The organism is Mycobacterium sp., from assembly GCF_035314665.1.
Taxonomy (GTDB): Bacteria; Actinomycetota; Actinomycetes; order Mycobacteriales; family Mycobacteriaceae; genus Mycobacterium.
The window spans coordinates 1-57671 of record NZ_DATFZD010000123.1 but is presented as its reverse complement, the minus strand read 5'-3'; the positions used below and the strand labels follow the sequence as shown (position 1 = coordinate 57671).

Sequence of the window (57671 nt, the reverse complement as noted above, 5' to 3'; positions counted from 1 at the left end):
GCTGGTCCGCCATCGTTTTCAGGGCTCGCCGGTTGGCGCGCACCAGTGCCTGCACCGCCGGGCTTTCGACGGGATTGTGCTTGGGGTCCACCGCAATTCCGACGGTGGGAATTCGGAAGTGATCGCCCACCCAGGCCAACACGTGGAAGCCCTCCTCCGCGGCGACCTGTTCGGGTCCCAGGGTGCTGCCGATGTACGCGGCGTCGATCGAGCCGTCGCGAAGGTGCCGTAGGTCCATCTGGTAATCGCCCGGATGCCGTACCACACATTGCACGTCGCTGTCTGGGTCTAAGCCGTGCTTGCGCAGCACGATCCGCGCGAAAGTCCCGGGCGGACTATCCGGCGCGTGGACCGCTAGCCGGCGGCCGCGAACGTCCGCCATGGACTTCACGCTGGCGTTCCCGACGAACCAAAACAACGGCCGGTCCGTGTTGACGCTCAGCACGGTCCATTCGATGCCGTCGGTCAGCCGCGACAACAGTCCCCGGCCGAGCCCGATGGTCGCACAGGCGCGCACACGCGTTATGTCCCAGCGGGTTCCATCGCGTAACGAGACGTGGACACCCTCATCTTCGAAGTAGCCCTCCTGATCGGCCATGTACGCGACCAACTCCTCATGGATGCCGCGCCCGACATAGGCGAGGTCGATCGTGTGCATCGCGAGAGTCCTTCCTTCCTTCAATTGGATGAGATCCGATGCAGCGCAGCCGCATTCAATCCATCGTCAGGCCGCCGTCGAGCGGGAAATAGTGGCCGGTGGTGAACCCGGAATCCTCGCTCGCCAAGAAAGCCAACGTCTCGGCCACCTCGTCGGGTGTGACGAGTCGTCCCATCGGCGCGGCCGCACCGAGCTCACGCAATTTCTCCTGTGTCAGCTTCTGGTTCATCGACGTTCCCTGCACCGTTGCCGGTGCGACAAGGTTGGCGGTGATTCCGTGCGGCGCCAGCTCGAGTGCGATGTAGCGGGCAAACTGATTCACGGCCGCCTTGGGGACGCCGAGGTTTATCATGCCGTTGCGCGGATGCCGCGATGGCTCGGCGGTGAGATAGAGCAGACGGCCATAGCCACGCGAAGTCATGCCCGGCGCAACAGCTTTGGTGAGCAGGAACGCCGCGTGCAGCTCTCGGTCCAGCTTTCCGCCGAGCTGTTCCCAGGTCAGATCGGCGAACGAGGTGATGTCATAGGGGATCAACGCGTTGTGCACGAGCACGTCGACTCGCCCCCACCGCTGTTCGGTGTCGCCGACCATCGCGGTGACATCGTCGGCGATGGTGACATCAGCCCGAATCGCCACTGCCTCACCGCCGGCCGCGGTAATGGCCGCGACCACCTCTTCAGCCTCCTCGGCGCTCGAGTGGTAGTTGACGACCACCCGAAACCCGCGTTCGGCAAGAACCCGTGCCGTCGCGGCACCGATTCCGCGGCTGGCTCCGGTGATGATCGCTACTCGTGACATCAGAGTTGGCCTCCGGCTGAGGGGAAGAACTCCTTGATCCGCACGTGATGACAACTCATTCGGCCGACCACGTTCTCAACACTCGCGGATCGGGCGGTACCTCGCGCCAGGGAACGTCACTGGCCCGGCCGGGCGGGTTCGCCCCTGCAGCATTTCAAGATCGTACGGCGGGGCCCGTCGCTGGCATAGCCGTCGACCGAGGATTTAACCCTCGCGCGTGCACGAACAGCGGCCAGGGTGGTCGAGGGGCGCAAGCCCAGGCCCCGCGTGCCGAACCGACGAGGTAGCGTCTTGAGGAATCTTCGGTAGTTCGACGGTGGAGCGAAGGAGCGCGGTAGTGGATTCGGCTTTACTTGGCCTACTGACCATAGTCGCCCTTGCGCTGGCGTTGGTGTTCGGTGCCTTTGCTGCTGTACACGTGAAGCGGCTGGGAGACCGAACGCCCGCTCCGATAAGCGAAGAAATTTGGAGCGCCAAAGCGGTTCTAAATAAAGTACGCAAACGCGAACCCATGTCTAAGGACGAGCTGGATTATGCGAAGCAAATCGTTGCCGACCGTAGCTCCCCGATGGCATTCTGCATCCCCGGCGCTTTGTTCATGCTGGGCAGCTTTTATGTATTTGGCAGTCTTTACACCTTGCATGGAGCCACGCCCTCCGAGCGGACATTCCTCGGGTTGATCCCCATGTTGACCTCCACAAACCTCGCCATTCGGCTTCTCCGCAGCGCAAGGTTGAAAGGGCGACTGCGGAAAATGGCTTGAAGCAACACAAGACATGTGGTGTGGCCGTTTCGTTGATTTCCGGTGAGTTGGCCGTTGGTTCGTACGTGCTGCCGACAGCATCAGCAGGTGATAACGTCTCACACCGCTTGCTTGCGTTCCGGCCGAGGCTGGTAGTGTCATATCGGTCCTATCTCAACCTAGTTGATATACGACCAAGGGGTGTGGCCGCGGCACCGGGGTCAGGGACGAAGCGAGAACACGAGGTCGGAGACCGGATTCCGAAAGGTGATGGAGTGAGCCCTCGTTCAGTCGGCAGGACTGTCTTGGCGCGAGTCTGGATGCCATTGGTTGCCGTCGTTGCGCTCTCTTTGGGTGCGGTGTTGATGTGGAAGGTGCACGAATTTTCCGCTCCCCCGCCTGTCACTACCGTCCTTGGCCCGCAAGCAGTTCCGGAGTTCAGTCCCAAACGGGTCACGTATGAGTTGTCCGGCTCCATCGGGGAGGGCGGGATGCTCGTCTGGGCGGACGTCGACGGGCATCCGCATCGGGTTGATCTCACGACGTTGCCGTGGTCGCACGAGGAGACGACCACGCTCACGGTGGTGTCCGCCAGCATCTCGGCGCAAGTTCACGGCGGTGATCACGTCGGCTGCCGGATACTGGTGAACGGCGTTGTCCGCGCTGAACAATCCGAAACCCGTCGGGATGCGCACGTCTTCTGCCTAGTGAAATCCGCATGAGCGAGCATCGCGCGAACGAGACTGGCGCGAAGCGACCCTTCTTCCCGAGAATGGTCCGTAAATTCGCGATACCGGTCATCGTCTTTTGGGGGCTTTTGGCGATCTCGACGAACACCTTCATGCCGCAGGTAGAGAACGTCGCAGAAGAGCTGGCAGGGCCGATGGTGCCGCATTACGCGCCGTCGCAGCGGGCGTTGCTGGCCATCGGTGCGAAGTTCCACGAGTCCAATTCGACCAGCTTCACGATGATGGTGCTGGAAGGCGACCGACCGTTGGGCCCGCCCGGGTCCGTGGCGCATCGGTACTACGACGACTTGGTGCGCCGGCTCCAGCAAGACCCCAAGCATGTCCAGTACGTCATGGATCTGTGGGGGAAGCCGATCACCGCGGCCGGGGTGCAGAGCCTCGACGGCAAGGCCACCTACGTGCTGACGCGTACGGCGGGCGATATCGGCACGATGCAAGGGAACAACTCCGTTAAGGCCGTTCGGGATATCGTCGCGAAGGACCCGCCGCCGCCCGGGCTCAAGGTCTATGTCAGCGGCGCGGCTCCGCTGGCCACAGACGAACTGGATATTGCCAATTCGAGCTTGAACGACATCACGATCGTGACGATCTTCCTCATCATCGGGATGTTGTTCTTGGTGTATCGCCGTGTTTCCACCCTGGCGGTGCCCCTCTACGGCGTTCTGTTCGAGCTGCTGGTCGCCAAGGGAGTCGTTTCAACCCTGGGCACTCTCGGGTACCTCGAGCTCTCGTCATTCGCGGTGAACATCGTCGTCGCGCTGACCCTGGGGGCGGGGACGGATTACGGCATCTTCTTAATGGGCCGCTATCACGAGGCGCGACGAGCCGGCGAAAGTAAGGAGGAGGCGTTCTACACCGCGTATCGGGGGGTCGCACCGATCATCATCGGCTCGGGGCTGACGATCGCAGGGGCGTGTTACTGCTTGACTTTCGCGCGACTCAACTACTTCCACACCATGGGTCCCGCCGTTGCCATCACCATGCTGTTCACCATCGCCGCCGCGCTGACGCTGGGCCCGGCCCTGTTGACGTTGGGCAGCCTTTTCGGGCTCATGGACCCGAGAGGGACGGCCCAGGGGCTGCTGTATCGGCGGATCGGGACGAGCGTGGTGCGCTGGCCGGTGCCGGTCCTCGCGGCCAGCGCCGCCGCCGTCATGCTGGGGGCGATCTTCGTGCCGACGTATCAGGTGAACTACGACGACCGTGAATACCAGCCCCGCAATACCGGTTCCAACCAGGGTTTCGAGGCGGCGGATCGGCACTACCCGAAGAGTAAACTGTTCTCCGAGATGCTGATGGTCGAGTCGGATCATGACATGCGAAACTCGGCCGATTTCATCTCGCTGGACCGGGTGGCCAGGGCTCTCATTCGCATTCCCGGCGTCGCGGAGGTGCAAAGCATCACCAGGCCGATGGGCCGTGCGTTGGAACATGCCCACCTTCCCTACTTGTGGACCACGTCAGGCAGCGGTAGCGGTCAACAGAACCCGTTCAACATTCAGCAAAACACCAATACCGACAAGCAGGCACAGGTCAACGCGGACACTGTCAAGGTCTTGCGGAAAGAGATCGACTTTTTCCAAAACTTGTCGGATGAGCTGCACAAGACGGTTCTCACCACCGAGGATCTGGAAAAGGTCACCAATGAGATGAATGAGGAAATCTCAAATCTCGACGATTTCTTCCGGCCGCTGAAGGGTTATTTCTATTGGGAGAAGCACTGTTTCGACATTCCCATTTGCTGGGCATTTAGATCGCTATGGGATACGCTCGACAAGATCGACCATTTGGCCGAGGATATCAAGGACGTCAGAACCTCCCTCCAGGCCATCGACGCCATCGTGCCGCAAATAATCACGCAGCTGAAACTCACGGCCGACGACACGGAGCAAATAACGGCTCTTTTAGTCAACACCTACGGCCAGTCGGCCCTGCAGTCCACACAGACCGACCAGACATTCTTCGACCAGGTCAATGTGGGGCTCGACTTCGACCAGTCCAAGAGCGATGACTTCTTCTACATCCCCCATGAAGGTTTTGACAACGAAGACGTCAAGACTGGTATGAAGCTCCTGATGTCGCCGGACGGCAAGGCTGCTCGGTTCATCGTCACCCACGAGGGGGACGCCATGGGCCCCGAAGGCGTGAAGCATGTCGAGGCATTCCCCGACGCGATAACCACGATCTTGAAAGAGACCTCGTTGGCCGGCGCGAAAGTTTATATCGGCGGCACCGGAGCGACCGATAAGGACATCAAGGAATACAGCGCATCCGATCTGGCTATCGTGGCGGTCGCCGCCTTCGTGCTGATCTTCTTGATCATGTTGTTCCTCACGGGAAGTCTGATGGCCGCCTTGGTCATCCCCGGCACGGTGGCCTTCTCCTACGCCGGGGCGTTCGGGCTCTCCGTGCTCCTCTGGCAGCACCTCATCGGCCTGCACCTGCACTGGTTGATACTGCCGCTCACGTTCATCATCCTGGTGGCGGTGGGTTCGGACTACAACCTACTGCTGATCGCCCGAGTCAAAGAGGAACTCCACGCCGGGTTGCACACCGGTCTCATCCGCGCGCTCGGAAGCACGGGTGGTGTGGTGACGTCCGCGGGTTTGGTGTTCGCGTTTACCATGCTGGCGATGCTCTCAAGTGATCTCAGGACTATCGGTCAGATAGGTTCCACCGTATGCATCGGCCTGCTGCTCGACACGCTGATCGTGCGTTCGTTCGTCGTGCCGTGCATCCTCAGCATCCTCGGGAAGTGGTTCTGGTGGCCAACGCTGGTGCGTTCCCGTCCGCTACCCCCGCGATGATAAGGGCGTCATCAACCAAGATGGTGGAGCTAAGGGGCACGAACCCCTGCCTTGACCAGGCATATGCCGATTTATACCTGCATGTTCGTTCCGTCTCGTTCCGATTCAGTCTTGTTTTCGCGTCTTGACGGCGTCAACAGCCGTTGTCACCCGTAATTTCATTTCTCCAATCAGGAGGGGTCGGTGACGTGGACGGTGCCGTGGCCGTCCATCGTCACCCCGATTGGAGTATTTTTAGCTGGTAGATGCCTAGCATGTCCGACCAGGTGAGGACGTGGGAAAGGCCGGGGGCGAGATGGCGTTCGAACGTTACCGGCTGCCGACGCTGATCGGGCAGAGCCGAATTGGCAAGGTTATCGCGGCGGCGGCAGCCGCCATGGCGCTCGCACCGTTCTTGGTGCTAGCCGCCACACCCGGTGCGGCACAGGCGGCTCCATCGCTGGTGGCCGCTCAGGAGGACCCCACCCGACCCTGGTGGCGCATGGCGCTGCACTACGGGGTGTTGGTGATAGCGGTGTGCGTTGTCGCCTGGATGCTCCATCGTTTCGCGAAAATGTGGAGCGCGCCCATGACGGTTAGCGGAGTGTGGCCGGCCCCGCGAAGTTTCGGCCGGGGTGCGTTCGCAGGTGTGCTAATGGCCCGAAAAAGAATGGCGCTGGTCGAGGCGGGCCATCGATGTGCCGTCCCCACCTGTCGGCACCCAACGACCGAGACAGCTCACATCCTGCCTGAGTCAGAGAGCGATGATGAGTCGTTCGCGAACCTCATCGCGTTATGCGAGAAGTGCCAAAAGAAAGAAATCGATCGGCAGTCGATCCGCGGGTATAAGCGCAATCTCGCGATCTTGAACAGCCGCTACTCTGAGTTCGAGCGCAGGGTGTTCGATCAGATTGCCGAGACCGACCGGAGATCCTTCATCATCGGTCCGGGCTTCGAGATCCTCCTCCTGCACGCGGTCAACGACGGGCTTTTGAAACGTGTTGAACTAGCGCCCGTAGGGGCCCCACGGGGTGAGCCAACCCAGTACACGTACGAGGTGACGGATGAAGGCCTGGACTTCATCAACCGATACGTCTGTGGTGAAGACATATCGTGAGGCCCCGCGTTTAAAACAACGCATGTCGCGAATTCGCGCGTTCCTGAAATCTGTTGTTTCGCTACAAGTTTGCTAGTCTTCGGACCCTGGTTCTGGTGGCCGACACTCGTGCGTACCCGTCCGCTACCGCAGCGATAGTCACAGGTCGACGACCACCGGTTCGGCCGGTTGGCTACAGCACAACAGGATGTTGCCCGGCGCAGGCGGTTCCAGAGGCTCGAGGGTGTAGTCGACGGCTCCCGAGACCAGCGCCGTCTCGCAGTTGTGGCACACGCCGGTGCGGCATGACCACCGCGCCGGAACGTCACACGCTTCGGCGAACTCGAGCAGGCTGGTGGCCGGTGGACCGTATGGTGCCGATATGCCGCTGCGCGCGAACTGCACCTGCGGCCCCGGTCCGGGTGGACCGACCGGTAGATGCGGCGGGACCGTCGACGCGGCGATGCCGGGTGTGAGTGCGGCTGTGGCGCCGAATGTTTCGGTGTGAACTTGCGCGTGCTTGAAGCCAAGATCCGCGAGTCCCGCACTGACGTCGTCCATGAAACTCGCGGGCCCGCACAGATATACGTCGCTGGTGGAGGGGAGCCCGAGTTGGGCGATCGTCGCTGCGGACAGCCGGCCCTGCTCGGCGTCGGCCGAGAGCGGCTCGCCCGGTTCGGATCGAGTGTAGAAGATGCGAAGGTGGGTGTTGCCGAGCCGGTTGAGCAGCGCCCGGCTTTCTAGCGCGAAGGGGTGCTGGGACGGACCTCGAGCGGCGTGCAGCCACCAGACTTGCCGTGGAGATTCGGTCGCGGCCAAGGTGTGCAGCATGGACAGCACCGGCGTGACTCCGACGCCCGCGGACATCAGGATGACCGGTGACCCGGATTCGGTCAGGAAGAACGTACCGCGGGGCGCCGCGACCTCAAGGATATCGCCGGCCTTCACCTGGGTGTGAATGTATCTGCTTGCTGCGCCGTGTGTTTCGCGTTTGACGCTGATCCGGTAGGTCCCCGCTCCGGCCCAGTTCGACAGCGAGTAGTTCCTGATCAACGTCTCGCGGGTGTCCTCGCGGGATAGGCGCACGGCGATCGATTGGCCGGGCCGCCAAGGCGGCAGCGGCGCGCCGTCGGGATCGGCCAAGGTGATCGAGCGAACGGTGCGGCTCTCGTCTCGGGTTGCCGTGACTTTCAAGCGACGGAACCCGGCCCAAGCCGGCGGGGGGCTGCTGGCGGCGGCCGTCAGGCCGGTGTTGCCGGCCGATGTCGACGTGGTGCCAGCCTGGGTGAGCAGGTTCTGCAGGGATCCCCGCCAGCCGGAGCTCAACGCGGGGATACGCAAGGCGCGTTGTAATGCGTCGCGTGGATGGCCGGGAAGGTAAAGCAGCGCATCGATTTCGGCGACGCTGACCTGCTCGGGTCCTGAGCCGACTTTGACTATGTCTTGACCGGCTTCAATCTGTCCTTCGGTGATGACCCGGAAGTAGAACCCCGGGCGACGGTGGGAGACCAGCAGTGCGGCCATCTGCGGTTCCCCCAGCCGCAAGCCGACCCGGTAACAGGTCACCCGCGGTTGGCTGACTTCGAAGACGGCTTGGCCGATCCGGTATCGATCGCCGATGCAAACCTCATCGTCCGGCAAACCCTCGACCGTGAAATTCTCGCCGAAATGGCCGGGTTGCAGGTCGTCGCGGTCCAGTTCGCGCGACCAATACCGGTAGGAGTCAAGCTGATACACCAGCACGGCGCGGTTTTCGCCACCGTGCCCACCGAGGTCGCCTTGGCCGTCGCCGTCGACATTGAGCCGGCAGACCATCCGCGGGCCCGCCACCGGCTGCTTCCACACTCCGGTGTAGACGGTGCGACCGTTCCACGCGACGTTCTTCGGCAGACCGACGTTGACCGATACCAAGGTGGGCATAGTCGCGACCCCTTCGTGCGCGCTCGACAATCAATTGTCAGCGACGCGTCAAGAGCGGCGCGATTGCTGTGACGGGGTTGGGGACTTCCATCACCTGGCTAGAAGCTAACGTGGCTCGAAACGCGCGACAGTGCCAACGAATTACCGAGATCGGGATGGGCTGATGGAGCTTTATGACGTAATGCGCACTACCGCCGCGGTTCGCGAGTTCACCGGCGATCCGCTGCCCGACGATGTGCTCGAACGCATCCTGGACAACGCGCGGTTCGCGCCCAGCGGCGGGAACCGGCAGGGCACGCACGTGATCGTCGTGCGCGATCGGGCCACCCGCGAGGCGCTGGCCGAGCTGACGACGACGGGCGCCCGACGGTATGTCGCCCAGTTGGCCAGCGGCGAAAGCCCGTGGAACCCACTGCACCCACCGAAGGCGTCGGCGGCGGAGATAGCGGCCACCGAAGTGCCGTCGCAATTCACCGCGCCGCTGCTCACCGCCGCGGTGGTGCTTGTGGCCTGCGTCAATCTCGAGGTAGTCGCCGCGATAGATCAAAACCTCGACCGGATCGGGGTGATCAGCGGCGCGTCAATATATCCGTTGGTGTGGAACATCTTGTTGGCCGCGCGCAACGAGGGCTATGGGGGCACCATCACCACGATGGCGGTGGCGGAGGAGCCGCGGGTCCGCGATCTGCTCGGCGTGCCGGAGTCATACGCCGTTGCCGCGGTGTTGCCGATCGGAAAGCCGCGCAAGCAGGTGACGAAGCTCAGGCGCGACAGCGTCGCCGAACTCGCCACCCGGGAGCGCTTTGACGGCGAACCGTTCGGCACAAACGGTTAGTTACCCAAGTTTTCAGCTGTTGAGGAATAGGCGTGCGTTGGCCAGGAAGACGTCTAAGTGTTGCGACCGTGCGCCGTGGCTAGCGTCGGGAAACATCAAAAGTGTTGCACCGGAAAGGTGCTCCGCGAGAATTATGGCGTTGACCGGGTCGACAACAACGTCTTTGACACCGTGCATGATCAACGTCGGCTGCCGGATCGTGCTGAGCATGGCGTAGCGGTCGGTGGTCGGGATTTGGCCCCACCCGCGGATTGCGTGCAGCTGCGCGGCAAGCGTTTAATTGCCGCCCAAGGTACTTCGTTACGTTCGGCGTCGTCGGGCGTCCCGCGCGAATCTGGCGGGAGGGCGCCGCGGCGCGATCGGCGCCGACGGCCATCGCCGCGGACCAGTCCACAGAGCCGGCGGCGCGTCAAGTTGGCGGGCCAACAACAACGCGGGCATGTCGTAGTTGGCGCGCCAGCCACGAAAATGCGGCCAGGCTTCCTCGTCGGTCTGTTCGATCGGGTACCCGACTTCGCGCAGCATTGCGGTAGCGGATCTGAATTCGTCGAAGGTGACCGTGACCGGCCCATCGGGGTCAGGATCGTCGGGTACCGACAGCCCCATGACCGTTGCGATCTGCTGTATCGCCACGAAGCCCATCCGAAGCGCCAGCCGCGGGGAAAGTTTGGGTTGTTGCGACGGGGACAGCGCTAAGTGGAGGGCAGCGGCATCCATCACCGCGATCAGCGCGATCAGCCAGTGTGACAGCGGCCGTGGTGAGCGGAGCCTCGCCAATGTCAAGTAGGTGGTGTGGGACTCAGCGACCTCGGCGGCCCATCGTTCCCACGCGACGAACAACTCGTCGAGCAGGGCCGGTATGTCGCTGTCCTCGATCCCCCAGCGAGTGCGGGCCAGAATCTCGGGCCCCCACGCCGGGACGCCGGCGCGTGAGGTAAGCAGGCTGACTTCGGTCTCACGCCGGTTGAATGCGGCGTAGTAGGTGGGCAGGTAGCCGACCTGCAAGCCGATGACAACCAGCCCCGTGAACGCCGCCAAATATTCGAGCGTCGTGCTGCCGGTACCGGTGGGGGCGGCGTAACCGAGGGTGAACATCGACGACCCGGCGTGCGAAAACGCCGCTGAGAGGTTCCCGTCGAGGCTCGGCAACAGCAGCAGCGCGAAACCGGCAACGAGGAGCCCGAGCCACACCGCCAGGCGTATCAGCAACGACAGTGGCGATTGCCACGCGAGGATGCGGTCACGGTGCTCGTACGACCGGACCCGCTTGGTCAGCTGGTAGAACGAAGCGTCCAAGGCGTGGTCGACCCAGCGTGATATCGGGGAATCGACACTGCGTGGCACGACAAGAGTGCCGACAACGCTAAGCAGGGCGCTCGTCACGACGAGGAACCCCACCACGAAGCCCAGCCAGGCAACCATCACCACACCGCCGCCGCATTCAAGCTTTGAATATATCGACGAAGGTGGTAGGTCCCCACGGTCTTAACGAATATGTCGAGAAAGCGCCTAACCATCAGTTCTGTCGAGCGACGAGCTCGGTGACAAATTGATCGATGAAGTCCTCGAACGGCCTTTCACCGGCCGGCCGAATGACGAATTTCGTCAAACCGGCCTCCAGATAGGCGTCGAGTTGGCGATGCAGCTGGTTCCAGCTCGTTGCGATCAGCTGCTCCGGATCCACATCGGGCCGCCGCCGGCGGACGGCGGTAGCCACCTCCGCCGGCAACTCGCCGTCAGCAACGGCCAACGAAATCCCGAAATGGTCTGGCTCGATCTGTCGATCTGCTTGCGCCGCAGCATGTTCGATCGCTTCGCGCGCCGCCCGGGCCTCAATTGGCGTCAGAAAGCTACCTAGCCAGCCATCGCCAAACGCGCCGATGCGCCGAAATGCCGCCGGCGCTGAACCGCCCAACCAGATGTCGAGCGGAGGTACCGGCCGAGGCGCTACCGCCGCCTCGCTAACGGTGAAATACCGGCCGGCATAACTCGGGGAATCCTCGACCAGCACCGACCGCAGCAGCTGCAGCGACTCGTCGAACACCGCCGCCCGCTCGCCGTCGGGAACGACAAACAGCTCGCGCTCGGCGGGAATCGCCGAGCGTAGCCCGAAGACGGGCAGAACTCGCTTGGGCGCGAGGGCCGCCAGCGACGCCAATTGCTTCGCCACCAGCACCGGATGCCGCCCTGGTAGGACCACGACTGAAGTACCGACCTTCAACCGGGTTGTCCGGGCCAGCGCGTAGGCCATGCCCACCATGGGATCCACTGCCGGCGTGTAAACCAGCTCGGAAAACCACAATGAGTCGACCCCGCTGTTTTCCAGGTGATCGACGATGCCAGCGAGCTGTCCTGGACCGATGGTCAAGCCCAGGCTCACCCCGAAGCGAATCTTCACCTGCGTCTCCCTCTGTCTTGTCGCGTATGTACCGCAACACAGCACCGCCGTGTTTTCTGCCCGGGACGTAGTTCGGGATGCAGCCTCAGCCGCGGTCGCTCGCTTCAACGTCAACAGGGACTGGCGATCTGTGTACATGGGGTCTGGGTGTGTGATCGATGAGCAGACTCAACAATTCGGGCCGACTGTAATGTCCGCTCGAGTCCATGAAGGCCTTACGTTTATCAATGAGCGCAAAGTCCAGATCGCCGATCACCTCTCCTTCACCCGCGCGCAGGGGCTCACCGAGCAGCTCTCCTTGCGGAGTGATGATCGCGGTGAAGCAGCCACCCGAGATCGGGCCCACCGGACAACCGGTGTCGGCCGAAATCTGCCCCTGCTGATCCGGATCCAGCCAAGCCGTCGCGGCAACCACGAAGACGCCCGACTCGAGGGCATGATTGCGCACCTGAATTTCGGTCTGCTGCGCGAACAAGTCGCCGAAGATCGATCCCGGGAACATCGCGGAATGGATCTGCTCGCCATCGGCTATCAGCGCATATCGGGCCAGCGGGTTGTAGTGCTCCCAACAGGCCAACTGACCGACGCGACCCACCGCGCTGTCCACCGCTCGAAGTCCGCTGCCATCCCCCTGCCCCCATACCATCCGTTCGTGATATGTGGGGGTGATCTTCCTCCGACGCTGGATCAATGTTCCGTCAGCGTCGAAAAGCAATTGAGTGTTGAACAATGAGCCACCGTCACGCTCGTTCACGCCGATAGACACCACCATTTCCGCTCGTCGTGCGGCGTCGCCGAGCACGTGCGTCGCCTGCGATGGCACGGTGACTGCCTGCCCCAGCAGCCGCATCTGCTCGCCGCTCATCTCAAACGGACGCTGCACAAACGAAAAGTACGGATAATACGGCACAACTGTCTCCGGGAAAACAGCGAATTGCACGCCGCGCGTTGCCAATTCATCGATCTTTGTGACGACGCGGTTGACGGTTCCTTCGCGGCTGTAGAGCACCGGGCTCAGTTGAACCGCCGCGGCTCTGACTGTAGTCACAGCTTCCGTCCTCCCGTTCTGTGTCGGGCGATGGGAACAGTGTGTGCTCATGACTTGCTGTTCGGGCCATTTGTGCGGGATCCGTCTATGGGTTGTCGTGACACCGAATTCTGTTGATTGCACGCAACAGAGCGGCCCGAGGGCGGATACTCGCATCGTCTCAGATCAAGATCGTCCGCGGACACCGCCGGATTCCACGGGAGGCGCCATATGACGTACATGGGAAAGCCCTACTACCCGTCATGGTTGGACAACTTGGCGGACGACGTCACTTTGGAGGCCGCGGCGATGGATGGCACCGCGCGCGGCGCCGACGACGTTCGTTCCATTCTGGTGTCTGCCCGGGAACTGTATGACCACCAGGAGTTCAACTACGCCGGTCCCTGCGGCGACAACGGTTTCCTCGAGGACTACACGAGTTCAGTCCGCGGCATGCCGACCTACGTCGTGGTCCTCGTCACCCTCAACTCGGCCGGGCAGACCGAGCGCGTCGTGGTGAACCACCGGCCACGCAGCGCGATGCTGCAGTTTTCTCGCTTGATGCTCGAGAAGTTCGCCGACACCCCCTACGCCAAGCATTGGCAAGGCACACCGTAGGCGCGCCATGGCATCGATATACAAGGGCAAGCCCTACTACCCGGCGTGGCTGGACAATCTCGCTGACGACGTCACCGGGGAGGGCCCGGCATGGGACGGCGCCATCCAAGGCGCGCAGGCCGTCCACGAAGTTGTGGTCGCCGCCCGCGAAATATACGAGTTCCAAGAATTCCACTACGCCGGCCCATGCGGGGAGAACAGTTTCCTTGAGGACTACACCTCAGCAGTGCGTGGCGCGCCGCTCTACGTGATCGTCCTGGTTACTTTCAACGCCGCCGGGACGGCCCAGCGCCTGGTGGTGAATCACCGTCCGCGCAGCTCCGTGTTGTTGCTGTCCCGCGAGATGCTGGCGAGGTTCGCCGGCACGCCGCTTGCAAAGCACTGGGAAGGCACCCCGTGAGGAGCGAAACGCTGGTCTCCTAAGCCTTCAAGCGCACGCGGCCCTGCCACACCGTCGGTGTCGGTAAGCCTCAATAGGCTTGGGTGCATGCGGATAGCAACCATCGCTCGGCTTATGGCTGTGGCAACCAGCGCACTGGCGTGCTTCGGTTGCGTTGAATTGCCTAATTGCACGGCGCCGACCGCACGCGCGGCCGATGCGAACTATCAGTTGATTCAGGAGCCCGACGCGGGGTACGCCCCCATCATCGGTCTGATCAGCGGTGCGACCCGCTCGGTCCGGATGACCATGTACGAACTCACCGATCCCGCCGCGGTGAACGCACTCATTGATACGCACAACCGGGGCCTCGACACCCGTGTCATTCTCGACGCCGCGTTCCGCGGCCGCCAAACCAACGCCGCGTCCTTCCAACAACTCAGCGACGCCGGCGTGGGGGTCAGGTGGGCTCCCAACGGCGTGATCTATCACCAAAAAACGATCACCGTTGACGACGCCACTGCGACGGTCGGCACCGGCAACCTCGAACCGCAGTACTACTCGACCAGCCGCGACGCCTGGGTGCTGGACACCAATCCGACCGACGTAGCCGCCATTGCCGCGACGTTCGATACCGACTACACCACCCCGCCGTCCGGGCGGCCGCCAGAGGCCACTCCCGCACCGAACCTCATCTGGTCGCCGATGGCGCGCGCCAGCTTCTTGCAGCACATCGACCGGGCCACCCGCAGTATCGATCTCACCAACCAAGAACTCAAAGACCGCGCGGTGGTATCGGCGTTGGACAAAGCCGCGAGCCGCGGTGTGCAATGCCGCATCGTGATGACCCAGGACCCGGCGTGGACCAAGTCAATCGCCGAAGTGTCGGCCGCCGGCTGCTCGGTGCACCTGTTCCCGAACACCGAATCAGGCCTTTACATTCACGAGAAAATGCTGCTCACCGACAACACCTCACTCATCATCGGCAGCCAAAACCTCTCCACCACAAGCCTTGTCGAAAACCGCGAATTGTCCCTTGATCTGGACACCGCTATTGCGCCAGAACTGATTTCCGCCGTGGAATCTACGTTCAACGCTGACTACGCCGCCGCCCCGCCCGCACAGTCATGACTCCGGGCCGCTGGCTACGCGCCGATTTCGGGCATCAGCTCGCCGAGTTCGATGGCGTTACTGGCTGGCGTCTCCTCGAGGGCTAACAGCATGTCAACATCTGCAGCGCCGGTCGCGTGCTGGAGCCTCGACTTGAGCCCAAACAGCAGCTTGTGCCTGTTCGGCGGGCCGACCCTCCCGGACCTTGACCGTCATCTTCGTCACTGGCCGGTTCGCGGTCGTTGTTCGGCCGAACAACATCGATGGGTCGACAGTGTGACGCAGACCCGCCCGATCAGATCAAGCTCGCCGAACTCCGTGCTGACACAGGTGGCTTACGCGTTGAATCGCAGCCAACAACCCGTTATCCGGGCGGGAGCGGACGCTTCATCGTACAAACGACGCCCCACTCGAAAAGCCGGTCCCCGACTTGGTCATATTCCTTGAAGTGGTGTACGACCTGAGTTCGCTGGACCGCAGAGTTGACGATCTCCCACCCCTCTGCTCCGTAGGAGTTCGTCAGTCGGCTGACCTGATCGATCACCTCTTGCAGGGATTCATGCGTCTCGTAGATGAAGGCGGTCTCCCACCGCTGCGGCTGCCACTTGCCGTCTGCCGCCAAGCTTCCAGCACTCCCGGACGAAGGTTCGCTCATGTGTCGGGATCTTACGTCGCTGGCACCCCAGAAAGATGAATGAAAGTTGACCGACGCTTGACAACTAAATGGTTGTGGGCAGCGTTCAATCCACGAATTGCTGGCCGCCGTCGATGTCGTACGTGGTGCCGGTGAGCGCCGTGTTGGTCATCAGGTGTACCGCCAGTGCGGCAACATCGGCGGGACCGACTACCCGCCCGATGGGAAGCTTGGCGCGCAGCTCGGCTCTACGCTCCTCGAGTTGATCTCCGAGTAGCGCGGCGGACAGTGGTGTGTCAACGAAGCCGGCGGCGATGAGGTTGACGCGAACGGGTGCGAGCTCGAGGGCCAGGGCGGCGGTGAACGGAGGCAGCGCAGCGGTGGCCGCAGACACGATGCCGAGGTCTTTGGTGACACGACGCCCACCGGTGCCGCCCATGAATGTCAGTGAGCCGTGCGGCGTCAGCTTGCCCACCGAGTGGCGCGCCACGGCGAGATACAGCGTTACGTGCCCGCTGAGTACGTCGCGCACTTCGTCCGAGTCCATTTCCAGCAGCGGCCCGTAGCGTGGGCCTCCCGCGGTGACCATCACGTGATCGACTGGGGCGGAAAAGGTTTCGAAGAAGCCGTGCAAGGCATCGTCGTCGGTGGCGTCGAATGCCGCAGTCTGTTGCGCTCCGACGTCGTCGGCGGCTTCGGCGAGCCGGTCCGGATTGCGGCCGGTGAGTATCACGTTGGCGCCGTGAGCGCGTGCGCGTCTGGCCGTCTCCAGGCCGATGCCGGCGCTGCCACCAATCAGTACGACGGTCTGGCCGGCCAGATCCAGTGCTCGCTGGGACGTTGCGCTGCACATGATTCCTCCAAACCACCAACGATTTCGGTTGAGACCGATGTATCTCTGTTACCGGAACGTGGCCGGCGTGTACTCATTGTTCGGCTAGGTTAACCACTCGGCCGGTCTGGTGCATTGCAGGCGGACGGGCTGCAACCCTATTAGGAAGCACGGGGGATTGATGGATTTCGAGGGTGTACATACTCGGGCGCTCCTGACAATGGCTCGGCGGGCCCTGCAGGACGACAACGTCGACAAGGGAATGCTTTGCACGGCCGCGATCAGGGTCATCGACAACCCTCCTCGGGATGGCATATTGCGCAGTTTGGCCGACCACGTATGTCAGGCCGTGTTTGACTGGGCCTGCTTCGAGGGCTCCCCTGCACGGCTGGAGGGTGTCGTCGAGAGCTACAAGACCGCCGCCAGCGCCCTACAGGTCGATGAACAGCTCAACAGATTGCGGCACTAGCGTCTTCAACTCCGCCGATAAGGTGCCACATGTTCAGGACCTTCAGGCCAAAATAAGCCTTACGGCCCCGGAAGGACTGAACGTGACAACGCCAGACTCCAACAGCAATCGGCTAACTCCTCAACTCATTCCGCACCGGTTGCTGCGCAACAACCAACGCCACCATCCCGCCGTGCTGGAGGAGGCTAGGAGACGAAGCGACAAATTCCAGTTGCGACTGGCCGATACCATCACCGCATTCGCCGGCTCGATGAACTTCGTCTGGATTCACGCCGTCCTCTTCGCCGTGTGGATGGTGGTTCTCGAGAAGAGCCCGTGGCCGACGCTGACTCTGGTGGTGTCACTTGAAGCGATCTTTCTGTCGACGTTCGTCATGATCGGCCAGAACCGTCAATCGGCCTTCCAACAGGCCAAAGCCGATCACGACTTCGGAGCTCAGGAGCTCGAGCTCAAAACCAACACCGAGCTGACCCGCCAAATCCACACCCTCACAGAGGAATTGCACAGGCGGTTCATCGAAGGGGCCGCATAACTACGCGCAACAATGAGAGCGTGCAAATCCGAATCGTAGGTACTCAGCTACCCGGGCGCGAATGCTGCGCCGGCGACAACTTCCCCGGATACTCCAACATCCACGTCGGCGTGCAGCGCAAGAACCGTCGTGATGAGCTCTTAGGCCTCCATCCGGGCGATGCGGCGTCAGCGGAGTGGACGCTGGATTGTTCCGTGGATGGAACCGATGTCCGCGGGCCGCATATTCAGGGACGGCCCGGAGCACGATTCATTTACTTGAGCTGGGGCGACGTCGACGATAAGGGTCGCTTCACGATGTTTCGGCGGGCAAAGTTGATGCTCGCCGACGTGCCGACCGACGTCCTCGATGCGGCCGCGAGGTCGGGGACGCTGGTCGGAACCCTCGGTCTCACCGACGCTAAGGGGCATCCGTTATGCGCGCGGGTGAAGCCGCCGATGATCCGCTGGAGCTCAACAAGGTAGTCGGGGGCAGAGCGGCGGCTTGGCACGTGGATGCGAGATGCTTGACGCATGGAGCATTACCGCCGCAATGACCTAACCTTCGATGTCCGCGATGCCGGACCGGCCGATGGACCCGTTGTGGTCTTGCTGCACGGCTTCCCGCAGCACAACGACAGCTGGAACGCCGTCATCGACCGGCTTACCGCCCAGGGCTACCGCTGCCTGGCGCCCAATCAACGGGGCTATTCACCGGGTGCCCGGCCCGCCCGCCGCCGCGACTACCGCATACCCGAACTCGTCGCCGATCTCGGCGCGCTGATCGACGCCAGCGGTGCACGACGGGTGCACCTCGTCGGGCATGACTGGGGCGCCGCGGTCGCGTGGGCCGCCGCGGCCGAAATGCCCGAGCGGCTGGCCACCGTGTCACCGATTTCGGTGCCGCATCCCGCCGCGTTCCTCAAATCGTTCACTAACAGTCGCCAGGGCCTGGCGTCTTGGTACATGTTTTTCTTTCAGCTGCCGCGGATACCGGAATGGCTGCTCCTGCGCCGCAACGGCGCCATGATCTCCGAATCACTGCGACGAACCGGCCAAATACCGGCCGTGGCCAAGCGAGATGCACAGGCCATCAGCGGACCCGGAGCGCTGACGGCTGCGATCAACTGGTACCGCGCGATGCCGTTATCCGATCCGCGCGCCATTAACCAAAAGGTCTCTGCGCCAACGATGTACGTGTGGAGCGACCACGACACCGCGTTGCTTCCCAAAGCAGCCCACGACACTGCTCGATACGTCAGCGGCGAATATCGGTTCGAGATCCTGCCCGGTGTCTCGCATTGGATACCCGATGAACAACCCGACAAGTTAGCCGAACTGCTGCTCGATTGGTTCGCGGCTCACCAAACCGACTGACCGCGACTGGATAGCCTGCCTGTGTGACGGATAGCGGTCCGCGTTAATTCACCACGGACCGCTAACATCCCACAGTGAAACTGAATCTGAACGTGGGGCGTGAGTACTGTGACTCGCGCGGGGGATGGGCTAAATACGGTGTCTCGCACGGTATCTTGAGGTCGTGCCGGCTGCCGCAGAGTGCGCCTCCGCGGCAGAGTGTCTCGTAGATGCGCCGGCGTCCCGAGATGCTCGATCGGGACTCCCGGGCGCAAGGCTCCAAAGGTTCTCTCGCTTAACGACTTCGGCTCGCGCGCTAGACCACCGGCGGTTCAAACCAATCGTTTTGCTCGCTCTGGTGGTAAGGCTGCAAAGCGCCGATGGCGGGACGGTTGGCGCGCTGGTTGTATCGCTCAAACAGTCATTGCACATCGACGACATCCAGGTTGGGCTGCTGGTCACCGTATCGACCGGTGTCGGCGCGCTTGCCACGCTGCTGGCCGGGCCGCTCGCCGATCGCACCGCACGGGTTCGGCTGCTGTGGATGGCGCTGCTGGTGTGCTCGGCGGCAATGGCGTTGAGCGCAGCCGCCCCCAGTTACGGCTGGCTGCTGGCTAGCCGGGTGGGCCTCGGCGCCGGGATGGCGGTCTCGGGGCCAGTGGTCGCCTCGCTGGTCGGCGACTACTTCCGGCCGAGCGAGCGGGGTCGTGTGTATGGGCTTGTGCTCGCCGGCGAAGGAACCTACACGGCGGTGGGGCTGCTGGTCGCGGGGGAACTCGGCGCGCTCAGCTGGCGGCTGGGCTTCTGCTGGCTGGCCGTGGTGGGATTCGCACTGGCCGTCGCCGTGGCGACGATGCTCCGCGAACCGCTACGCGGCGGCCACAGCCGCCTCAGCGACCACGCAGCAGAGGATCCGCGGGTTTCAGTTGAAGGTACGCGGCGTCGCTCGGTGTGGCGGGACCTGCGCTGGGTGCTCTCGATACGTACCAATGTCGTTCTGACCGTGGGGTCGTCGTTCGGCTACTTCTTCTCCACCGGGTTAAGCACCTTCGGGGTGGCCTTGCTGTGTGGCCGGTTTCAGATCGGCCAGGCCCAGGCGACCGTGCTCATCGCCGTCCTCGGCGTCGGCGCGCTGATCGGCGTGCTCAGCACCGGACGCATCGCCGACCGGCTGACCGCCCGGGGCCACATCAGTGCACGGATCGTGGTGGGCGGGGTGACGTTTCTCGCAGCGGCGGTGTTCATCCTTCCGACACTGCTGACCGACAGCCTGCCGCTCGCGCTGGCGTTCGCGTTTCTTGCCGGGATCGCAATGGGCGGGGTGAACCCACCGCTCAACGCGGCGAGGCTGGACATCGTGCATTCCCGGCTGTGGGGAACGGCCGAAGCGGTGCGGAGCGCGCTGGTGTCGATATCCACGGGGTTGGCACCGGTGGCATTCGGCGCTGTGTCCACCGCACTAGGGCGAGGCGAACGCGCCGGCGCGGCCGCGAGCGCCGCCACCGCGTTGGGCCATACGTTCCTCATCATGCTGGTGACGCTGGTCATCGCCGCCGGGCTGCTGTTATGCCTGGCACGCCGCACCTATCCGCGCGACGTCGCGACGGTGATGGCCTCTGAGTTGCTGACCGTCAGCGGTGCGGCGCCAGCGCCGCGAGTCGAGGCACACCTGACTGCGATGTGTGGTTGATCGAACGCTCGACTGGTTCGCTGATCATCAAGCCGATTGACGCCGCGGCGACCCGGTAGCACTCCCCTCCGGCCGCGCAAGCCCAAGGTGGTCGCGCAACGTCTGGCCGGTGTACTCGGTGCGGAATCGGCCACGGCGCTGCAGGATCGGCACGACATGATCGACGAAGGCCGTAAGTTCATGCGGCAGCGTCGATCCCATGAACGTGAAGCCGTCGACCGCGCCCGCATCCTGCCACGCGATCATATGAGCGGCCAGTTGCTCGGGAGTGCCGATGAACTGCGTCCCGCCGGCGCCTCCGCTCGCCGGCCGGGTGATCTCCCGTAAGGACGCGTTCGGTCGCGCACGCGCGGCCGCATAGAGCTGTTCGGCGCGGCTTGACGGTGCCGACCGGTCAGTCCAGAGCCTGGGCGGCAGCGGAGCGTCCGGATCGAAACCATCGGGATCGAGTCCGGCTGTGTACAAAGCGTTTTGCCAACGAAACTCCGGGCTCTCCAGATCCTCGAGTCGCCGCGCTCGTGCCTGCGCTTCGGCCTCGGTGCCGCCCAACGTGGCCATCAACGCAGGCAGCACCAACACCTGGTCGGGGTTGCGGCCGGCAGCAGCGGCCTGCGCGTGCAGATCAGCCCGGAAGGCGACCGCGGCCTCGAGGGATGGCGGCCCGGAGAACACCGCCTCGGCGTAGCGCGCGGCCAGCCCGACTCCGGCTGCCGACTGTCCTGCCTGAACGAGCACCGGGTGCCCTTGCGGCGAGCGGGGAAACGGCAGGACCCCCTCGACGTCGTAGTACTGACCGTGGAAGCGTGGCGCGTGCAGCTTCGCACGGTCTGCCCACACGCCGCGCTCGCGATCACCGATGACCGCGTCGTCCTCCCAGCTGTCCCACGAACGCGTGACGGCGTCGACGAATTCGTGAGCGCGCGTATACCGATCGGCACGCTCGGGATGGAACCGCTCACCGAAATTCGCCGCAGCCAGCGGCGTGACGGTCGTGACGATGTTCCAGCCGGCGCGACCGCCGCTGAGGTGATCCAGCGTCGCAAACCGGCGGGCGAGCTCCCACGGCTTGCTGTAGGTCGTTGAGCCCGTCCCGATCAGGCCGATGTGACTCGTGACCGCGGCCAGCGCCGACAGCACCGAAATCGGATCGAATTGTGTCTGCGGGAGATAGGTAGCCCGGTACTCGGCGATCGCGATGTTGTCGGCCAGGAAAATCGAGTCCATCAAGCCGCGCTCAGCGATCCGCGCGATATCGGCGTAGTAGGACAGGCCGAGGACGTTGCGAACGTCGTCATCAACTACGCGCCATGCGGCTTCGTGATACCCGTTGGGCCAGATGAATGCGTTGAAGTGCAACTGCGTGCTCATGCTGAGCAGCAACACGGCGAGGAGTCGAAATAGTCCTCCGCCGACTACGGCTTGCTGCTCAGCTTTCGCGGAGCGAGTGACGGGACTCGAACCCGTGTGTACGGCTTTGCAGGCCGCTGCCTAGCCGCTCAGCCACACCCGCACAAGCCGTCACCGTGCCACCTCAGACCCCTGGCGGTCCATCATTTCGCTCGGCCCGATCATTTCCGCGCGGCATCGCTGCCGTCCAGACGGTGCCCGCACGTTAGGGTGCCTTGGTCGGGGTCCGCGAACACGCCGATAGAAAAGTTGAGCAAATTCATGACCACTGCAGAAGCATCGGAGCTGGAATCGCGGGTCGGCCACTACTACCAGATGGACGGCACCTACCTGGTGGGCCGCGAGAAGCTACGCGAGTACGCCCGTGCAGTGCAGGACTATCATCCCGCACACTGGGACGTCGTGGCCGCCGCTGAGCTGGGTTATTCGGACCTGGTGGCGCCGCTGACGTTCACGTCGACCCCGGGCATGACCTGCAACCGCCTCATGTTCGAGCAGGTGGTCGTCGGCTACGACACGTATATGCAGACCGAAGAGGTGTTCGAGCAGCACCGCCCGATCGTGGCCGGTGACGAACTGCACGTCGACGTCGAACTGACGTCGGTGCGCAGAATCGCCGGCAGAGACCTGATCACAGTCACCAACACCTTCACCGACACTGACGGCGAACGGGTACACACCCTGCACACCACCGTCGTCGGTCTCACCGCCGAGGACGTCGATCCGGCGATCAAGACGGCCGTGCAGACGATGATGATGCACGACGTGGACCTCTTCGGAATCGGCGAATCCGAGTACCGGAAGACGGTGCGCCCCGAGGGCGAGATAGGCATCGCCGAGGACACGACCCGCACGCCTGGCACACCATCCTTCGATGAGGTGACGGTCGGCGACGAGCTACCGATGCACCACGCGCGACTGTCCCGCGGCGATCTGGTGAACTACGCCGGCGTGGCCGGCGACGCCAACCCGATTCACTGGGACGAGGGCATCGCCAAGCTGGCGGGCCTGCCCGATGTGATCGCCCACGGAATGCTGACCATGGGTGTGGGTGCCGGATTCGCCTCAGCGTGGTCGGGTGACCCCGGTGCGGTGACCCGCTACGCGGTGCGGCTCTCGGCGCCCGCGATCGTGTCGGCCACCGACGGCGCCGACATCGAGTTCAGTGGCCGGATCAAGTCGCTCGACCCTGACACCCGCACCGGTGTCGTCATTGTCGGCGCGAAGTCCGATGGCAAGAAGATCTTCGGGCTCGCGACGTTGAACATTCGCTTCCGCTGACCTGCCGGCTGTGACGTTGTTCGCGCATGACAGCGTCCACGACTCGAACCCGTACAGCGCGTGCGGGTTAACGCCAGCGCCGATGCACGCCCCCGCGCCGAACCAAGCCAGAATGAGGGGTCCGGCGTAATCGAGGCATCCGGCAGCGAGGAGCACACGTGGGTCGACGCAAGTTGGCACTTGTCGCGTTGTGCGCGCTGATCGTCATCGTCGGCGGATGGATGCTGGCGCGGACCCATTCTTCCGAGCCGGCACCGACGACAGTCAGTGGCGTCAACGAGCCGACGTGCCCGATGACCACCCTGCCGCCCGAAGTGGGCGACACAGTGCGGCGCATCCACGCAGGCGGCCCCTTCCCGTTTCCGCAAAGCGACGGCGCGGTGTTCGTGAATCACGAGGGTCATCTGCCTAAGCAGCGCAGGGGGTACTACCACGAGTACACCGTGATCACCCCGCGTGCCCGAGACCGGTCGCTCAGGCGCATCGTCACTGGCGGAGCACCATTGACCGATCCGACCCAATACTTCTACACCGGCGACCACTATGACTCGTTCTGCCGGATCACTGGCGCGGGGAGGCAATGATGGCACGGGAGCCACGCGAAGACCGACCTGTTATCTTCCGAATCGACGGTCGAAAGATCAAGTCCGCCAATGACTTCTATCGCGAGATCGGATCCGCCGTCAACGGTCCCGGCGGATACTTTGGCCGCAATCTCGACGCACTGGCCGACTGCCTGCGAGGCGGATTCGGCACCCCCGAAAATCGGCCTTACGAATTCGTATGGCAACACAGCGCGCTGTCGCAGCGGTACCTCAACGACGTGCGCCACGGACAGGGCACGTTGTTCGAGGCGATACAGGACGTCTTTCACGACGCTGGAGTACCGCTGAACCTCAAGTGACACTACGATCTGTCACCGCGGTTGATCGAGGTAGCGGCGCGCGCCCCAGTAATCTGCGTCCAGTCGAACCGGGGTGATGCGCACTGGTGCCGTCGAGTCGAATGCCTCGATCATCTGGCCGTTCCCGGAATACATGGCCACGTGGTAGATCGCGTCGGGATTGTCGGGGTCCCTGTTGCCGTGCGAGTAGAAGAGCAGATCGCCCGGTTGCAACGCGGATTTGTCGACGGGGCGGCCCCGGCTGTCGGCGGCTTGCGGGCCGGCATCGCGCGGCAGGGTGATGCCGTGCACCTGGTAGATGGTGGAGGTGAAACCGGAGCAGTCGAACCCGAACCCCGCACGACCGCCCCACAGGTAGGGGACGTTCACAAACACGGCGGCGTATCGGACCAGATCCGCTCCGGTGGGATGCGGTGTGTCCGTTGGCTTTTCGTACACCGCCACCGTCCGAGCATCCAGCCACCTCGGGCCTCGACCGGGGGTGGCCACCTGAACCGCCTTGTCGGTGCGGTTCACGACGGGAAGCCTGGTGTTGCTACTGATCTCGAGTTCCTGATCGGAGAGTCCGGATTCACGGTAGAGCCAGGTGGTGATGCCGCGATCGGCCAGCGCGAAGGAAGCGTGGTCCTGCAGCGCGCCGTAGCCTGCATCGGTTGTCAACTGGGCCTTGGGAATCCAGCCGGGATAGCCCAGCGCGTTCTTCGGTGTGGGCTGGCCGGGGACCAGTACTCCGTCCCAGTCACCCTGCTCCCCCACCACGAAGACACGGTCGCCGAAGAGGGCCTGCGTCTGGGTGAGATTGTCCGACGTGAGTGCTTGCTGCTGGGCCGGTGTCATGTCCGACAGCCAGCCGCGAATATCGACCGGATTTGTCAGGGCGGGATGGTCGACTGGACGCGGGCTCTGCGGCGTGGTCCACACCGTGGCCACCGAAACCGCGACAAAGGCGCTGGGTGGCGTCTGACCGGGTCCCTTCATCTCACGCGGGCCCATCATTCCGCGGGGCCCGATCATCGCAGGGCCGGCGTGGTTGTGGCCGCCCGACCGGGTGTCCTGAGTCCAGCCAGAAAAGAAGATCACGGCCGTGACAATCGCGACACCGCCGACGATGCCCACCAAGGCTCCAACCCGGTTGAGCCCGCTGGGCCGTTGCCTCTGCGGCGATTTCGGCGCCCGGCCACCGACCACACGGCGCACTGCTCAGCCCAGGGTCCGGGCTGCCGCGGTAGCCACATCACCTCGCAGATACGCGATCGGTGGATCGCCTCGCGGATCGATCGCGCTCGTAAGCAGAATGACGTAGGTATCCGAGCGGGGGTCCATCCACATCGAGGTGCCGGTAAAGCCTGTGTGTCCGAAGCTGCCGATGGGAAAGATCATGCCTCGGGTGCCGGAATAAGCGGTATCAATATCCCAGCCGAAGCCACGCAGGTTTTGTCCCCTGATCGCCGGATAGTGCGGAGCGAGCAGCGGATCATATGTGTTTGGTGCCTTCGCGATGGCTTCCTGGGCGGCGTCGTTGGCTGCCTCGACTTGTTGAGCGGTATGTCCGGGCTGCTGGGGAGTGGTCATCAATTCCAGCGTCGCCTGCTTCAGCGGGAACCTGCTCGGGCGGCCCGCGAGCCGGTCAAGCAGGGCCTGCGCATACAGGCTGACATCGTGCGCCGTCGAGAACACACCGGCATGCCCCGCCACTCCCCCCATGCGGCGCGTCGTCGGGTCAAACACCGCGCCCCGCAGCAGGAAATCAAAATCGGGATTCTTGCCCGGATCGTTCCTGCTTTCGTCGTCATGTGTCGTCGGCGCGATGCGCGACAACAGACTCGTGCTCCACGTGCCCGCAGGACAAACGCCCGGCATGCCGCCAATTGGCGCAGGCGCCCAGGCAACCGCGGATCCTCGCAGCACATGTGGACCACATGCTTTGGCCGGTGGAAGATAACGGGTTTCTGTCATACCAAGCGGCGCAAAGACATTCCGCTGAATGTAAACGTCTTCTGGCTCGCCGGTGAGTTTCTCGACCAGCGCGCCAAGTAGAATGAAGTTGATGTCGGCGTAGTTGAAATACTCACCGGGAGGTGACTCCAGCGGCGTGGTGAGGGCACGGAGAATGCCTTCTGGTTTGTCGGCTCTGTCCAATCCCCACGGATCGTCGAGCCGCACGTCCTCCGGTTCGCCTGAAGTGTGCGTCAGCAGCATGCGAACCGTCACCTTTGCACGCTGTGGGTCGTTCCCGGTGTTGAAGTCCGGCAAATACTTCTGCACAGGATCGTCGAACTGAACCTTGCCTTGCTCGTACAGTTGCATGACCGCGGTCGCCGTTGCGAGGCACTTCGTCAACGACGCCATGTCGAAGATCGTGTCCTCGGTCATCGGCTCGGCAGGCGCGGGCGATCCAGCTAGCCCCGGTTCGCCGGCAAGCTTGCGCGACCCATAAGCCTGATGGAAGACAACCTTGCCACCATGCCCGACCACCACCACGCCGCCTGGCGCCGTACCTGCCGCAATCGCATCGTTCATCAGCTTGGAGACCGTTGCGAAGTCCGGTGCGGGAAGTGCGTCGGGCGTCGGCGATGCGGGCACAGAAGCCGAGCCTGGCGCCGGGGTAGACGCGGGAACCGCAACTGGCGCCCGCATTGCCTGCGCGCTCTCCCTCACCGCTGTGTGCGCCACATAGCCACACGAGGAAGTCGCCGCGAGGGTAAGCGAGGCAATTCCAACAGCGATTGCTTTTCGCACGGATGGCACCGTCGTGTCACCGCTCATCAGCGGTGTTCGTCATATCGCGATGCCAGATCCGACACGATGTTCTGAGACCTCCAGGAGCCTGTGTGTACTTCTTCTCGCCGTGAGGAGTAGGCGCACCAACAATTCTCTTCTAGATGCTGTCGAGATGCAGAAAAGATTGACAAAACACGCCTGGCCACTTTTGACAAAACCTCGGCGTGTCGCTGGAGCCCGCTAATCTTCGCTACATAACCGCAGGTAGCGAGCCTATTCGTCGGGTCGGAACCGTCAGTGTCCGCTCATCAAGTCACGGTTCCGCAGGAGATACCAGCGAACTTGGCGCTCGGCGGCGGAACGAGAGCTCAGACCGGCTCTGCGCCATTGTGTTCATCTGAGTCGGATGGGGTCTCGGCCGCACCGTCCAAGTAGATGTCGGCACAGATCCCGGCAGGCTCACCGCCTCACTTAACACGAACCCCCGTTGCGGCTACACCCGCCGGGTCACGGCTGAAACACGTCATCCCAATCCTGTTTGGCGCCTTGCGAATAGCCGTCTTGAACGTCGGCCTGTAGCGGATAGGAGATCGGCTGGTAGGGATCGCGGTGCCAATCGTATTCGGCCGATATCGCCGCGTTTTCGGCGACTGCACGGCCGGCCAGCCGCGATACCAGGTAGAAGCCGAGATCGGTGCCGGCCGAGACTCCGGCAGAGGAGACGTATTTGCCGGCATCGACCCACCGCGCCACGTTGTCCCAGAGCACTCCCGGCCCGTGCTGGGCCACCCACGCGAAACTGGCATGGTTGGTGGCGGCGGGCAAGCCATCAAGGAAGCCGCACTTCGCCAGAACAGCCGCGCCGGTGCAGACGGACGCCATGATGCCCACTTCCTTGTTCATGGCGCGCATCCATTTGAGCACCGCCCGGTCGTTGAGCAGCGCCTCGGTTCCCCCGCCGCCGGGCACCATCAGGACGTCGAGCGGCTCCTCGAGCGCCTGCGTGAAGTCCCAGTCCGGCATGGCCGACGGACCATTCATGCTCTTCACCGCCGCTACATGCTTGGCGATCAGCACGGTCTCGAACGGGTATCGCAGCTTCGAGAAATAACCCTGGCCGGGGAAGCGCGCAATGGCAAAGGCTTCGGCAAAGCCGAAAACGTCGATCGGCTCGAAACCGTCAAAGACCAGGATGCCGATCCGCTGAGTTGGGGGAAGCTTTATTTTCTGCGCCATCCGATTCCTCCAAGTTATTAAGCTCTGCCCTGATCGGCCGTGTTCGCCCGCGATGCTGGTAGCACCGGAAATCCCGTGACCATCGTTGAGACTGTTGAGAGTTCGGTCTTCACCCGATGGCGAGAGCCGCCCGGGATGCGCTCGGCCGCGATCATGGCGGCCGCCCGGACAACGTTGGTTACGCCTGAGGGGACACGGATCGCCCACATGGGCAGGGTCGGCGACGACAGGCGCTCTGCTGCGATCCACGCACCGGCGATGGCCATCGCGGCAAGATGCCAGCTGCCAACGACAAACGGCAGCGCCATCAACGCCCAGCAGGAGCCCACGCACCGGATCCCGTGACGGGTCCCGAATCGCAGCGCGCTGAAGTCCGCGGCATGGCCGAAGGCGGCCAGCGCCGGATGACTGTGGCTGCGGTTGAGCCACAGCTGTTTTGCCGGTGAGAACTGCCAGATTGCAGCCGCGACAACCGTCAAACCGGTCAGCCACCAATGATCGACGCCCTGGTTGCCGGCGACCCACAAGGCCATCGCCGGTATCGCGCACGCGATGGTCCAGATCGTGGTGTATGCGACCAAGAAGAGCCCGGTCGATCGCAGACGGCGTCGAACGAAACTTCTGGTCCGGATGTGCGCGATCGGCATCGTCAGTAGCGGGAACATCATCGCGACCACCATCAGCACCGACATCGCCAGCACCGCCACGATCGCCGGAAGGTCGATGACCCCGGGATGGGCCATTTGCATCGTCGACATGTCAGCGCTGGACATGTCCATCGCGGCGTCGGGCGTCCGATGGTGCATCGTGGCGTGGCTAAGACCGGTCACCGATCCGACGGCGAGTCCAATCCACGCCAGCCCGGCGACCGCCCAGAGTGACCGCCGGATCCGTTGTCGTTCGCGCGCAGCCCTCGTGGCCATGACCGGTCACTGGCTCTGCGTGTACAGGCTGAGCCGACCTACCTTGACGTCTGACTCGGCGTCGAGTTCAGCGACCGGAACGACCCGGACTGACAATTCATTCAGCTTGTTGTCGGAGAGGTTCAGATCCTCCACGATGTCGGTGATGTCGAGGACGGCGGTCAGCCCGTCGTTCGCGGTGCCACCGCCTGCTATGCCCTGCGGAGCCGCCCCAAATAGAGCCACGCTGCCCGCGGCCTGTTCGTCGACACCGCCAGGGCCGCCGACGTATACCCGGAGGATCGCGCCGTCGCGGGCTGCGGTGACGTTCTCGAGATTCAGGTAGACGCGCTCGGGCTGCGGTTCTGCCTCAGCGCCGTGCGAACGCAGCTTGCGGCGGGGTGCTACATCGGGCGACGTTAGGTGAAGCGTGGTGGTGGACTCCCGTCCGACGATATTCATCGAGCCACGGGTGGCGCCAATGAGTTTCGCCTCACCCGGTGATGTCGACTCAGACATGGCCATCTCCCGTCCTCGCACGCGGCGTTGGTCGGGGGTCGGTCGCGCCCGCATCCGTCGCCGACTTAGCTGTGTGGTTCTATCATCCTCGTAGTCGTCGTAGCCGTAATTGAGGGACCCCAGGTCGCTCATCTGCGCCGGTGTGTAGAGCCATTGGGTCGGGTCCTGGCCGGGGGTAGTGGCCGGGACGGGCATCGCAAACGCGGGGCCACCCGCGGGGGCAGGCCCTTTCGGCCACGACGTATCGCCGCCTGGGTCGGTATGGGTCGTTGAGTTGCGTCGCCAGACTTCCCAGAGGCGATCGATATTGGCGTGGTGCAGGTAAAAGATCGGATCAAGCCCGGCGGTGTCCGGGTCGCTCATCAGACCCGGCGTGCGTATCCCCCCAACAAGCACATGGATCAAATCATGCGGGTTTGACTCGACGTTTCCGTGCGTACCCCCGCCGTGGTTCGTAACGCCCGTATCTGCGCCACCGAAACCTTGGCCGCCACCGGCCGAGCCGGCGAAAAACGGATCATCGAGTGCGTCGAGGCTGATTTGGTCGAGGGGAATCACGACGTCACCGTCGCCGTTAGGACCGTAGCGGTACGTCTCATACAGCGGATTGTCGTCGCCATCGGGCCATGTGGTGCTCGCGAACGCCGGCGGGATTGCCTGTTGCCCCGAAGCGAAGTAGTTCCAGTAGGGCAACGTCCAGTCGGCCGGGCCGTTGAGTGCGACGATCTCCGCGCGTATCGCCTGCTCGAACGCGATCAGGTACCCGCGATGCCAGGGCAGGAAGTACCAGCTACCGTGCCAGCACTGCCACCAGTAGAGGTCCAGTTCCGTCGTGGTGGGCGGGGAATCTTGTTTGGCGTCGTAATATCCGAACCCGCCCCACTTTGTTGGCTCGAACCCGTGAATCGCTGCGAAGAACCGCCAGCTCAGCGGATCGGCGAGAGGCCTTCTTTTCATCGCGGCAACCCCGCGCGCATACCACAGAAGCGCGTCCGGCCAGTCGCCGCTACCGAGCCCCCACACGTTTCGCCGCACCATCGACGAGCCGGTCATGATGTTCCTCCTTGGGTTGTCCGAACGAAAACCTAACTGCGCGCCAGGCGCCCATCGGGGCGGCCGTAGACGACATACGCCAACCATGTGGGATCGCCGTCCGCCCGGCACTTCTGCCGGGCCACCGTGGCGGCATCGGCCACCGTGCGTCCCGCCACGAGCTGGCCGTAAAACACCTCGGTGAACCGGCGCGCCGGCTCGTCGACCACCGACCAGAGTGTGCTGACGAAGATGCCCGCGCCCGCCTTCAAGAACCCCTCGGCGAAGCCGCCCGTCCTGGTCAGCTGATAGCCGCTACGCCCGACCTGGCAGGCGTTGAGGAACACCAGTGGCCGATTGCCGCTGTCCTTACGCAAATCGCCGTATTGCTCGACCAGGATCGCGGTGAGCGGCACCGGAACCCAGCGACCGCCCTCCTGGCGGACCGTGACCACCAGCCCGGCGTTCGCGATGTCGGTGAGATCAGCCGTCCCGTGCCCGGCGAAGTGGAACAGATCAAACTGGCCGGGTTTTTCCAACAGATCCATCACCGCGTCGACGTCAGCGTTCACCAGCGTCGCATCGAATGTCTCGTTGACGAACTTGTACTCGTTGACCGGCTCGCTGAGCTGCCAGCCCGATGCAGCCGGGTAGGAGGGGGCCAGGACCCTCGCACGACCAGTGGCGACGTTCACTTGCCGCGGAGGATATTTCGCCCCGTCTATCCAGCGCACCAGTCCCATGCTGGCCAGGAACCGCTCTTCGCTGGGCAGCTTTCCGTTGGGTTGTTTCAGATGCACAACTTCCCAGGGGATGAATGGGTCGATGCTGTTGAGTTGGATTTGTTTGATCGTGTCCCGGTTGTCCCACAGCAATTTTTGGATGGGCTCGGGAATGAGCTCATCGAAGAGTTGGCCACCATAGGCGCGCAATGCCTTGTTGAAGCGCTCAGCGTCGGACGCGCTGGCGCCCCAGTCCTTTTCGATCTGACCGTACAGCGCGGTGACGTAGGCCAGCCGGTCACCGGCAATGGGCGGTGTTTCGAAAGAGTCCTCGAAGTCGAGGCGCTCCGACACGTAGCGCACGTCGAAGCGGGTCTGCACGACCTTGCCGTCGGCCACGATGGTGCTCTGGTCGATGATCATCTGATCACAGGCAGTGGCATCGGGCATCGGTGGTATCGGCGCGCCGACGCTGGCGCGCTGCGGACCGGCGACCGGAGTCCGACCCCGTTTGTCGACGACCACCACGTCGAGAACCATCTTGACTAGATCCACTGGGCCTTGACCAGCGATAACCAGCAGCTGGCCGGGACCGGCCTGCACGCCAGTGATTTTGAAGGTCAGTGTCCGCGGCTCACCGGCATGCGGCGGATCCACGGAGGCCGACTTTTCGCCCACCACGGCAAGATTCACCCGGGGAACCAGGTTGACGGTGATGCGCTTGACCGCATCGATGGTGGCTTTCTCCAGTTGAGTGTTGGCCCCTGCGGCATTCTCGAGTGCTTCCAGCGAGATCTCGACGAGCACCAGTGACTCCTCCGTCGTGCTGATCACCTCGTCGGTCTCGGCACGAAAGTAGGCCTGCGCCGGGGGCGGCGGGGCAGGCTCTGGCGGGGGAGGCGGCACGGCAGGCTCTGGCGGCGGTTCGCGGCGCGCGGTTCGCGGCGCCACGCCGCGCGTCCGGATGGGCGTGCGCGGCCCTCCGCCAAGGTCATCCAGCCCGAAGTCCAGATCGGGTCTGCTCAGTCCAACGTGAAAGTCGGACGTGCTCGGCCCGACGTCATAGTCGGGTCCACCGACATCATCGCCGGCAGCAGGCGCAACCCCGATCGGGGAACCGTCGAACAGGACGACGGTGCGCGAGGTCCACGGTGCCTGCTCGTCCGGCTCGATCGGCTCGATGCCGCGGATGGTCATCGTGGTCGGCGACGGGGCGAGGGATTCCAGCAGCCCGCTTTGCCGCAGGCTCAGCCCCGGAGCGGCGTCCTCGCTCAGGGACAGAAACTCGTTCGACGTCAAGGCATAGTGGCTGAGTTTGCCCTTCGGATTGGACATCCGGATGACCGCGAAGTCCGGCTTGGACGCGCGCACCCGCGGCCTGAGCACATCTATCGGCGCATCTGCGTCAATGACCGCGAAATTCGTGTCCACGTCGCTCGGCAGGTCCACCACGGTCTGCCCGACCACCGGCGACGTGTCGCCGCCCACTTCGCCCACATCGGGCCCTGGCGCCTGTGCAAGCAGCCAGCCCCCGATCGATCGCAGCACCTCCGAAGAGACAAAGTAGGCGCCGTGGTAGGTGACGGAGTTCTCGCCCAGCGCTAACGACTGGCGCACCGCACCGGGCACGCCCGGGTCGATCGACGTCATCGATGACACGTCGACTACGAAATCGTTGGCATCACCGATCAACTGCTTGACGAATCCGTCGCCGATCAGCCGGAGCAGTTTGACCGGCAGCTCCTGGGGTCCGGACAGGCCGTCAACTTCAAAGTCGGAGGACACCGTGTAGTACGCCGTCGAAGGTTCCCGCCCGCTGGGCGGCGGCTGGTTGATCGCGGTGATGAAGGTGCCGCCCGGCACCATCGCGCCCAGCCCGGGCACCCGCTGCTCATCGGCCGCTTCGCTCACCAGCGCCTTAACCAGAATCGCCACGGCCTGCAACGATTCACGCAACGCGGTGCTCACCGACGCCGCGGTTAGCCCGGCCAGCGCCAGGATCCGGCAGGCGGACACGCCGAGGTTGGTGTACAAGTCGACGAGGGTGGACCAATTCTTCGGATTCGCCAGCGAGGTGCCAGCGTTCGGGCCGGCCACCATCACGGCATTCTTCACGGCAAATTCGTCCTGCGATGTCAGCAGCTGTTCGACGAGGCTGCGCAGGACCAGTGCGCCACGGCTGTGAGTGACCACGTCGACGTCCATGCCGTGCTGGATCGGCAGTGTGCCTAGCTCCGCCAGCAGCTGCTCAGCGTTCTCCAGCGGGTCCTCACTGAGTGTTCGGTGGTCAAAGCCCAGCACGAGATCGTAGGCCTGGAGCGCATTTTCGAGGAGTTGTCGACCGTCGTGGGTGGCGGCCAGCGAGGCGAATCCCCCGCGGGTCGAACTAAACGTGCCGTGCACGAACAGCAGCACCCGCGGCCGCTGATCGGTTGGCAACGTCAGTTCGGCACGATCGGGACGTTTGATCCAGGCCGACGGATCCGGGCCCGTGATTTTCACCAGGCCGGTTTCCACCGAGCGCTCCAACCGTTTCACCAACTGGCCCGCCACAACCCGGGCCGCGAACTTGAACACAATAGTGGTGATTGGTTTGAACAGCGCATCGCTGATCACTCCGCGCCGTGCTCCCCCGCCGCCTGCCGGCGCGTCGGTCTCCACGTCCAGGTCGACGGTGAAGCTCACCACCGTGGGAGTGGGCGCAGCACGCCGAGCGGCCGACGGGGTCTCCCTGCTGCCGATGACCCAGGAGTAGTAGCCGTCGCTTTCCACCAGCACCACCGCGTCCTCGTCGCGGTCGACTTCCACCCGCAGTTCCGCCGACGGCGAAGGTGCCTGCCCGCGCGCCCGGCGGCGTCCGGGCGCCGGAACCGCAGCAGTATCGACCACCAACGGGACCACGTCTACGAGTGTGAGATCGGCCGCCTCGCTGACGATACCGGCGACATAGTCGGGCGCCACGAGGTCAGCGGGCTCCCCGCCACCAGGGGAACCGCCCCGCGTACGACCGCGGGGCGGGTCCTCGGCCACGGAAACGTACTCGGGCAGGTTAAGAACCACACCGTTGCGCTGAATCGTCGCCATGACCTCAGACCCCCCTTTTTTCACTTGCCCGCCGTTAATTAAACGGGATGGCCACCGGTCATCGAGGCTTTTGGCCATCACCGAATGTCCCAAATCCCGCGCCTTGCCCCGGGCATCCATACCGGCTAACTGAAGCGCGTCGAGATCTTGACGATCCGGTGTTGATGGCCAAGGCCTTGTTTTGCGCTGCATCGGCATCGGCACCGGAGCCGGTGCCCCGTCGCCGAGGCGCCACCGCCACCGTGGCGGACGCAAAGGGGCGTCCGCCGCTAACGGACACTCGGCTAGGGATCTCTCAATGGGTGAGAAGCGCTGACGAAGAACGCCAGCCGGCTCGTGCCAACTTCACGTCAGTGCGGCGGCGGGCTGTCGAGCAGGGTGATGAGACGCCGCCCCAGTCCTGCGGCCTCATCGGCCTGTGTTTGAGTCAGCTCCGAATTGAAGGTGGCGCCAGTAACGATGTCAGCCTCGTCGGCGAACAGGTTTTGGAAGCGGATGTAAACATCGCGAACGGCGGGGTCGATCACCTTGCCCGACGATCCGATCAGCGGGTTGGACGTGTCGGCCGCAATGTTTTTCGCTTCGGTGAGGCGCGCCGCGATCTGGGACAGTTCGTCGCGCGCGGGTTGACTGGCGGGCGGGATCTCCCCGGCGGGAGGCGTGGCTCTGCGCCGCCGGCGCGGCGATGGGGTGCCGTCGTCGCCGCGGAATGGCTCCTTGGCCAGGATGGTGTCGAGAAATATGGGCAGGTCCTGGCGTTTGGCGCCGAACGGCACCACTGTGATGTGTTCGTCGGGCTGGTGCTCGGCTTCTGCTGTCGTGACTTCGCCGCTGCGCACGAGTCGGTAGTGCGCATATTCGCTTCCCGGGTAGCTGCGCAGCCAGTTGCGCAGCGCAGTGAAGTTGGGGTCGCGCAGCCCGGCGCCGAATCCGCAGAAGACCGCCGTCTTGCCCCACACCATCATCCGCAAAAACTCCGCGGCATGTTGATCGCCAAGGACATCGGCGTAGGACGATGATCCGAACACCACGGATACCGGATCGTTCCAATGGCCATGCACGTGGATGATCGCCTGGTCGTCGCCGCGGTAAACGCGTTGAATCATGGTGTTGTCCCGCCAGGTGACGACGGGCCATCCGGTCGCTTCCGCGGGTATGTCGTCGTAATTCGTGGTCGCGATGAGCGAACCGCGGCTTGCGTAGCGTTTGATCACATCTGTCAGAGCGGTGTCGTTGATGTGAAGTGAGCCCGCGGTTTCGCGCAGCCAACGGCGGTAGTTTGGGCCGGTGCGTCCGCCCATCCCGCTGGTCGCTTTTTCCGCTGCGGCGATCAGGTCGTCGTCGTAGGGACTGGCGGCGTCGGCCTTGGCCCGGTCCGCCCATGGCTGGTCGCGGCTGCCGAGCTCGACGCAGCGGTCGATGGCATTGTTCACCAGTCCCTGCCACATGCTGAGCGGGTTACCTTTGGTTGCGGCCGCGGACAAACCCGCACCGAGGACCAGCACCAGCTGCCCGTTGGAGAGCTCGTTGCGGATCGCATTGACAGCTGAGGCGACGCCGTTCGCGTTCATCGGTTATTCGCTGGCATCAACGCCCGTCCGGGCTGAGGTTCGATGGTGACGACATGTGGCTGCAGTGTAGGGAATTGGGCGGACGTCGCTCACCGGTATGACGAAGTCTTTTTCTCCGGCGCTTCGCCAACGACATCGTTGAGCCGATCAAGCTTGATGGGCGAGGGTAAATCGAAGATGTCCCGACGCAAGCCTTCACAGACGAGGAACCTCAGGGATGCGCGACGGTATGTGGGCAATGTTGGTTCAGTGGATGAAAAAACAAAAATGTGGTTGTGCGACAGTAGATTTCGAGGCACAGCATCTAGCCCACGCAACGACGCCTCCACGGGAGAACATAACTGTTGCTACTGCCGCATCTCGACAGCTGTAGGCTCTCACAATCCGTGTCCACTCGCGATGCGCTGAACTGCACCGATGCGGGTCGTCTCATGTGGTGTCCACATCGGTTTGTCTCACTGAGGTGTTCTTTTTTTCCGGCCCCTGTGCCGTCGCGAACCACCTTTGCGACAGAAGAAATAGTCGGCCTGGGCGCTATGCGAGACTGTTTCGACGAAGTGACTGGAGGGATGTATATGTCGGGCTGGACGAGGGGAAGCCGCTTCGCCGCGCTGAAGGCAGCCGGAGTGGCTTCGATATTGGGCTGGGTGCTGGTACTGGGTACGGGTCCCGCGCTGGCGGATCCGGCTCCCGGCGATCCAGGGATTCCCGCAGGCCCCGGCGCGGGGCAGGACCCGACGCCGTTCACTGGTAACGCGCCATTCGGGCCGCCAAGGATTGTTCCTACCAACGGCTCGACGGTGGGTGTGGCCCAGCCGATCATCATCAACTTCCCAGGGCTCGTCGATGACGCCGGTGCAGCCGAAGGCGCCGTCCACGTCTCTTCGGTCCCGCCGGTTCCCGGCAAGTTCTACTGGATGACGCCCACGCAGCTGCGCTGGCGCCCGCTGAACTTCTGGCCCGCGCACACCGCGGTGACCGTCGATGCGGGTGGCACCGTATCCAGCTTCCAAACAGGAGACACCCTGGTGGCCACGGCCGACGACGCCACGCACCAACTGATCGTCACCCGCAACGGGGCCGTGGAGAAGACCATTCCCATGTCGATGGGGATGGCAGCCGGCGGCCACCAAACCCCAAACGGCACCTACTACGTCCAACAGAAGATGCCCTCGGTAGTCATGGATTCCTCGACCTACGGCGTTCCGGTCAGCTCGGCGTACGGATACAAGACAACGGTCGAGCTAGCCGTCCGTTTCGATGACAGCGGCGACTTCGTACACAGCGCTCCATGGTCAGTCGATGACCAGGGCAAGCGCGACGTCAGTCATGGCTGCATCAACATCAGCCCTACCAACGCGAAATGGTTCTTCGACAACTTCAACGCCGGTGATCCCATTGTGGTGACCAACTCCAGCGGCGGCACCTACTCCAGGCACGACGGCTCCAACGACTGGCAAAGCTAGCTCGCGGCGCTTCGAGACGAGGAGTGGATGGTTGCAAAGCAGACAACTCTCCAAGGAACTCGACCCCAACGACTTCCCGCTCCTGCTCACCGCTGTCCAAGCGGTCGCCGACCTCACCAGCGAAACCAACCCCCAGGCATGGAGGCGCATCGCCGAGCTACTGCTGCGCTCAATGGCCACCCCGCGCACAGACACCCCGCTGACCACTCCAGCGCTCACCCAGACCGAAACCCGAGCCACGGTGGAAACTCGGACCCGCGAAGTATCACGCCGATGAGTCCAGACTGATCTCTCTTTGTCGAGATGCAGCATAGATTGACAAGACGCGCCCGCCTACTTTGACGAAATTCGGGCGTGCCGCGGAGGCTCGCTAATGTTCGCTGCAAAACACCAGCTCAGACCGTTCTGCACCGACATCCCCTCGCAGCGACGGTCACTATTCACCGCACGCTGCTGCGCCTGCCTGCTTCCTGCGTAGCTTCGTACCGGGCTGTGGATGTCCGGCCGCCTTCGTGCATGCGATTGCTACCAGCGGGCGGGCGCAGGGGTGTCCATGGTTAGGGGGCGTTGGTAGGACAGGTCAGTGTGGTCGCGGGTGCCGAGGAGGTAGCCCTTGTCTGTAAAGAAAGGTGATTGCAGTACACGGGCGTCGGCGATGAACATTCCTTCGACTGTGGAGCGGCGAACTGCGATGCGCCACTGGTCATCTCGGTGTTCGAGGCGGTCGATGTAGCGGCCGGTTATGAACTGAGCGGTTTTGGTGTCGGCGCCGATGAGGACGACGATGACGTAGCTTTCGGCGTGGGCGGTGTCGCCGTCGATGTCGCAGGTGTGAGTGGTGATGTTGTGCAGGTGAACCCGCGACGTTTCAGCGTGGGTGGCGTTGGCCCAGGCGCCGTATTCCGGGCCGGCGTTGATGGAGTGGCCGTGTTCGTCGACTCCGTCGGGGTGGTAGGCGGAGGTGATGAGGTCGATGTCGTGGCGGTCGCATCCGCGTGCGTGCCCGGCGATGCAGTCCAGGATGGCCGTGCGGTCCATGAGGTAGCGGACGTCGTGTTGCAGCGCTTCGATGTCGGTCATGGCGTTCACAGGGTCTCCTGGCTCGGTGGATGATCCGTTGCGCTATACATGGTTTCGCGTTCTCGGAGCCCAGCCGCGCATCACTGTACAACTGTACAGCATGGGTGGGTGTCAGAATAGTGCTGTTCGGTAGGACAGCGAGGAGATGATGGCTGCTTCGTCGCGGCGGGTCGGCGCCGAAACTTCCAAGACGCGCGATGCGCTGTTGGGGTGCGTGGAGAAGTTGATGCTCGAGGAGGGCTACGCGAGCGTCAGCTACCGCTCGCTGGCGACGAGCGCGGGAGTGACCCCGAGTCTGGTGCAGTACTACTTCCCAAGTCTTGACGACATCTTCGTCGCCGCCATCCGCCGTTACGCCGAACGCAACCTGGCTGTGTTGGAGAAGGCGCTGGCGACGCGGACTGAGGACCCGTTGCGGGCGTTGTGGGAGTACAGCGGGGACGAAGCCACCAGCGCGTTGATGACCGAGTTCATGGCGTTGGGTAATCACCGCAAGTCCATCCGTGCTGAGATCGCTGAGGTGACGGAGCGGGTGCGCGCGGTGCAGTTGAAAGCGTTGACGGCGAAGTTCGGCGCGAAGACCCCCCCCGATGGCCAGTTATCGCTTCCGGCAATGCTTCTCATGCTCACCGGGTTCCCGAAGTTCCTGAACCTGGAGGAAAGCGTCGGCGTCACGACCGCCCACAAGGAGGTGGTGCGCGCCTTTGAGGCTTACCTTGATCGGGTAGAGCCGCCGGTTACGCCGCGGCGGCGTAAGCCATCTCGACGCGCCTCGGCCAAGAAAACGTAGCGCGTTTCAGTCAGGAGCACTGAAGCAGGGCACGGGCCTGAGGTTGGGTCAACGCATGACGTGGGGGTATTGCGTGTGTGGGTGGACGTCGAACATGTCGCGGTAGGACGGGGGTTGGCGGCCGCCCTCGTCGGTGATGCCGTACAGCGATGCGAGTTCGGCGCCGATGAGTGTTTTGCCGCTGACGTCGGCCAGCTCGGGGTCGTTGTAGAGCGCCCAGATGACGTGGCCGGTGAGGTCGGGGGTTTCGGCGGTGTCGAGGACGTGTCCGAGTTTGTCGGGGTTGCGGGCGATGATGCGTTTGACGCGTTCGGTGAGTAGTGAACCCATCCAGATGGAGACGGTGGAGATCCCGAATTCTTTGAAGTCGAAGGCCATGTCGGCGGCCATTTTGTCGACGGCGGCTTTGGGTACGCCGTAGGCGGGGCCGAAGTTGTAGTGCACCGCTCCTGAGGATGAGGTGAAGACCACCAGGCCTTTGCGGTGCGGGAGCATCAGGGGTGCGGCGTACACGGTGGCGACGTAGCTGCTGCGCACCCCGACGGCCAGGGTGTCCATGACGGTGAGGGGTTCTTCCCAGAATTTGGTGCGGCCCATCATTTCGTCGCGGACGATGGCGGCGTTGTTGACCAGGATGTCGAGTTGTTCGTGGTCGCGGGCGACGAGGTCGAATAGGGCTCGGGTCTGTTCGTCGTCGCGCTGATCGACGCGCATGGCGATGCCGTGACCTCCGGCAGCAGTGACTGCGGCGGCGGCGTCGTCGATGGTGCCCGATGCCGCGGATTCGCTGGTGCTGTCGGTGCGCCCGGTGACGTAGACGGTGCAGCCGTGGCTGCCCAGGGCGCGCGCGATGCCCAGGCCGGCGCCGCGGCTGGCGCCGGTCACGACCGCGACGGGTGTGTCGCTCGACATGGGGCTTCTCTCCTGTGTGGGTCGTGCGCCACGAGGGGTGCGGCGCGAAAACCGTTGGTGGTGAGCAGATGTGGTCGGATAGTGGGCTGTTAGATGATGGCGCCGCCGTTGACGCCGATGACTTGGCCGGTGATGTAGCTGGCGGCGTCAGAGCACAGGAACGCGCACAGCGCGGCGACGTCGCCGCCGGTGCCCAGGCGGCCGGCGGGGACGGCTTTGACGAGGTATTCCGAGGGCGGCAGGGTTCCGGCGGCCTGCTGGGCGCGCAGCATGGGTGTGTCAATGACGAACGGGGGCACGGTGTTTGCGGTGATGCCTTTGGCGGCGTAGTCCAGCGCGATGGTCTTGGTGAGGGCGATGACACCGCCTTTGGTGGCTGAGTAGTGGCCTTGTCGGGATGCGCCGCGTTGGCCGGCTGCGGAGGAGATGGTGACGATGCGGCCCCACTGTGCGGCGACCATGTCGGCCAGGGCGGCGCGTAGACAGAGGAAGGTGCCGGTGAGGTTGACCGACAGGTAGTGGTTCCATTCGGTCAGGGTGATGTTGTCGAAGCGGGTGAACCCGGCCACGGCGGCGCTGGTGACCAGGATGTCGACCGGGCCGAGTTCGCGGCGGATGGTGTTGAACGCGGTGTTGACGGCGGTCTCGTCGGAGACGTCGGCCAGCACTGGCAGGGCGTGTCCGGCGTGATCGCGCACGGTGGCGGCCACCTGTTCGGCGGCTTCGGGATTGGTGTCGAGGACGGCGACGCGGTGTCCGTCGTGGGCCAGGGCGGCGCAGATCGCTTCTCCGAGGCCTGAGCCGCCGCCGGTGACCACTGCTACCCGACTCATGTGTGTGTCTCCTGTCCTGTCAACGGCGTGACCGGCCGCCGCGCGTGTGGTGGCTGTCGCTATATTCCGGCCGGTCCGGGTGCGCCGTGCATGTACAGCGTTTGTCCTGAGCAGAAGCTGGCGGCGTCGGAGGCGAAAAACAGTACGCCGTAGCCGATCTCGTCGGGCTCACCGAGGCGGCCCAGCCCGTTGGACAGGGCGATCGCGTCGGGGTCGAGCCCGTATCGGGCTGCGTCGTCGGTCAGGGTGGCGGCGCGTACGGCGCCGACGGCGATGGCGTTGACGCGGACTCCTTTTTTCGCCCATGCGGCGGCCATCGATCCGGTGAGGTTGTTCATCGCTGCTTTGGCTGCGCCGTAGGGCGCGGCCTGGGGCATGGCCAGCAGGCTCGCGCCGGAGGAGATGTTGACGATTGCGCCTTTGCCTTGGGCGAACATGGGTTTGGCGACGGCTTTGGACAGATGCCACACGGCTCCGAAATTCAGTGCCAGAGTGTGTTCGAAGTCGTCGTCGGGCCATTTGAGGATGGGTTTGGTTTCCGCACCGCCGGCGCAGTTGACCAGGATGTCGACCCGGCTGAATTCGCGCATCGTGTCGTCGACGAGCTGGCGGCAGGCCGCCGCGGTGGTGACATCAGACGGTATCGCCAGTGCCCGCCGGCCGAGGGCGTCGATCTCTTTTGCTGTGGCGTGCAGGGGTTCTGGGCGCCGGCCGGCGAGCACGACGTCGGCGCCGTGCTCGGCCAGGACCAGGGCCGAGGCTCGCCCGATCCCGGTGCCGCCGCCGGTCACCAGCGCGACGCGGCCCTCGAGGTTGAACCGATCAGACACGTGCTGCTCCTGTTCGTTGGCGACACCGGCCCGCCACGAGGGCCGGGCCGCGGGTCGTGGTGCGGTGGCGGGTTAGGCGCTGATCCATGCGCCGCCGTCCGCGTGCAGGTTCTGCCCGGTGATCCAGTGGCTGTCATCGCTGGCCAGGAACACGAATACCGGGAAAACGTCGTCGTAGGGGTCGCCGATCTTGCCGAACGGGTTGTCCTGGAACGCTTTTCGTGCCCATTCCTGGACTTCGGGTCGGCGTTTGTGCAGCAGGTTGGTGGTGTTGTCGGTCCATCCGCCGGGGCTGACGGTGTTGACCCGGATGTTGAATTCGCCCCATTCCCTGGCCACGACGCGTGACAGGCCTCGGATGGCTTCTTTGGCGGCGGCGTAGGCGGCGTGAAACGGGGTGCCTTCGATGCCTCCTTCGGAGGCGGTGTTGATGATGGAGGCGCCGGCGCCGGGCTTGTCGCGCATGTGCGCGAAGCACAGTTTCATCATTTGCCAGGTGGCGTAGAGCGATGTGCGTAGTTCGGTGTCGAGGTCGTCGCTGCTAAAGTTCAGAAAGCTGCGCAGGTCGGTGATTTTGTGGGCGTTGTTGAGCAGCACGTCGATGGTGCCGAAGCGCTCGATCGCGGCGTCGACGAACGCGGCGAGTTCGTCGTGGCGGCCGACATCGCAGCGCAACGCCACGACGTCGGCTCCGCGTTCGCGGCAGAGACGTTCGGTGTCAGCGAGTTTGGCTTCCTGGACGTCGCAGATCGCGAGGTTGGCTCCTTCGTGGGCGAAGCGCAGCGCGTGCTGTTTACCCAGCCCGCTCGCGCAGCCGGTGATGACGGCGACCTTGCCCTCGAGTTTGCCCATGGCTTCAGCGATTTCGTGTCTGTTGATGCCCGCTGCTACCCGGCGGCCGACGGTGGCGGTGACTGCAGGTAGACGTCGAGGTGGCAGACCTTGCCGTCGTCGTTGAACTCGAACACGTTCATCGAATTGACCACCAGCCAGTCGTGGCCGTAGCGGTGTCGCTCTTCGACTTCGAAGTAGACGCGGTGCTCGAGTTCGGCGACCCGGCGCACGGTCGTCTCGAACCCCTGGATGCTGCCGGCCCAGCCCTGGATCATCTCGGTGTAGCCGACCCAGTCCTGGACGTCGAGGAACGGGCCGGCCCGTTCGAACTCGTCGATCGCAATGAACTCACCGAGCGGAGCCCAATCTGTGGGCTCCTTCGCGGTGGGCACCAGCTTGACGACGGTGTCCTGGTAGGCGATGACCTTGCTGGTCAAGGGTCCGTACTGGTCCACGGTGGACTCTCCTTCGGTGGGCTTGCGGGCGCGTCGCGCCGATACAGTGCCAGGTTTCGGTCGGATAGGCGGGCGCCCGTTCAGCGTTGTCTGATGGCTGGGATGTCGCTGGAGTTAGGTCGTGAAAGATGTTGCGTCACATGTAGATTCCACCGTTGACGTTGATCTGTTGGCCGGTGATGTAGCCGGCGTCCTCGGAGCACAGGAATTCACACGCCGCGGCGATGTCGTCGCTGGTGCCGACGCGTTTGAGCGGCAGCATCGCCCCGATGTCGTCCAGGCTGGCCGGCAGCGTGCCGTCGGCTTCGGCCGCCCGCGCCATGGGCGTGTCCACCAGTGCTGGTGGGATCGTGTTCACGGTGATGCCGTGTCCGGCGAATTCGGCTGCCAGCGCCCGGGTTAGCGCGATGACCGCGCCTTTGGAGGCGACGTAGTCGGCTTGCCCGGGGGCGGCGGCCTGGCCTGCGGCCGAGGAGATCGTGACCACCCGCCCCCAGCCGGCGGCGATCATGTCCGGGATCACGGCCTGCACACTGTTGAACGTCCCGGTCAGGTTGATGGCCAGGGTGCGGTTCCACTGCTCGATGCTCAGCTCGGTGAACGGCGCGTAGGAGGTGATCCCGGCGCTGGTGACCGCGATATGCACCGGCCCCAGATCGCAGCGCACGGCGTTGACGGCGTCGATGACCGCGGCGCGGTCGGTGACATCGACCTCGTATCCGCGGGCATCACATCCGCTGTGCTGCAGAGCATTTACTTGTTGTTTCAGGGTGTCGCCGGCCTGATCGAACAGGGCGACTTTGTGGCCGCGTCGGGCCAGCCGCCCGCTGATCGCCGCCCCGATCCCCGACGCGCCGCCGGTGATCACCGCAACTCTGCTCATCGCTGTCTCTTTGCTATCGGGGTTCGGTTACTGCGCTGCGGTCAGGATCAGGTGCAGGTTGCTCAGCCCGCGGACGATGAACGTCGGGTCGTAGTCGAAGCGGCGCTGACCGGCCGGGCCGTGCACGTCGTCGTCGATCGAGATGTCAGAGGTGCGGTCCAGGAACCGATTCAGCGTCACCCGGCCCTCTGCCCGTGCCAGCGGGCCGCCCGGGCATGAGTGCGCGCCGCGGCCGAAAGCGATGTGTTCGCGCACATTGGTCCGGCCCAGTACACATTGCGCCGGATGCTCGAAGCGGCTCTGGTCGCGGTTGGCCGCACCGGGGTGGATCATCACGGTGGTGCCTGCCGGGATCGCGACCCCGCCCAGGGTGGTGTCGACGCGGGCCAGCCGGAAATCGCTCATGGTGGGGCTTTCCAAGCGCAGCACCTCTTCGACGAACTCCGGGATCAGCCCGCGGTCGGCGCGCAGCCGTTGTTGAGTGTCTTTGTCTTCGGCCACGATTCGCAGTGCCGCGGCCAGCATCCGCGCCGAGGTGTCCTGCCCGGCACCGAACAGGAAGGTCGCCGTGCGCACGATGGCGTCCAGGTCGGGCAGCGTGCCGTCTTCGTAGGTGGCGCTGGCCAGATGGGTGAGGATGTCATCGCGGGGGTGGGCGCGGCGGTCCTCGATGTAGTGCCCGAACTTCTGATACAGGAATTCCAGCGGATTGACCGGCAGCGTGTCCTCGCTTCCCACCACGCTGATGGTGCTGCCGGCGAGCACCTGCTGAACCTCGGGGCGGTCCTGTTCGGGGACGCCGAGAAGGTCGGCGATGGCCCACGTCGTGAACGCTTTGCCGTACTCGTTGACCACTTCACAGCGCCCGCTGTCGATAAAGCTGTCGATGCAGCGATCGGCGATCCCGGCCAGCGCGGCCTCGTTCTCTTTGAGCCGGCGCGGGGTGAGCAGTTTGCGCAGCAGTCCGCGTTGGGCCTCGTGGTTGGTGCCGTCCATCGTGACCATGAATTCGCTGAACGGCCACTGATTTCGCGAGGCGTTGATCACGTCGGTGACATCGCTGACCCCTGCCTCGGGCTGGACCACAGGCGGAAACGGGCCACCCACCGCGTTGCACGACGAGTAGGTCTCCGCTTCGCGGTAGACCGCGACCGCTTCGTCATAACCGGTCACCGCCACCACCCCTGCATGGGGCACCGCGGCAACCGGACACTGCGAGCGCAGCGCGTCGAAGTACGGGTAGGGATCAGTGACCACCGCGGTGTCGGTGAAGAAGTCGATGTTCGCGACGTCGCGCGTAGCGCCGCTCGTACCCGAAGCCTGGCCGGTCGCAGTGCTGGCGGTTTCCACGACATCTACCTCCACATCGACGCGTCAGGACCCGAAAAGTTCATACAGATGTATAGCCTATACAGGCGTACAGTGCAAGGGGGTCGTCGTTGCGACGTGCCGGGCTTGCCGCCGCCGTGAGGCGGGCACGGCGGTGCGGTGCCAACTCGTGACTGACTCGCGAAAATGGTGTACGCACAACAGTTTTCCCACAGCGATCAGTGGTGGGCTTCGAACCGAAGGAGTAGTCATGGCTCGGATTGACCCGCTGCCGCGTGATCAGTGGTCACCGCAGATGCGTGAGGCTCTAGGCGCGATGGTGCCCACCCAGCGGCGCTACCCCCTGACCCGGGAAGGCCGCCCCAGCGGCACCAACATCTTGGGAGCGCTGGCGCATCACCCCGGTCTGGCGAAACGCTATTTCGCCCTCAACGGTCATCTGTTGCTGGCGACCACGCTCAGCGAGCGGCATCGCGAACTGATCATCATGCGCGCCGCGGTGCTCGCCGGATCGTCGTATGAGTGGGTTCAGCACATCTTCTTGGCCCGCGACGCCGGGTTGAGCGACCTCGAAATCGCCTGGATCGCTTGGGGTCCCGATGCGCCGTTCTGGGATGCCTGCGATGCCGCGGTGCTGCGCGCCGTCGACGACCTCGCGAACCGTGGCGCTATCGGCGACGACGCGTGGGCCGCTGTGACGGCACACCTGGACACCGAGCAGGTCCTGGATCTCATCTTCACCGCCGGCTCCTACACCCTGCTGGCGTGGATGGTGAACTCCCTGCAGATCCCACTGGATGACGATCTTCGCGCGGCACTCACCGCGGCACCTCGACCTGCAGCCCCCGATAGCCACATCAGGACCGAGCCGTGACCGGCGCCCCGCGCGCAGGCATCCGGGCTGTACGGGTGCACAGCATGCTGTCCGGTACCGCAGTCGCGGTGCGACAGGGGGCGGTCAGGAGGTGGGTGTGACCACTCGCAAGGGTGCCGGTGCTGCCAAGTCCTCCACCCGCGACACGATTCTTGACTGCGTCGAGCGGCTGCTGCTCGATCAGGGACACGCCGGTGTCAGCTACCGCATCCTGGCGGCCACGGCCGGGGTGAAACCCAGTCTCGTGCAGTACTACTTCCCCACCCTGGACAGTGTGTTCGTTGCGATGGTGCACCGCCTCATCGAGCGTGATCTGCAGCGCTGGAACGACGCCCTGGCCCACCGCCCTGATGAACCGCTGCGGGTGTTGTGGGAGTACAGCTTCAGCGAAGCGGCCGGCGCGATGAGCACCGAACTGATGGCGCTGGGCAACCATCGGCCCGCGCTGCGCGATGAGATCGCCGCCGGCACCGAACGCATCCGCCACACCCAGTTGCGGGCGCTGCGCGCCACCTACGGTGACCGGCTGCTGCTCGATGACCGGTTTTCCCCCGAGGCGATGGTGGTGCTGCTGACCAGCATGCCGAAATACCTTAGCCTCGAAGACGGCATCAACGTCGACATGGGCCACAACGCCCTGATCGACGCGTTCGAAAGCTACCTCGACGCCATCGAGCCCCGCCACTAGCCCATCGAGCTTGCCGTCCAGGCTTTCTCGGGTCGCGCGGTGTCAGCTGACGATCGCGGGCATGGTGTCCCAGCCCCGAACCGTCGACGTGCGTGAGCGGCGCGTGCCGGCGTAGTCGATCTCCCAGTGCGGGAACCGTTTCAGCACTTCCTCCAGCGCGATCCGGCCCTCCAGACGCGCCAGCGGCGCACCCAGGCAGAAGTGCGCGCCACGCCCGAACGTCAAGTGTCCGCCGGGCTTTCGATGCAGATTGAACCGGTCGGGGTCCTCAAAGTGACGCTCGTCGCGGTTGGCCGAGGCCAGCATCAGCAGCAGCGCGCTGCCCGCGGGCACCGACTGCCCATGAAACTCAATGTCGTCGGTGGCGACGTACCGCGCGACGTGCGGGCCGGGCGGTTCGAAGCGCAACAGCTCCTCGATCGCGCCCGGCACCAACCCGTGATCGGCAGCCAGCGCCCGCAGCTGATCGGGATGCTCGGCGAGCACCTTGCCCATCCATCCGAACAACCGCCCGGTCGTCTCGACACCGGCGCCGGCGATCACCGCCAGGAAGATCAGCAACTCGTTTGTGCGCAGCCGACGCGTCGTGCCGGTCTCATCGTCGAACTCAACGGCCAACAACTCGGTGATCAGGTCATCGGAGGGATTCTTTCTGCGCCACGCGACATAGTCGCCGAACATGTCGCCATCGAAGTAATGGTCTTTGTCCACCGGAAGCGGTTCCCCGGGCCGGTTACGCAGCACCCGGTGGGCTTGCGCGCGCACCGAGGGCTGGTCGGCGTGCGGGATGCCGACCAGCATGCCGATCGTTTTCATCGGCAGTTCACGGCCCAGATCCTGCACGAAATCGAAGCGATCACCCCCGACCAGCGGATCCAGACAGGCGACGCAGAACGCCCGGATCTTGTCCTCGAGCGCCTTCATCTTCTTCGGCGCGAACGCCCGCCCCACCAGCGTCCGGTGAATAGTGTGCAAGGGTGGGTCTTCGTTGATGAACACCCCCGGCGGCATCACCGGATCGGTCTTGACCACCTCGAGGATGTCCCCTTTGGCCGAGCTGAGCCGTTGCGGATCCCGCAGCGCCGCATCGACATCGGCATAACGGCTCAACGTCCAAAAATCGTGACGTTCGTTGTACATCAACGGCTGCTCGTCACGCAGCCGCTTGTAAGTCGGGTACGGATCCAGATCGATCTCGACGTCCCAGGGGTCGTAATACACACCGCTGTCGACCCCATCTCGGATGCTCATCTGTACGACTGTATAGCAATGCTGTACGGTCGTACAGTGCACTGCGGTGGCGACGCACTGCCGCAGCCGCCTCACCACGAAGGAGGGCGCCATGCCGCCACACGAACAGGCCACCTCAGCGACGATCGGGCTGGCACTCACCGGCATGACCGCCGCGGACCTCGCCGCGCCGCAGGCCGCCGCCGACGCTCAACGCGCTCTAGATGAGCACGGGGTGGTTGTCTACCGCGAAGTCAATCTCGACGACGACGAATTGCTGGCGTTCAGCCGCCGGCTGGGCACGCTTGTCACCCAGCCCACTGGCGAGCATCGCCATCCTGAAATCCAGACGATCACACTGGATCCCACCAAGACCAATGCGCTGCTGGCGTCCTATCGGCAGGGAAATTTTCACTGGCACATCGACGGTGCCACTGACGAGATTCCGCAGAAAGCAACGCTGTTGACCGCGCGAGCGGTCGACCCCGCCGGCGGTGACACCGAATTCGCCAACACCTACGCCGCCTACTCCGCACTCAGCGACGACGACAAGGACCAGATCGCCGACCTGCAGGTCCTGCACACCTTCGCCCATGCACAGTCACTGGCCAACCCCGACGCCACCGACGAGCAGCGCGCCTCGTGGAACCGCGTGCCCTCCCGCACACATCCGCTCGTGTGGACCCGGCGCAACGGCCGCAAATCAATGCTGCTCGGCGCAACCGCCGCCGAAATCGTCGGCTGGCCCACCGACAAAAGCCGTGCCCTGCTTGACCGGCTCCTGGCGTGGTGCACCCAGCCGCACTTCAGGCTGCGCCACCACTGGCGCGTCGGGGACCTCGTAATGTGGGACAACACCGGAATGCTGCACCGCGCCCTACCTTTCGAGCCGACCTCGTTGCGACTCATGCACCGCACCACCCTGGTCGGCGAAGAACCCGTCTCGGCGACCTGATACGCACGGCCGCGGTATCGGTGACTCGCCACGGCTGACAGATAGGGACGACACCGATCCGGGCCGCATGCCGGGAACCACACGGCGATCGTGTGGCGGCGACACCGGTCTTCGGTGCCTGGCTGATCGGTCAGCGTGATCACGGCGTTGCGGTCACTCGGTGAATCAGCCAGCCGACCAACTGGTTTCGTACGTCCGGATCGCGTGAGGGTTCGTGCACACGCAGTACTTCGATCACGGCGACGATCGCCGCGGCGGCCATCCGGGTGCCGTCGTCAGACATTCCCGCAGATGTCAATCCGGCGATCGCGCAGGAGTTCAGGACGACCGGCCGTTGTTTAACAACGATGGCCTATTTGTCAATCTTCGCTGCATCTCGACAACTACTACTACTACTACTACTACTACTACTACTACTACTACTACTACTACTACTACTACTACTACTACTACTACTACCGCGCCATGTTGGCGAACCGCGACAAGTGCAGCTGGTGCGCGACGGTCACCGTCTTGGTCGGACCGTTGCGGTGCTTGGCAAGGATCAAGTCGGCCTCACCGCCGCGCGGATCGTCGCGTTCGAACGCGTCCGGCCGGTTCAGCAGAATGACCATGTCCGCATCTTGTTCTAGCGATCCCGACTCACGAAGATCGGCCAACATCGGCTTCTTGTCGGTGCGCTGCTCAGGACCGCGGTTGAGCTGGCTGATCGCAACCACCGGAACCTCAAGCTCCTTCGCCAGAAGCTTCAAGTGGCGGGAGAATTCGGACACCTCAATCTGCCGAGACTCGACTTTCTTGCCCGATGTCATCAGCTGCAGGTAGTCGACAACGATCAGCCGCAGGTCGGCCCGTTGCCGCAGCCGGCGCGCCTTGGCGCGGATTTCCATCATCGTCAGGTTCGGCGAGTCGTCGATATACAGCGGCGCCTCGCTGATTTCGCTCATCCGCCGGGCCAGCCGGGTCCAGTCGTCGTCGCTCATCCGGCCCGAACGCATATCGGCAAGCTTGATCTTCGCCTCGGCCGACAACAGCCGCATCACGATCTCGGACTTGCTCATCTCCAACGAGAAAATCACGCTGGCCATCCGGTTCTTGATGGAGCAGGACCGCATGAAATCCAAACCGAGCGTGGAGTTGTGCGTCGGCACCATGCCGCGGCCGGCCAGATACAGGCGGGCGGGGTTATCCACCTGTACACAGCGCACCGGGACGCTGCTGACCGGGCGCACGGCGTCGACTTGCAGCAGAGGCGCCAACAAGGTCGTGGCGCCCGGGCGCTTCCCGTAGCGCACGATCGATCCCGCCGCGGCGATAGTGTCCAGTCCACCCCGCAATTGGCCCGTCGTGCGGATGCCGTAACCCGTGGGCCACTGGTGGTCGGCGTCGGCGACGATGACCGTGCCGTCGGAGAATTCGACCTCGTAGCATGGACGGCCCAGCATGACATCCGTCGCGGCTAGGACCCGCGTCGGCTCCCCATCGGCACCCAGCAAATCGTCACCGACTGCGACGTCGGCCATCGTCGTCCAGCCGTTCGGCGTCGGCAGCGGAGTGCGCAGCGCCAGTGCCTTGCCCACGCCAGGCCTGGCCGCGACGATGATCATCTGGCCCGGATGCAGGCCATTGGTCACCTCGTCGAGCTCGCTGAAACCGGTCGGCACGCCGCGAGCGAGTCCACCATTGGACGCGATCGCGTCGATCTCGTCCATGGTCGGCTGCAGCAGGTCCTCCAGCGGGACGAAGTCCTCGGAGAGCCGCCGATCGGTGACGTCGTAAATCTCGGCCTGCGCCCGGTCAACCAACTCGGCGACGTCGGCGCCCTCCGCGCCCGCGTAGCCGTACTGCACCACCCGGGTGCCGGCTTCCACCAGCCGGCGCAGCAGCGCCTTCTCGGCGACGATTTCGGCGTAGTACCCGGCGTTGGCCGCCGTCGGCACCATCGAGATCAACGTGTGCAGGTACGGCGCGCCACCGACCCGGCGCAGCAGGCCGCGGCGGTCCAACTCGGCGGCGACCGTCACCGCGTCGGCCGGCTCCCCGCGCCCATAGAGGTCCAGGACGGCGTCGTAGACGTTCTGGTGCGCGGGGCGGTAGAAGTCGCCGGGCCGCAGCTTCTCCAGCACGTCGGCGATGGCGTCCTTGCTCAGCAGCATCCCGCCCAACACCGATTGCTCGGCAGCCAGATCTTGCGGCGGTTGACGGCCGAAGTCCTCGCTGGGGGCGTCCATGCCGGGGTGGCCTAGGTCGTCAACGACTGCCATGGCCTCCCCACCTCCTCCGGCACACCGCTCGAACGCATATTCGATACAGGTGACTAGACGTTAAGTCCTGCCACCGACATCGCTCGACTCAGCCAAACCGCTCGACCCGCCCCCGCAAGCCTGGAACCCCCGCCCCAGACCCTTCGTAGTCGACCCCCGCACAGCAGCATCATCTTGCGACGGGTCGACGCTAAAGGTTGCTGGCAAGGACTCCAAACGGCGTTGTTCATAGACCTGTGGATCGTGTGTGCATATCCGTGAGCGCCTGTGTTGAGGGGGTGTGCAGAACTTGTGGAGCAATATGCGGCATTGCGGCATCACTGCAGATAAGCGGACCACACAGCCACACACTTCGTGTGGATGAGAATCTCTTCGGCGTGTCGGGTCGGGTTGCCACTTCGGGCGTGTTGCGTTTCAGGCAATGATTCGCGGCGTTAACGGACGGTTACGTTCGCTAACTGTCGCGTTCGCGTGCAAGTTCGCCAGCGGATACAGCAACGTCAATACCCCAGTGGCGGCCCAGAGGGCCCCCACTGGGGTAGGGTATCGAGCCTTATCCCTCGGCCACAACGTCGAGCGCGATTTCGACGTCTACGTCCGGGTGTACATGCAGCGTGACCGGATGGTTACCAACGGCCTTGATGTGGCCTTTAGGCAACCGGACGATACGCTTGTCGAGGTTAGGTCCGCCGGCTTTTCTGATCGCGGTGACGATGTCACCGGACGTCACCGAGCCGAACAGCTTGCCCGAGTCGCCGGCGGTCTTCACCGGCAACGCAACCGCGCCCAGTGCTTCGATCGCGGCCTTGATTTCGTTGGCGTGCTCAAGATCTCGCACTTGCTTGGATTCCCGGGCACGACGGATGTCCTCAACTTGCTTCGCGGCGCCGCGCGACGCGACGATCGCCAGGCCGCGCGGGAGCAAGAAGTTGCGGCCGTATCCGTCTTTCACCTCGACGCTGTCGCCGGCGGTACCCAGGTGGTCGACATCGGCGGTCAAAATGAGCTTCATCTTTTCGTCAATTCCGTTCTGCGTAAGCCGTTTACCGCGACGCGGACGTGAACGGCAGCAACGCGACCTCGCGGGCATTCTTCACCGCGATCGCAATATCACGCTGGTGCTGCACGCAGTTGCCGGTCACCCGACGCGCACGAATCTTGCCGCGCTCGCTGATGTACGTCCGCAGCAGCTGGGTGTCCTTGTAGTCGATCTCTTGGCCCTTTTTGGAGCAGAACACACATTTGCGCGTCTTGACCGGCTTCTCCGGCGCCGGCCGCCGCTTGTTACTGGACTTGGCCATGTCTATCTCTTTCGTTCTGTCGATCTCAAGTTAAAAGGTTAAAAGGGTGGTTCGTCGTCGCCGCCGCCGAACGAACCCGATGCCGGGGCGCTGCCCCACGGGTCGTCGCTGGCGCCGCCACCGCCGGTCTGGGCCGGCTGACGGGAGCCCCCGCCGCCGCCACCGAAGCCACCACCGCCACCGCCGCTGCGGCTGGCCTTGTTGACCTTGGCGGTGGCGTAGCGAAGTGACGGGCCGATCTCGTCGACCTCGACCTCGAACACGGTGCGCTTCTCGCCCTCACGGGTTTCGAACGACCGCTGCTTGAGCCGGCCCTGCACGATCACCCTGGAGCCCCGCGTCAGGCTTTCGGCCACGTTCTCGGCGGCTTCACGCCAGATGTTGCACCGCAGGAACAGCGCCTCGCCGTCCTTCCATTCCCCGCTCTGGCGGTCGTAGATCCGCGGAGTCGACGCCACCGTGAAATTCGCCACGGCGGCACCCGACGGGGTGAACCGCAGTTCGGGGTCAGCGGTCAAGTTTCCGACGACGGTGATGGTGGTGTCACCAGCCACAGTGACCTCCTAGTCCTCGTGGGCCTGCCGGGATCGGCGGGTGGGGTGGTCATGAGCGTGCTGTCGCAGAGCCTACGCAACGGCTACGACGCGACGCGGTCATTCGCCAACAGGCTCCTGTTCATTGCCCGGCTCCTCCTCATCGCGTTACGCGCTCTGCATCGTCGCCGGGCGGGTCGCGTCAGTGCTTGTCGGTACGCATCACTTTGGTGCGCAACACCGACTCGTTCAGGCTGAGCTGACGGTCGAGTTCGTGCACCGTCGCGGGCGCGGCCTTGAGATCGATCACCGCGTAGATGCCCTCGGCATGCTTCGCGATCTCGTAAGCCAGCCGCCGCCGACCCCAGATGTCGACCTTGTCCACGCTTCCGCCGTCTTTGCGGACGACGTTGAGAAAGGTCTCCAACGACGGGGCTACGGTGCGCTCGTCAAGGGTGGGGTCAAGGATGACCATGATTTCGTATGGACGCATGGGAACCTCATCACCTCCTATGGTCGTTTGCGGCCACGGTCTTGTCCGTGGCAGGAGGGTCGCCTGCGTCGGCAACCGCCCCAGGCTACCGGACGGGCGCCGAGCCTGCGAAATCCGCTTCGGCCGCGGCGCTCGCCTGCCCAGGCTGTCGTAGCCGAGCCGGGCGCAGCCACGGCGCCAGCCAGCTGGGCGGCGCGTCGGCGGCCCGGTCGAACACCCCGCCCGCCGGATCGTCGATCCGTCCACTCCAACGCACCAAATCCTCCTCGGGCCGGTAGATCTGCCGGACCACCAGCGCGCACAGGGCCAGCACCGCCACGTCACGCAGCAGCACCGTCGCGGTGAACCACTGCTCGGGCAGGCCACGGTTGGGCACGGGATAGAGGTAGTACATCCGCGGCACCCAGACCAGCGCGTCGATCGTCATCCACGTCAACAGGATCCGGCGGTGTGGCAACGCCAGCACCGCCAGCGGGACCAGCCACAGCGAGAACTGCGGGCTCCACACCTTATTGGTCAGCAGGAACGCTGCTACGACCAGAAATGCCAGCTGCGCCACCCGTGGCCGCCGTGGAGCGGTCAGTGCGATGTAGCCGATCGCCGCACAAGCCAATACGAACAGCGCCAAAACAACCTCGTTGAGCCGCTCTGGCGGCTGCCAGAAACCGAGATTCGGATCGAAACCCTGCCAACCGGTGAACGATTTGACGACATTGAACAGCGAATCCATGTCATCGCCGCGGCGGGCGTTCAGCCGGAAGAACTCCGACCAGCCCCGCGGGAAGAGCACCATCACCGGCAGGTTCACCGCCAGCCACGTCGCCACGGTAAAGGCCGCGGTGCGGGCCAGCTCGCCGAGCCGCCCGGTCCGGATGCCCAGCACCAATAGCGGTCCCAACAACAACGCCGGATACAGCTTGGCCGCGACACCCAGCCCGAGCAGCACGCCGGCCAGCACCGGTCGCCGCCGCGCCCACGCCAGCAGCCCGCCGATGGCCAAAGCCGTTGCCAGCGCGTCGAAATTCGTGAACATCTGAAAGATCACCAGCGGAGACGCGCCGACCAACGCCGCATCCCACACCCGCCGACCGGCCAGCCCCGCGGTGGCCCACAGCGTCGCCAACCAAGCCAACGCCAGCCCGAGTGCGGCGATGTCGAAAAAGACCACCACCTCGGCGATCACCGGCAGCCCGACCACCTTGCTCAACGCGGTGTAGGTCTTGGCCAACGCCATCGACACGTACTGATACACCCCGGTGAGCACCGGGTACTCCATGTAGCGCACCGCAGGTCGGCCGTCGTAGCGGGTTTGCGGTTTGCCGTCGGCGCCCTTCTCGACCCAGCTGGACTTGTACGGAAACTTGCCCTGGCTCAACAACTCCGCACCGTACAGCGGCACCGTGTCTGAGTAGCACAGCTCGTAGTAGGCGCGCTGGTTCTGCCAGTTGGCGACTCGCTGGTCGCCCGGCCCGGTTCCGCTGTTCTGCAAACACGCCGCTTTCGTCGACCAGCCCAGTGCCAAGAACACCAGCGCGATCAAAAACATCACCCGCAACGGGGTCAGGAACGCCGCGCGCCCGATCACCGCATGCCGGCCCACCGGGCCGCCCACAACGTCCGACAGCGCCGCGCCCAGAACGTCGGTGCGACTGGGGCAATCGCGGTCATCGGCGGAGCGCAAGTCGGCGGCCAACGGCCGCGGCGAGATGGAGGGGCGACCCGTCTCGGCGTCGATCACGGCGGCGGCGAAACAGGCTCGGGCGCTCCCGGTGGCGGCGGTGCGGGTGCCGGTTGAACGGGAACCGTACTGGGCGGCCCGACCGGAATCGTGATGCCCGGCGCTACCTCGATCGTGGGTTGGATGACCGTCATCTGCGGCGGCGCTGGTGGCGGCGGAGGCGCGACCGGCGCCCCGGCGTAGCCGCCGATCTCCGCAGGCTTGGGGAAGGACTCGGTATTGGTGCCCTTGAGTGCACCGTCCATGGTCGCCTTCCAGATGTCCGACGGCAGACCCGAACCGTAGATCGGGCCGCCCCACCTGTTGACCAGTGGCTTGTCGCCGGTCACGGTGCCCACCCACACCGCTGTCGACAGCGACGGGGTGTAGCCGACCATCCAGGCGTCCTTGTCGGCGTCGGTGTCACCCAACTGGGTGGTGCCGGTCTTGGCCGCGGACGGCCGCCCGCCGGCCAACGCGTGGCCGCGCGAGTACGAGGCGATCGGCTGCATCGCCGACGTGACGTTGTCGGCGACGTCCTTGGGGATCCGCTGTTCGCCGGCGTTGTTGGAGTTGGTGGCGTCGAACAGCACCCGACCGTCGGCGTTGACCACCCTTTGCACGAAATGCGGTTGGTGATAGACACCCGATGCGGCCAGCGTGGCGTACGCCGAGGCCATGTCGAACACCCGAGTCTGGTACTGGCCCAACACGATTCCGTTGTTGGGCGGGCCACCTTTGCCGTCCTCGGACAATGTGTGGTCCACACCGGGGAAGCTGGTCGCAATGCCGGCCTGGTGTGCGGCGTCGGCGACGTCGTCCGCACCGTGCTTCAACTTGAGCATCAGCCGGTAGTAGGAGGTGTTCAGCGACTGCTTCAGCGCCTCGGCGATATTGCAGACTCCGCAGCTCTCACCGTCGACATTGGTGATCTTGATGCCGTTGACCGTCAGCGGCGAGCTGTCCACCTGAGTGCCCAGACCGATACCCTGCTCCAGCGCGGCGATCAGCGCGAACACCTTGAACGACGACCCGGTCTGCAGCCCGGCTTGGGCGAAATCGAAGCCGTTCGCGTCGTTGCCGCCGTAGTACGCCTTCACCGCGCCGTTGTGCGGGTCGATGGAGACCACCGCGGTGCGCATGTCGGGGGCCTGGCCGTCCATGTACTTCGACACGGCCTGCTCTGCGTCCTTCTGCGCTTGCGGATCGATGGTGGTGGTGATCTGCAGCCCCTGGGTGTTCAGCGTCTGTTCGTCGATGTTGAACAGATCCATCAGCTCCCGGCGCACCTGCCGTTCGATCAGCCCGTTGGGTCCGCTGATCTGGTTTTGCGCGCGGGCCTGATCGGGCGGCACCGTCGGCGGAAACTGTTGAGCCGCCCGGTCCGTCGGCGATAGCGCATGGTCGTCCACCATCCCGTCGAGCACCCAATTCCACCGGTGCTTGGCGCCCGGGAGGTCGACCGCGGGGTCGAGCGTGGACGGGCGCTGGATCAGCGCGGCCAGCAGTGCTCCGTCGGCCACGGTCAGCTGCTCGACGGGTTTGCCGAAGTAGGCCTTGGACGCCGCCGATACGCCGTAGGCGCCGCGACCGAAGTAAATGATGTTGAGATAGGCCTGCAGCACATCGTCTTTGGACCATTCGCCCGACATCTTGGTGGCGATGACGAGTTCTTTGGCCTTGCGGACCAGCCCGCCGACGCCGGCGCGCTGCGATCCCACCAACGCGTTCTTGACGTACTGCTGGGTGATCGTCGAACCGCCCTGCGTGTCGCCGCCGAAGATGTTGTTCTTGAACGCCCGCGCGAAGCCGGTGAACGAGAAGCCGGGATTGGAGTAGAAGTTGCGGTCCTCGGCTGCGATCACCGCCTGGCGCACGTGCACCGGCACCTGGCTGATGTTGACGTCCTCGCGATTGCCCTCCGGCGGAACGATTTTGGCCATCTCTGAGCCGTCGCTGGCCAGGATCGTGGAGACCTGGTTGGTGCGGATGTCGCCGGGCTTGGGAATGTCGACGATGAAGTAGGCCATCGCGAAGGTAACGATTGGCAGCAGCAGGATCACCGCGGCGCTGACGTAGAGCCCGCGACGGACCCACGTCCAGTCGATGTGGCGCAGCAAGTCCCAGTCGAGTCGCTGAGCCCAGCCGGGCAGCGGAGGCTTCCGCCCCGGCGGGCCCGGCGGCCGCGGCGGACGGCCGCCCGGCGGGCCACCAGTC

At 64.2% G+C, this 57671-nt stretch carries 56 protein-coding genes and 1 tRNA gene (1 of these 57 running past the window's edge); 22 read left to right on the top strand and 35 right to left on the bottom strand.

Translation table 11 applies throughout. From position 1 onward, the window contains the following. Both VKI00_RS09375 and VKI00_RS09370 read right to left on the bottom strand, forming a co-directional pair. Positions 1–658, bottom strand: the 5' portion of a protein-coding gene (locus VKI00_RS09375) for an ABC transporter substrate-binding protein (protein WP_324436965.1). Its footprint begins 209 nt before the window's first position; 658 of the gene's 867 nt are visible here — the first part of the coding sequence; its start codon is at positions 656–658; its stop codon lies off the left edge, out of view. Positions 659–713: 55 nt separating this feature from the next. Then, entirely contained in the window at positions 714–1457 is a 744-nt protein-coding gene (locus VKI00_RS09370; RefSeq protein ID WP_324436963.1) for an SDR family NAD(P)-dependent oxidoreductase, read from the bottom strand. A gap of 337 nt (positions 1458–1794) precedes the next feature. On the opposite strand from VKI00_RS09370, the gene VKI00_RS09365 reads away from it, so the two are divergent. The 4 genes from VKI00_RS09365 to VKI00_RS09350 all read left to right on the top strand — a co-directional run bounded on the left by VKI00_RS09365 (position 1795) and on the right by VKI00_RS09350 (position 6851). Continuing rightward, complete coding sequence (locus tag VKI00_RS09365) at positions 1795–2220, top strand: hypothetical protein (protein WP_324436961.1); 426 nt, start codon at positions 1795–1797, stop codon at positions 2218–2220. A 254-nt stretch (positions 2221–2474) separates the two neighbouring features. Then, on the top strand, positions 2475–2921 hold the full coding sequence (locus tag VKI00_RS09360; protein WP_324436959.1) for an MmpS family transport accessory protein: 447 nt from the start codon (positions 2475–2477) through the stop codon (positions 2919–2921). Continuing rightward, the gene (locus VKI00_RS09355; protein ID WP_324436957.1) at positions 2918–5755 is read left to right on the top strand and encodes an RND family transporter; all 2838 of its coding nucleotides are present in this window, start codon (positions 2918–2920) and stop codon (positions 5753–5755) included. The genes VKI00_RS09360 and VKI00_RS09355 overlap by 4 nt, the downstream gene beginning before the upstream one ends. Before the next feature lie 481 nt (positions 5756–6236). Beyond that, positions 6237–6851, top strand: a complete 615-nt coding sequence (locus tag VKI00_RS09350) for a hypothetical protein (RefSeq protein ID WP_324436955.1) — start codon at positions 6237–6239, stop codon at positions 6849–6851. A 138-nt stretch (positions 6852–6989) separates the two neighbouring features. Here the strand turns inward: VKI00_RS09350 and VKI00_RS09345 are convergent, their stop codons facing one another. Continuing rightward, a complete protein-coding gene (locus VKI00_RS09345; protein ID WP_324436954.1) occupies positions 6990–8750 on the bottom strand; it encodes an MOSC and FAD-binding oxidoreductase domain-containing protein in 1761 nt (586 codons plus the stop codon). A 163-nt stretch (positions 8751–8913) separates the two neighbouring features. Between VKI00_RS09345 and VKI00_RS09340 the strand changes: the two genes are divergently transcribed. Continuing rightward, positions 8914–9585 carry a nitroreductase family protein gene (locus VKI00_RS09340; RefSeq protein WP_324436953.1) on the top strand — a complete coding sequence of 224 codons (672 nt, stop codon included), beginning with the start codon at positions 8914–8916 and terminating at the stop codon, positions 9583–9585. A gap of 12 nt (positions 9586–9597) precedes the next feature. Here the strand turns inward: VKI00_RS09340 and VKI00_RS09335 are convergent, their stop codons facing one another. The 4 genes from VKI00_RS09335 to VKI00_RS09320 all read right to left on the bottom strand — a co-directional run bounded on the left by VKI00_RS09335 (position 9598) and on the right by VKI00_RS09320 (position 13031). Beyond that, on the bottom strand, positions 9598–9795 hold the full coding sequence (locus tag VKI00_RS09335) for a hypothetical protein (RefSeq protein ID WP_324436952.1): 198 nt from the start codon (positions 9793–9795) through the stop codon (positions 9598–9600). Positions 9796–9885: 90 nt separating this feature from the next. Then, entirely contained in the window at positions 9886–11007 is a 1122-nt protein-coding gene (locus VKI00_RS09330) for a hypothetical protein (RefSeq protein ID WP_324436950.1), read from the bottom strand. A gap of 94 nt (positions 11008–11101) precedes the next feature. Then, entirely contained in the window at positions 11102–11983 is an 882-nt protein-coding gene (locus tag VKI00_RS09325; protein ID WP_324436948.1) for a TIGR03854 family LLM class F420-dependent oxidoreductase, read from the bottom strand. Between the two features lie 85 nt (positions 11984–12068). Next, positions 12069–13031, bottom strand: coding sequence for a nitrilase-related carbon-nitrogen hydrolase (locus VKI00_RS09320; protein ID WP_324437016.1), 963 nt, complete (start codon positions 13029–13031; stop codon positions 12069–12071). A 210-nt stretch (positions 13032–13241) separates the two neighbouring features. Here VKI00_RS09320 and VKI00_RS09315 point away from each other — a divergent pair, with 210 nt between their 5' ends. The 3 genes from VKI00_RS09315 (at position 13242) to VKI00_RS09305 (ending at position 15138) form a co-directional block, all read left to right on the top strand. After that, positions 13242–13628: a hypothetical protein gene (locus tag VKI00_RS09315; RefSeq protein WP_324436946.1), complete on the top strand. Its 387-nt coding sequence runs from the start codon at positions 13242–13244 to the stop codon at positions 13626–13628. 7 nt (positions 13629–13635) lie between these two features. Beyond that, complete coding sequence (locus VKI00_RS09310) at positions 13636–14028, top strand: hypothetical protein (RefSeq protein ID WP_324436944.1); 393 nt, start codon at positions 13636–13638, stop codon at positions 14026–14028. Between the two features lie 87 nt (positions 14029–14115). Further along, entirely contained in the window at positions 14116–15138 is a 1023-nt protein-coding gene (locus VKI00_RS09305; protein WP_324436943.1) for a phospholipase D-like domain-containing protein, read from the top strand. A 343-nt stretch (positions 15139–15481) separates the two neighbouring features. On the opposite strand, the gene VKI00_RS09300 is transcribed toward VKI00_RS09305, so the two are convergent. After that, positions 15482–15772: a hypothetical protein gene (locus VKI00_RS09300; protein WP_324436941.1), complete on the bottom strand. Its 291-nt coding sequence runs from the start codon at positions 15770–15772 to the stop codon at positions 15482–15484. Positions 15773–15857: 85 nt separating this feature from the next. Continuing rightward, on the bottom strand, positions 15858–16604 hold the full coding sequence (locus VKI00_RS09295; protein WP_324436939.1) for an SDR family NAD(P)-dependent oxidoreductase: 747 nt from the start codon (positions 16602–16604) through the stop codon (positions 15858–15860). Positions 16605–16803: 199 nt separating this feature from the next. Here VKI00_RS09295 and VKI00_RS09290 point away from each other — a divergent pair, with 199 nt between their 5' ends. The 5 genes from VKI00_RS09290 (at position 16804) to VKI00_RS09270 (ending at position 20608) form a co-directional block, all read left to right on the top strand. Continuing rightward, positions 16804–17052 (top strand): hypothetical protein, encoded by a 249-nt coding sequence (locus VKI00_RS09290; RefSeq protein WP_324436937.1) that lies wholly within the window; start codon positions 16804–16806, stop codon positions 17050–17052. An 82-nt stretch (positions 17053–17134) separates the two neighbouring features. Continuing rightward, positions 17135–17584 carry a DUF1003 domain-containing protein gene (locus VKI00_RS09285; protein WP_324436936.1) on the top strand — a complete coding sequence of 150 codons (450 nt, stop codon included), beginning with the start codon at positions 17135–17137 and terminating at the stop codon, positions 17582–17584. 20 nt (positions 17585–17604) lie between these two features. Next, entirely contained in the window at positions 17605–18048 is a 444-nt protein-coding gene (locus VKI00_RS09280; RefSeq protein WP_324436934.1) for a DUF5990 family protein, read from the top strand. A 48-nt stretch (positions 18049–18096) separates the two neighbouring features. After that, positions 18097–18939 (top strand): alpha/beta fold hydrolase, encoded by an 843-nt coding sequence (locus VKI00_RS09275; protein WP_324436933.1) that lies wholly within the window; start codon positions 18097–18099, stop codon positions 18937–18939. A gap of 337 nt (positions 18940–19276) precedes the next feature. Then, on the top strand, positions 19277–20608 hold the full coding sequence (locus tag VKI00_RS09270; RefSeq protein WP_324436931.1) for an MFS transporter: 1332 nt from the start codon (positions 19277–19279) through the stop codon (positions 20606–20608). A 27-nt stretch (positions 20609–20635) separates the two neighbouring features. Here the strand turns inward: VKI00_RS09270 and VKI00_RS09265 are convergent, their stop codons facing one another. Continuing rightward, positions 20636–21976: an NtaA/DmoA family FMN-dependent monooxygenase gene (locus VKI00_RS09265; RefSeq protein ID WP_324436929.1), complete on the bottom strand. Its 1341-nt coding sequence runs from the start codon at positions 21974–21976 to the stop codon at positions 20636–20638. A 71-nt stretch (positions 21977–22047) separates the two neighbouring features. Further along, positions 22048–22118 (bottom strand) — tRNA-Cys (locus VKI00_RS09260). Positions 22119–22276: 158 nt separating this feature from the next. Between VKI00_RS09260 and VKI00_RS09255 the strand changes: the two genes are divergently transcribed. The 3 genes from VKI00_RS09255 (at position 22277) to VKI00_RS09245 (ending at position 24200) form a co-directional block, all read left to right on the top strand. After that, positions 22277–23296, top strand: coding sequence for a fused (3R)-hydroxyacyl-ACP dehydratase subunits HadA/HadB (locus VKI00_RS09255; RefSeq protein WP_324436928.1), 1020 nt, complete (start codon positions 22277–22279; stop codon positions 23294–23296). 158 nt (positions 23297–23454) lie between these two features. Then, entirely contained in the window at positions 23455–23880 is a 426-nt protein-coding gene (locus tag VKI00_RS09250; RefSeq protein WP_324436926.1) for a ribonuclease domain-containing protein, read from the top strand. Next, positions 23880–24200, top strand: a complete 321-nt coding sequence (locus VKI00_RS09245) for a barstar family protein (RefSeq protein WP_324436924.1) — start codon at positions 23880–23882, stop codon at positions 24198–24200. Before VKI00_RS09250 ends, VKI00_RS09245 begins: the two co-directional genes overlap by 1 nt. Before the next feature lie 12 nt (positions 24201–24212). On the opposite strand, the gene VKI00_RS09240 is transcribed toward VKI00_RS09245, so the two are convergent. The 7 genes from VKI00_RS09240 to VKI00_RS09210 all read right to left on the bottom strand — a co-directional run bounded on the left by VKI00_RS09240 (position 24213) and on the right by VKI00_RS09210 (position 35987). Next, entirely contained in the window at positions 24213–25316 is a 1104-nt protein-coding gene (locus tag VKI00_RS09240; protein WP_324436922.1) for a C40 family peptidase, read from the bottom strand. 84 nt (positions 25317–25400) lie between these two features. Continuing rightward, the gene (locus VKI00_RS09235) at positions 25401–26966 is read right to left on the bottom strand and encodes a serine hydrolase domain-containing protein (protein ID WP_324436920.1); all 1566 of its coding nucleotides are present in this window, start codon (positions 26964–26966) and stop codon (positions 25401–25403) included. Positions 26967–27428: 462 nt separating this feature from the next. Then, positions 27429–28157, bottom strand: a complete 729-nt coding sequence (locus tag VKI00_RS09230; RefSeq protein WP_324436918.1) for a DJ-1/PfpI family protein — start codon at positions 28155–28157, stop codon at positions 27429–27431. Positions 28158–28174: 17 nt separating this feature from the next. After that, positions 28175–29080 (bottom strand): DUF2182 domain-containing protein, encoded by a 906-nt coding sequence (locus tag VKI00_RS09225; protein ID WP_324436916.1) that lies wholly within the window; start codon positions 29078–29080, stop codon positions 28175–28177. 6 nt (positions 29081–29086) lie between these two features. Continuing rightward, complete coding sequence (locus tag VKI00_RS09220) at positions 29087–30631, bottom strand: tyrosinase family protein (protein ID WP_324436914.1); 1545 nt, start codon at positions 30629–30631, stop codon at positions 29087–29089. A gap of 32 nt (positions 30632–30663) precedes the next feature. After that, entirely contained in the window at positions 30664–34416 is a 3753-nt protein-coding gene (locus VKI00_RS09215; RefSeq protein ID WP_324436913.1) for a DUF7379 domain-containing protein, read from the bottom strand. Between the two features lie 350 nt (positions 34417–34766). Beyond that, positions 34767–35987, bottom strand: a complete 1221-nt coding sequence (locus VKI00_RS09210; protein WP_324436911.1) for an SIR2 family protein — start codon at positions 35985–35987, stop codon at positions 34767–34769. Between the two features lie 575 nt (positions 35988–36562). On the opposite strand from VKI00_RS09210, the gene VKI00_RS09205 reads away from it, so the two are divergent. Together VKI00_RS09205 and VKI00_RS09200 are read left to right on the top strand one after the other, a co-directional pair. Further along, complete coding sequence (locus tag VKI00_RS09205; protein WP_324436909.1) at positions 36563–37453, top strand: L,D-transpeptidase; 891 nt, start codon at positions 36563–36565, stop codon at positions 37451–37453. Between the two features lie 31 nt (positions 37454–37484). Beyond that, on the top strand, positions 37485–37730 hold the full coding sequence (locus tag VKI00_RS09200; RefSeq protein ID WP_324436907.1) for a hypothetical protein: 246 nt from the start codon (positions 37485–37487) through the stop codon (positions 37728–37730). Between the two features lie 248 nt (positions 37731–37978). On the opposite strand, the gene VKI00_RS09195 is transcribed toward VKI00_RS09200, so the two are convergent. Next, positions 37979–38533: a nuclear transport factor 2 family protein gene (locus VKI00_RS09195; protein WP_324437014.1), complete on the bottom strand. Its 555-nt coding sequence runs from the start codon at positions 38531–38533 to the stop codon at positions 37979–37981. 148 nt (positions 38534–38681) lie between these two features. Here VKI00_RS09195 and VKI00_RS09190 point away from each other — a divergent pair, with 148 nt between their 5' ends. Next, entirely contained in the window at positions 38682–39323 is a 642-nt protein-coding gene (locus VKI00_RS09190; protein WP_324437012.1) for a TetR/AcrR family transcriptional regulator, read from the top strand. Between the two features lie 48 nt (positions 39324–39371). On the opposite strand, the gene VKI00_RS09185 is transcribed toward VKI00_RS09190, so the two are convergent. From VKI00_RS09185 to VKI00_RS09155, 7 genes are all read right to left on the bottom strand, one after another. After that, a complete protein-coding gene (locus VKI00_RS09185; protein WP_324436905.1) occupies positions 39372–40235 on the bottom strand; it encodes an SDR family NAD(P)-dependent oxidoreductase in 864 nt (287 codons plus the stop codon). A gap of 89 nt (positions 40236–40324) precedes the next feature. Further along, complete coding sequence (locus VKI00_RS09180) at positions 40325–41068, bottom strand: SDR family NAD(P)-dependent oxidoreductase (protein WP_324436903.1); 744 nt, start codon at positions 41066–41068, stop codon at positions 40325–40327. A gap of 59 nt (positions 41069–41127) precedes the next feature. Continuing rightward, positions 41128–41898, bottom strand: coding sequence for an SDR family oxidoreductase (locus tag VKI00_RS09175; RefSeq protein WP_324436901.1), 771 nt, complete (start codon positions 41896–41898; stop codon positions 41128–41130). A 72-nt stretch (positions 41899–41970) separates the two neighbouring features. Beyond that, positions 41971–42750 carry an SDR family oxidoreductase gene (locus VKI00_RS09170; protein ID WP_324436900.1) on the bottom strand — a complete coding sequence of 260 codons (780 nt, stop codon included), beginning with the start codon at positions 42748–42750 and terminating at the stop codon, positions 41971–41973. A gap of 35 nt (positions 42751–42785) precedes the next feature. Next, the gene (locus VKI00_RS09165) at positions 42786–43187 is read right to left on the bottom strand and encodes a hypothetical protein (RefSeq protein ID WP_324436899.1); all 402 of its coding nucleotides are present in this window, start codon (positions 43185–43187) and stop codon (positions 42786–42788) included. Between the two features lie 136 nt (positions 43188–43323). Further along, a complete protein-coding gene (locus tag VKI00_RS09160) occupies positions 43324–44070 on the bottom strand; it encodes an SDR family NAD(P)-dependent oxidoreductase (RefSeq protein WP_324436898.1) in 747 nt (248 codons plus the stop codon). A gap of 27 nt (positions 44071–44097) precedes the next feature. After that, positions 44098–45420 carry a cytochrome P450 gene (locus VKI00_RS09155; protein WP_324436897.1) on the bottom strand — a complete coding sequence of 441 codons (1323 nt, stop codon included), beginning with the start codon at positions 45418–45420 and terminating at the stop codon, positions 44098–44100. Between the two features lie 229 nt (positions 45421–45649). Between VKI00_RS09155 and VKI00_RS09150 the strand changes: the two genes are divergently transcribed. Next, positions 45650–46273 carry a carboxymuconolactone decarboxylase family protein gene (locus VKI00_RS09150; protein ID WP_324436896.1) on the top strand — a complete coding sequence of 208 codons (624 nt, stop codon included), beginning with the start codon at positions 45650–45652 and terminating at the stop codon, positions 46271–46273. 97 nt (positions 46274–46370) lie between these two features. Next, positions 46371–46961 carry a TetR/AcrR family transcriptional regulator gene (locus VKI00_RS09145; RefSeq protein ID WP_414687159.1) on the top strand — a complete coding sequence of 197 codons (591 nt, stop codon included), beginning with the start codon at positions 46371–46373 and terminating at the stop codon, positions 46959–46961. Between the two features lie 42 nt (positions 46962–47003). Here VKI00_RS09145 and VKI00_RS09140 read toward each other — a convergent pair whose 3' ends face one another. Then, on the bottom strand, positions 47004–48212 hold the full coding sequence (locus VKI00_RS09140) for a cytochrome P450 (RefSeq protein WP_324436893.1): 1209 nt from the start codon (positions 48210–48212) through the stop codon (positions 47004–47006). 91 nt (positions 48213–48303) lie between these two features. On the opposite strand from VKI00_RS09140, the gene VKI00_RS09135 reads away from it, so the two are divergent. After that, positions 48304–49146, top strand: coding sequence for a TauD/TfdA family dioxygenase (locus tag VKI00_RS09135; protein WP_324436891.1), 843 nt, complete (start codon positions 48304–48306; stop codon positions 49144–49146). Positions 49147–49285: 139 nt separating this feature from the next. Here VKI00_RS09135 and VKI00_RS09130 read toward each other — a convergent pair whose 3' ends face one another. The 8 genes from VKI00_RS09130 to VKI00_RS09095 all read right to left on the bottom strand — a co-directional run. After that, positions 49286–49429 carry a hypothetical protein gene (locus VKI00_RS09130; protein ID WP_324436890.1) on the bottom strand — a complete coding sequence of 48 codons (144 nt, stop codon included), beginning with the start codon at positions 49427–49429 and terminating at the stop codon, positions 49286–49288. A 172-nt stretch (positions 49430–49601) separates the two neighbouring features. After that, positions 49602–51410, bottom strand: coding sequence for a replicative DNA helicase (gene dnaB / locus VKI00_RS09125; RefSeq protein ID WP_324436889.1), 1809 nt, complete (start codon positions 51408–51410; stop codon positions 49602–49604). A 553-nt stretch (positions 51411–51963) separates the two neighbouring features. Next, positions 51964–52422, bottom strand: coding sequence for a 50S ribosomal protein L9 (gene rplI / locus VKI00_RS09120; RefSeq protein ID WP_324436888.1), 459 nt, complete (start codon positions 52420–52422; stop codon positions 51964–51966). A gap of 31 nt (positions 52423–52453) precedes the next feature. Next, positions 52454–52711, bottom strand: a complete 258-nt coding sequence (rpsR, locus tag VKI00_RS09115; RefSeq protein WP_324436886.1) for a 30S ribosomal protein S18 — start codon at positions 52709–52711, stop codon at positions 52454–52456. Between the two features lie 38 nt (positions 52712–52749). Beyond that, a complete protein-coding gene (locus VKI00_RS09110) occupies positions 52750–53265 on the bottom strand; it encodes a single-stranded DNA-binding protein (protein ID WP_324436884.1) in 516 nt (171 codons plus the stop codon). 181 nt (positions 53266–53446) lie between these two features. Next, positions 53447–53737, bottom strand: coding sequence for a 30S ribosomal protein S6 (gene rpsF / locus VKI00_RS09105; protein WP_324436883.1), 291 nt, complete (start codon positions 53735–53737; stop codon positions 53447–53449). 85 nt (positions 53738–53822) lie between these two features. Further along, on the bottom strand, positions 53823–55475 hold the full coding sequence (locus tag VKI00_RS09100; RefSeq protein WP_324436881.1) for a glycosyltransferase family 87 protein: 1653 nt from the start codon (positions 55473–55475) through the stop codon (positions 53823–53825). After that, a partial coding sequence (locus VKI00_RS09095) for a transglycosylase domain-containing protein (RefSeq protein ID WP_324436879.1) occupies positions 55472–57671 on the bottom strand: 2200 nt, incomplete at its 5' end. The genes VKI00_RS09100 and VKI00_RS09095, both read right to left, overlap by 4 nt.

Bases quoted from the DNA above. Each gene is read 5' to 3' on its own strand.
- rplI (WP_324436888.1), bottom strand. From the start codon at position 52,422: ATGAAGCTCATTTTGACCGCCGATGTCGACCACCTGGGTACCGCCGGC.
- VKI00_RS09195 (WP_324437014.1), bottom strand. From the start codon at position 38,533: ATGACCGACATCGAAGCGCTGCAACACGACGTCCGCTACCTCATGGAC.
- VKI00_RS09355 (WP_324436957.1), top strand. From the start codon at position 2,918: ATGAGCGAGCATCGCGCGAACGAGACTGGCGCGAAGCGACCCTTCTTC.
- dnaB (WP_324436889.1), bottom strand. From the start codon at position 51,410: ATGGCAGTCGTTGACGACCTAGGCCACCCCGGCATGGACGCCCCCAGC.
- VKI00_RS09190 (WP_324437012.1), top strand. From the start codon at position 38,682: ATGGCTGCTTCGTCGCGGCGGGTCGGCGCCGAAACTTCCAAGACGCGC.
- rpsR (WP_324436886.1), bottom strand. From the start codon at position 52,711: ATGGCCAAGTCCAGTAACAAGCGGCGGCCGGCGCCGGAGAAGCCGGTC.
- VKI00_RS09185 (WP_324436905.1), bottom strand. From the start codon at position 40,235: ATGTCGAGCGACACACCCGTCGCGGTCGTGACCGGCGCCAGCCGCGGC.
- VKI00_RS09235 (WP_324436920.1), bottom strand. From the start codon at position 26,966: ATGAGCGGTGACACGACGGTGCCATCCGTGCGAAAAGCAATCGCTGTT.
- VKI00_RS09220 (WP_324436914.1), bottom strand. From the start codon at position 30,631: ATGACCGGCTCGTCGATGGTGCGGCGAAACGTGTGGGGGCTCGGTAGC.
- VKI00_RS09310 (WP_324436944.1), top strand. From the start codon at position 13,636: ATGGCATCGATATACAAGGGCAAGCCCTACTACCCGGCGTGGCTGGAC.
- VKI00_RS09205 (WP_324436909.1), top strand. From the start codon at position 36,563: ATGTCGGGCTGGACGAGGGGAAGCCGCTTCGCCGCGCTGAAGGCAGCC.
- VKI00_RS09130 (WP_324436890.1), bottom strand. From the start codon at position 49,429: ATGTCTGACGACGGCACCCGGATGGCCGCCGCGGCGATCGTCGCCGTG.
- VKI00_RS09315 (WP_324436946.1), top strand. From the start codon at position 13,242: ATGACGTACATGGGAAAGCCCTACTACCCGTCATGGTTGGACAACTTG.
- VKI00_RS09300 (WP_324436941.1), bottom strand. From the start codon at position 15,772: ATGAGCGAACCTTCGTCCGGGAGTGCTGGAAGCTTGGCGGCAGACGGC.
- VKI00_RS09370 (WP_324436963.1), bottom strand. From the start codon at position 1,457: ATGTCACGAGTAGCGATCATCACCGGAGCCAGCCGCGGAATCGGTGCC.
- VKI00_RS09290 (WP_324436937.1), top strand. From the start codon at position 16,804: ATGGCTCGGCGGGCCCTGCAGGACGACAACGTCGACAAGGGAATGCTT.
- VKI00_RS09180 (WP_324436903.1), bottom strand. From the start codon at position 41,068: ATGAGTCGGGTAGCAGTGGTCACCGGCGGCGGCTCAGGCCTCGGAGAA.
- VKI00_RS09295 (WP_324436939.1), bottom strand. From the start codon at position 16,604: ATGTGCAGCGCAACGTCCCAGCGAGCACTGGATCTGGCCGGCCAGACC.
- VKI00_RS09265 (WP_324436929.1), bottom strand. From the start codon at position 21,976: ATGAGCACGCAGTTGCACTTCAACGCATTCATCTGGCCCAACGGGTAT.
- VKI00_RS09275 (WP_324436933.1), top strand. From the start codon at position 18,097: ATGGAGCATTACCGCCGCAATGACCTAACCTTCGATGTCCGCGATGCC.
- VKI00_RS09305 (WP_324436943.1), top strand. From the start codon at position 14,116: ATGCGGATAGCAACCATCGCTCGGCTTATGGCTGTGGCAACCAGCGCA.
- VKI00_RS09135 (WP_324436891.1), top strand. From the start codon at position 48,304: ATGCCGCCACACGAACAGGCCACCTCAGCGACGATCGGGCTGGCACTC.
- VKI00_RS09330 (WP_324436950.1), bottom strand. From the start codon at position 11,007: ATGGTTGCCTGGCTGGGCTTCGTGGTGGGGTTCCTCGTCGTGACGAGC.
- VKI00_RS09245 (WP_324436924.1), top strand. From the start codon at position 23,880: ATGGCACGGGAGCCACGCGAAGACCGACCTGTTATCTTCCGAATCGAC.
- VKI00_RS09225 (WP_324436916.1), bottom strand. From the start codon at position 29,080: ATGGCCACGAGGGCTGCGCGCGAACGACAACGGATCCGGCGGTCACTC.
- VKI00_RS09210 (WP_324436911.1), bottom strand. From the start codon at position 35,987: ATGAACGCGAACGGCGTCGCCTCAGCTGTCAATGCGATCCGCAACGAG.
- VKI00_RS09335 (WP_324436952.1), bottom strand. From the start codon at position 9,795: ATGCTCAGCACGATCCGGCAGCCGACGTTGATCATGCACGGTGTCAAA.
- VKI00_RS09230 (WP_324436918.1), bottom strand. From the start codon at position 28,157: ATGGCGCAGAAAATAAAGCTTCCCCCAACTCAGCGGATCGGCATCCTG.
- VKI00_RS09170 (WP_324436900.1), bottom strand. From the start codon at position 42,750: ATGGGCAAACTCGAGGGCAAGGTCGCCGTCATCACCGGCTGCGCGAGC.
- rpsF (WP_324436883.1), bottom strand. From the start codon at position 53,737: ATGCGTCCATACGAAATCATGGTCATCCTTGACCCCACCCTTGACGAG.
- VKI00_RS09255 (WP_324436928.1), top strand. From the start codon at position 22,277: ATGACCACTGCAGAAGCATCGGAGCTGGAATCGCGGGTCGGCCACTAC.
- VKI00_RS09150 (WP_324436896.1), top strand. From the start codon at position 45,650: ATGGCTCGGATTGACCCGCTGCCGCGTGATCAGTGGTCACCGCAGATG.
- VKI00_RS09160 (WP_324436898.1), bottom strand. From the start codon at position 44,070: ATGAGCAGAGTTGCGGTGATCACCGGCGGCGCGTCGGGGATCGGGGCG.
- VKI00_RS09215 (WP_324436913.1), bottom strand. From the start codon at position 34,416: ATGGCGACGATTCAGCGCAACGGTGTGGTTCTTAACCTGCCCGAGTAC.
- VKI00_RS09350 (WP_324436955.1), top strand. From the start codon at position 6,237: ATGGCGCTGCACTACGGGGTGTTGGTGATAGCGGTGTGCGTTGTCGCC.
- VKI00_RS09340 (WP_324436953.1), top strand. From the start codon at position 8,914: ATGGAGCTTTATGACGTAATGCGCACTACCGCCGCGGTTCGCGAGTTC.
- VKI00_RS09345 (WP_324436954.1), bottom strand. From the start codon at position 8,750: ATGCCCACCTTGGTATCGGTCAACGTCGGTCTGCCGAAGAACGTCGCG.
- VKI00_RS09140 (WP_324436893.1), bottom strand. From the start codon at position 48,212: ATGAGCATCCGAGATGGGGTCGACAGCGGTGTGTATTACGACCCCTGG.